The organism is Pseudomonas sp. SMSB3, assembly GCF_052041965.1.
In the GTDB taxonomy this organism is placed as follows: domain Bacteria; phylum Pseudomonadota; class Gammaproteobacteria; order Pseudomonadales; family Pseudomonadaceae; genus Aquipseudomonas.
Window position 1 is genome coordinate 1 of record NZ_JBKGGV010000001.1, and the last position, 56,225, is coordinate 56,225.

Sequence of the window (56,225 nt, forward strand, 5' to 3'; positions counted from 1 at the left end):
CTGGCATCATGGCAGTCGTTGGTCGTCTCCCACATTCGGGCGGGGACCACTAGAATAGACCGACGGACCTATCCAGAACTCTCAGATGCCAGAGCCCCTCGAAATCAAACCTTTAGAGCAGCTGCCCTTGGATGAGCTGGTCGCCTGTCACGAGTGCGACCTGCTGATGCGCAAGACGATCCTGCAGCACGGCGAGAAAGCCCTGTGCAGCCGTTGCGGCTATGAGCTGTACGCGCACCGGTACAACGTGGTCAATCGCAGCCTGGCCCTGGTGTTGACCGCCTTGCTGCTGTTCATTCCAGCGAACTTCATGCCGATCATGCGCCTGCACCTGCTTGGCCAGACCTCGGACGATACCGTCTGGAGTGGCGTGCTAGGCCTGTACAACTCCGAGATGCGCGGAGTCGCGATAGTGGTATTTCTCTGCAGCATGGCCATACCGCTGACCAAACTGCTCTGCCAACTGGCGGTGTTGCTGAGCATCCGCCTGAACGTGGGACGCAGCCAAGGGCTGTTGTTCTACCGTATTTATCATCACCTCAAAGACTGGGGCATGCTCGAGGTCTACTTCATGGGCGTGCTGGTCGCCATCGTCAAGCTGGTGGACCTCGCCGAGCTGACGGTAGGCCTGGGCTTGTTCTGCTTCATCAGTCTGTTACTGGTGCAGGTATGGCTGGAAGTGGTGATGTCACCGCACCAGATCTGGAGCGCTTTGTCAGGAGAAGATCTTCATGCGGGCGATTGATGCAGGCATCCTGGTCTGCAATGAGTGCCATGAGTTGAACCGCCAGGACGAGCAGGGCGCTACGCAGAACTGCTCGCGCTGCGGCGCCATCCTGCACGCACGGCGACCCAACAGTATCGTGCGCACCTGGGCGCTGCTGATCGCCGCGTCGATCCTGTACATCCCGGCCAACCTGTTGCCGATCATGACCGTAAGCACGTTCGGCCAGGGCAGCCCCGACACCATCATGTCCGGCGTCATCACCCTGCTCAAGCACGGCATGGTGCCAATTGCCGCCGTGGTGTTCACTGCCAGCATCCTGGTGCCCACCTTCAAGTTGATCGGTATCGGCCTGCTGCTGTATTCGGTGCAGCGCCGCCAGCCACTGTCGGCACGTCAACGCATATTGATGTACCGCTTCATCGAATTCATCGGGCGCTGGTCGATGCTGGATATTTTCGTTATTGCCATTCTGGTGGCAGTGGTGAATTTCGGCCGTATCGCCAGTGTCGAAGCCAATCTGGGCGCTGTAGCCTTCGCAACTGTGGTGATCCTCACGATGCTTGCCGCTTTAACCTTCGATCCCCGACTGATCTGGGACAACACGGAGTCGGATGACGACCATGAGTGACATGCCTACGGCCAAAACCCGTCCAGCTTCGAATTGGTCGGCCATCTGGATCTTGCCACTGATCGCGTTGATGATTGGCGGCTGGCTGGCCTGGCAGGCCTACAGCACTGCCGGCGTCGAAATCGAGGTGCGCTTCGCCAGCGGTGAAGGCATCGTCGCCAACAAGACCGAAGTGATCTACAAAGGCATGCCGGTGGGTAAGGTCAAAGACCTGGTGCTCGATGCCAAAGGCGAAAACCAAGGGGTCATCGCCACCATCGAAATGAACAAGGCTGCAGAGTTGCACCTGAACAAGGGCACGCGGTTCTGGCTGGTAAAGCCGAGCGTCAGCCTGGCCGGGATTTCAGGCCTGGAAACCCTGGTATCGGGTAACTACATCGCGGTCAGCCCAGGCGACGGCGAGCCAACCAAGCGCTTCACCGCCCTGAAAGAAGCCCCGCCGCTGTCAGACAGCGAACCAGGCCTGCACCTGACACTCAAGGCCGATCGGCTGGGCTCGCTCAACCGCGACAGCCCGGTGTTCTACAAGCAGATCAAAGTGGGCCGGGTAAAAAGCTATCGCCTCTCGGACGACCATGGCACCGTCGAGGTCAAGGTGTTCATCGAGCCGGCCTACGCCAACCTGGTGCGCAAACACACGCGTTTCTGGAACGCCAGCGGCATCAGCATCGACGCCTCCCTGTCCGGGGTTAAGGTGCGGAGCGAATCGCTTTCCAGCATCGTCGCCGGGGGTATCGCCTTCGCCACCCCTGAGCACCGCCAGGACAGCCCGCCTACCGATCCCAGCTTGCCGTTTCGCTTGTATGAGGACTTCGACGCGGCCCAGGCCGGTATTCGCGTCAAGGTGAAGCTCAGCGACTATGACGGGCTGCAGGCGGGCCGTACGCCGGTCATGTACAAAGGCATTCAGGTCGGCTCGTTGAAGACCCTGAAGATGGAAGAAAACCTGTCCAGCGCGACCGCCGAGTTGACCCTCGACCCGCTGACCGAAGACTACCTGGTGGAAGGTGCGCAATTCTGGGTGGTAAAGCCGTCCATCTCCCTGGCGGGCATCACCGGCCTCGAAGCGCTGGTCAAGGGTAACTACATCGCCATCCGCCCCGGCGAGAAGGGCGCCAAGCCGCAGCGCGAATTCGAGGCGCGGCCCAAGGCGCCACCGCTGGACTTGAAGGCCCCTGGGCTGCACATGGTGCTGTTCGCCGATACCCTCGGCTCGCTGGAGGTCGGCAGCCCAGTGATGTACCGCCAGGTCAAAGTCGGCAGTGTGCAGAGCTACCAGTTCGCGCCTAACAGCAGCCGCATTCTGATCGGCGTGCACATCGAGAAAGAATACGAAAACCTGGTCAATGGCTCCTCGCGCTTCTGGAACGTCAGCGGTATCACCCTGACCGGCGGCCTGTCGGGCATCAAGATCAAGAGCGAGTCGTTGCAGACCCTCATGGCTGGCGGTATCGCCTTCGACACGCCTCAGCCGAACGTGGCGCTCAAGCGACGCATCCCTCGCTTCCGCCTGTTTGAAAGCGAGGAGGCGGTCAACCGTACAGGCACGCTGATCACCCTGCGCGTCGAGCGTGCCGACGGACTCAAGCCCGGCACGCCGATTCGTTTCCGTGGCCTGGACGTGGGCAGCGTTGAAAGTGTCGACCTGACCAAGGACCTGCAAGCGGTGCTGCTGCGCGCGCGGATCACCGAGTCGGCCGAGCGCATCGCCCGCGCCGGTTCGCAGTTCTGGGTAGTCAAGCCGGCCCTGGGCCTGGTGCGTACCGAAAACCTCGATACCTTGATTGGCGGGCAGTACATCGAAGTGCAGCCGGCCATCAAGGACCGCGGCCCGCAGCGCGACTTCATTGCGCTGGCCGAGGCGCCCGAGGTCAAAGGCGCAGAGATCGGTCTGCCGTTGACCTTGAGTGCGCCGCGGCGTGGGTCGCTCAAGCCGGGTGTGCCGGTCACCTACCGTGAGGTGCAGGTGGGCAAGGTGACCGGCTTCGAACTGGGCCAGAGCGCGGATCGGGTACTGATCCACATCCTCATCGAGCCGCGCTATGCCGCATTGGTGCGCAGCGGCAGCCGATTCTGGAACAGCAGCGGCTTCGGCTTCGACTGGGGCCTGTTCAAGGGGGCCAAGGTGCGCACCGAGTCAGTGGAAACGCTGATCGACGGCGGCGTGGCCTTCGCCACCCCAGAAGGCGAGCAGATGGGTAACCCGGCACGGCCGCAGCAGACCTTCCCGCTGTTCGAGGAAGCAGACGAAGCCTGGTTGCAGTGGGCGCCGAAGATCCAGCTTGGCAAGTGATGCAAGCCCGGGCCGCCTGCGTGCGGCCCGGATACCGGCAGCAGCGCCCGGCCCTCAAGCGGGATTACAGGCATAAAAAAACCGACCCTGAGGTCGGTTTTTTCGACAAGAACGTCGCTTAGGCAGCTGCAGCTTCTTTCAGTGCCTTGATGTGGCCATTCAGACGGCCTTTGTGGCGAGCAGCCTTGTTCTTGTGGATGATGCCTTTGTCGGCCATACGGTCGATTACAGGCACAGCCAGAACGTAAGCGGCTTGCGCTTTTTCGGCGTCTTTTGCGTCAATGGCTTTAACTACATTCTTGATGTAGGTGCGGACCATGGAACGCAGGCTGGCGTTGTGGCTGCGACGCTTCTCAGCCTGTTTTGCACGTTTCTTGGCGGAAGGTGTGTTGGCCACCGTCGAGCTCCTCGAAAGACTTTAGGTAAATAGCAAACAAAATAGGCCGCGAATCATGCCGATGCGTAGACCGGATGTCAAGGCCACCTGCAGGGTTCCGCCGAGTGGTGCAGCAACAGGCGGGAAATATTCCTTTCTGCCGTGCGATCTGTAAACTCGGGAATTTTTGGCTCCCCTGCGAAGGCGCGGGAGTATCGCACATTCGAACGCTGTCTGGCAGCGTCCTCTGTCCTTGGCGTGAATCTTTTCGATGAATCTGCTCAAATCCCTCGCTGCAGTCAGCTCCATCACCATGATTTCACGGGTGTTGGGCTTCGTGCGCGACACCATCCTGGCCCGTATCTTCGGTGCCGGCGTTGCCACAGACGCCTTCTTCATTGCCTTCAAGCTGCCCAACCTGCTGCGCCGGATCTTCGCCGAGGGGGCGTTCTCCCAGGCTTTCGTACCGATCCTGGCCGAATACAAGACCCAGCAGGGCGAGGAGGCCACACGCACCTTCATCGCCTACGTCAGCGGCTTGCTGACCCTGGTGCTGGCCGTGGTCACGGCCCTGGGCATACTGGCCGCCCCCTGGGTGGTATGGGCCACTGCGCCGGGCTTCGTCGCCAGCGCCGAGAAATACGCCCTGACCACCGACCTGCTGCGCGTGACGTTTCCTTATATATTGCTGATCTCGCTGTCGTCGCTGGCCGGTGCGATCCTCAACACCTGGAACCGCTTTTCAGTGCCGGCATTCACTCCGACCTTGCTCAACGTGGCAATGATCCTCTTCGCCGTGCTGCTCACGCCTTATTTCAACCCGCCGATCATGGCGCTGGCCTGGGGCGTGCTGGCAGGTGGCCTGGCGCAGTTGCTCTATCAGCTGCCGGCCCTGAAGAAAATCGGCATGCTCGTGCTGCCACGCCTCAACCTGCGCGATGCCGGGGTCTGGCGCGTGCTCAAGCAGATGCTGCCGGCCATTCTCGGCGTCTCGGTGAGCCAGATCTCGCTGATCATCAACACCATCTTCGCCTCGTTCCTGGTCGCCGGCTCGGTGTCCTGGATGTACTACGCCGACCGCCTGATGGAGCTGCCGTCCGGCGTGCTCGGCGTGGCCCTGGGAACCATCTTGCTGCCGACCCTGGCCAAGACCTATGCCAACAAGGACCGTGATGAGTACTCCCGCATCATGGACTGGGGCCTGCGCCTGTGTTTCCTGTTGGTGCTTCCGTGTACCCTGGCCTTGGCGGTACTGGCCGAGCCATTGACCGTAGCGCTGTTCCAGTATGGCAAGTTCAGCGCCACCGACGCGGCGATGACCCAGCGCGCGCTGATCGCCTATTCGGTCGGCTTGCTGGCGATCATTCTGGTCAAGGTGCTGGCACCTGGGTTTTATGCGCAGCAGAATATTCGGACGCCGGTGAAGATCGCGATCTTCACCTTGGTGTGCACGCAGCTGTTCAACCTGGCGCTGATCGGCCCGTTGCAGCACGCCGGCCTGGCCCTGGCCATCAGCCTGGGCGCCTGCCTGAATGCGGGGCTGCTGTTCTGGAAGCTGCGCAGCCAGCAGTTATTCCAGCCGCAGCCAGGCTGGGCGATGTTCCTTGGCAAGCTGGTGCTGTCGGTGGCGCTGATGACCACCGTGCTGCTGTTGGGCATGCACTACCTGCCGGCCTGGGCCGAAGGCAACATGCTCGAGCGTCTGCTGCGCCTGGCGGCGTTGATCGCAGCAGGCGTGGTGACCTACTTCGGCGCGCTGTACCTGTGCGGCATCCGTCCTCGGCATTTCATGCGCAAGGCCCTGCATTGAGCTGCACTGCACGTCAGGCGTCGGTTTTTCACATTCCACGCCACCCCTCGGCGCTGCTGCCTGTCACCGACGCCCGGGTGTGGTTATAATCGGCCACTTTATGAGCAAGAAGCGCGTTATGCAGCTGGTTCGAGGTCTTCACAACCTGCGCCCCGAGCACCGGGGCTGTGTCGCCACCATTGGCAACTTCGACGGGGTTCACCGTGGCCACCAGGCGATCCTGGCGCGCCTGCGCGAGCGCGGCCAGGCCTTGGGCCTGCCGACCTGCGTGGTGATCTTCGAGCCGCAACCGCGCGAGTATTTCGCCCCTGACACCGCCCCGGCGCGCCTGGCGCGTCTGCGCGACAAGGTCGAGCTGCTGGCCGGCGAGGGGATCGACCGCGTCCTGTGCCTGGCATTCAACCAGCGCCTGAGCCAGCTCAGCGCCGATGAATTCGTCAAGGCGATCCTGGTCGACGGCCTGGACGTGCGCCACCTCGAAGTGGGCGACGACTTCCGCTTCGGCTGTGATCGGGCCGGCGACTTTGCCTTCCTGGTGGCTGCCGGCAAGCAGTACGGTTTCAGCGTCGAAGCCGCCAACACGGTGATCCAGGATGGCCTGCGGGTCAGCAGCACCGAGGTGCGCAAGGCCCTGGCCGAAGGCAACTTCGAGCTGGCCGAACACTTGCTCGGCCGCCCGTACCGCATCACCGGCCGAGTCCTGCACGGGCAGAAGCTGGCCCGCCAGCTCGGCACGCCGACGGCCAACATCCAGCTCAAGCGCCGCCGCGTGCCGTTGTCCGGGGTCTACCTGGCCAGCATCGAGATCGACGGCAAGGCCTGGCCGGGTGTCGGCAATATCGGGGTGCGCCCCACGGTGGCCGGCGACGGCCGCCCACACCTTGAGATTCATCTACTGGATTATGCCGGCGATCTGTATGGCCGGCGCCTGACGGTGGAATTCCACCACAAGCTGCGCGAAGAGCAGCGATTCGCCTCCCTGGAGGCGCTGAAGTCGGCGATCGATGCGGATATCGCCGCCGCACGTGCACATTGGCACGCTCAACCGCTAACCAAGAGCCTGAAATGACCGACTACAAAGCCACGCTAAACCTTCCGGACACCGCCTTCCCCATGAAGGCCGGCCTGCCTCAGCGCGAACCGCAGATTCTGCAGCGCTGGGACAGCATTGGCCTGTACCAGAAGCTGCGCGAGATTGGCAAGGATCGTCCGAAGTTCGTCCTGCACGACGGCCCGCCCTACGCCAACGGCAAGATTCACATCGGTCATGCGCTGAACAAGATCCTCAAGGACATGATCGTCCGTTCCAAGACCCTGTCCGGCTTCGACGCGCCGTACGTACCGGGCTGGGACTGCCATGGCCTGCCGATCGAGCACAAGGTCGAAGTCACCCACGGCAAGCACCTGACCGCCGACCGTACCCGCGAGCTGTGCCGCGAGTACGCTGCCGAGCAGATCGAAGGGCAGAAGACCGAGTTCATCCGCCTGGGTGTGCTGGGCGATTGGGACAACCCGTACAAGACCATGAACTTCGCCAACGAGGCCGGTGAAATCCGTGCCCTGGCCGAAATGGTCAAGCAGGGCTTCGTGTTCAAGGGCCTCAAGCCGGTGAACTGGTGCTTCGATTGCGGCTCGGCCCTGGCTGAAGCTGAAGTCGAATACGCCGACAAGAAGTCGCAGACCATCGACGTTGCCTTCCCGGTCGCCGACGAGGCCAAGCTGGCTGCGGCGTTCGGCTTGCCGGCACTGACCAAGCCCGCTGCCATCGTGATCTGGACCACCACCCCGTGGACCATCCCGGCCAACCAGGCGTTGAACATCCACCCGGAATTCACCTATGCCCTGGTCGACACCGGCGAGCGTCTGCTGGTGCTGGCGCAGGAGCTGGTCGAGTCGTGCCTCAAGCGCTACAACCTCGAAGGCTCGGTCGTGGCCACCACCCAAGGCGCGGCGCTGGAGTTGGTCAATTTCCGTCACCCGTTCTACGATCGCCTGTCGCCGGTGTACCTGGCCGACTACGTCGAATTGGGCGCCGGTACCGGCGTGGTTCACTCCGCACCTGCCTACGGTGAAGACGACTTCGTCACCTGCAAGCGCTACGGCATGGTCAACGACGACATCCTCACCCCGGTGCAGAGCAACGGCGTGTATGTCGAGTCGCTGCCGTTCTTCGGTGGCCAGTTCATCTGGAAGGCCAACCCGGCGATCGTCGAGAAGCTTGGCGAAGTCGGTGCGCTGATGCACAGCGAAACCATCAGCCACAGCTACATGCACTGCTGGCGCCACAAGACCCCGCTGATCTACCGCGCCACCGCGCAGTGGTTCGTCGGCATGGACAAGCAGCCAAGCACTGGCGAGCCGCTGCGCGAGCGCGCACTCAAAGCCATCGAAGACACCAAGTTCGTCCCGGCCTGGGGCCAGGCGCGCCTGCACTCGATGATCGCCAACCGCCCGGACTGGTGCATCTCGCGTCAGCGTAACTGGGGCGTGCCGATCCCGTTCTTCCTGCACAAGCAGACCGGCGAACTGCACCCGCGTACCGTCGAGCTGATGGAAGCGGTGGCCCAGCGTGTCGAGCAGGAGGGCATCGAGGCCTGGTTCAAGCTCGACGCTGCCGAACTGCTGGGCGATGAAGCCGGCCAGTATGACAAGATCGCCGACACCCTGGACGTGTGGTTCGATTCCGGCACCACGCACTGGCACGTACTGCGTGGCTCCCACGACATCGGTCACGCCACCGGCCCGCGCGCCGATCTTTACCTGGAAGGCTCCGACCAGCACCGCGGCTGGTTCCATTCGTCGCTGCTGACCGGCTGCGCCATCGATGGCCATGCGCCGTACCGCGAGCTGCTGACCCACGGCTTCACCGTGGACGAGAACGGCCGCAAGATGTCCAAGTCGCTGGGCAATACCATCGAGCCCGAGAAGGTCAACAACACCCTGGGCGCCGACATCCTGCGCCTGTGGGTCGCGGCCACCGACTATTCCGGCGAGATGGCGGTTTCCGAGCAGATCCTGCAGCGCAGCGCCGACGCCTACCGGCGTATCCGCAACACCGCACGCTTCCTGCTTTCCAACCTGTCCGGCTTCGACCCGGCGCGTGATCTGCTCCAGCCCGAAGAGATGATTGCCCTCGACCGTTGGGCGGTAGACCGCACCCTGTTGCTGCAGCGCGAGCTGGAAGAGCACTACGGCGAGTACCGCTTCTGGAACGTCTACTCCAAGGTGCACAACTTCTGCGTGCAGGAGCTGGGCGGCTTCTACCTCGACATCATCAAGGACCGCCAGTACACCACCGGCGCCAACAGTGTCGCCCGTCGTTCCTGCCAGACCGCGCTGTACCACATCAGCGAGGCCCTGGTGCGCTGGATCGCGCCGATCCTGGCCTTCACCGCCGACGAGATCTGGCAGTACCTGCCGGGCGAGCGCAACGAGTCGGTGATGCTCAACGGCTGGTATGCAGGCTTGGGCGAGCTGCCGGAAGGCACCGAGCTCGACCGCGCTTACTGGGATCGCGTGATGGCGGTCAAGGCTGCAGTCAACAAAGAGCTGGAAAACCAGCGGACCGCCAAAGTCATTGGCGGCAACCTGCAAGCTGAGGTTACCCTGTTCGCCGAAGAGGGCCTGAGCGCCGACCTGGCCAAGCTTGGCGACGAGCTGCGCTTCGTGCTGATCACTTCGGCTGCCAGCGTCGTGCCGCTGGCCCAGGCCCCGGCCGAGGCCGTGGCCACCGAAGTCGAAGGGCTGAAACTGCAGGTGGTCAAGTCCGGTCACGCCAAGTGCGGCCGTTGCTGGCACTTCCGTGCCGACGTCGGCAGCCACCCCGAGCACCCGGAAATCTGCAGCCGCTGCGTCGACAACCTGAGCGGTAATGGCGAGGTGCGCCACTATGCCTAACCCTGCAGCAGGGCGCTTCGGGCGCCTGCCATGGCTGTGGCTGAGCTTGCTGGTCCTGGTCCTCGACCAGGCCACCAAGCTGTATTTCAACAACGCCCTGAGCATGTACCAGCAAATCGTGGTGATTCCCGACTACTTCAGCTGGACCCTGGCCTACAACACCGGCGCCGCGTTCAGCTTCCTCGCCGACAGCTCCGGCTGGCAGCGCTGGCTGTTCGCCCTGATCGCCGTGGTGGTCAGTGCCGTGCTGGTGGTCTGGCTCAAGCGCCTGGGGCGTAACGAGACCTGGCTTGCGGTAGCGCTGGCGCTGGTCCTGGGCGGCGCCATCGGCAACCTGTACGACCGTATCGTGCTGGGCCACGTGGTCGACTTCATCCTGGTGCACTGGCAGAACCGTCACTACTTCCCGGCCTTCAACCTGGCCGACAGCGCTATCACCGTTGGCGCGGTGATGTTGGCGCTGGACATGTTCAAGAGCAAGAAGTCCGAGGAACCGGTCCATGACTGACACCCGTATCGGCCAGAACACCGAAGTCACCCTGCACTTCGCGCTGCACCTGGAAAATGGCGACACTGTCGACAGCACCTTCGACAAAGCCCCGGCGACCTTCAAGGTCGGCGACGGCAACCTGCTGCCGGGCTTCGAAAGCACCTTGTTCGGCTTCAAGGCCGGTGACAAGCGCACCGTGGTGGTGGCCCCAGAGAACGCCTTTGGTCAGCCCAACCCGCAGAACGTGCAAGTGATGCCACGCTCCCAGTTCGAAGGCATGGAGCTGTCCGACGGGCTGCTGATCATCTTCAACGATGCGGCCAACACCGAGCTGCCGGGTGTGGTCAAGGCATTCGATGAGCACCAGGTGACCATCGATTTCAATCACCCACTGGCTGGCAAGACCCTGACCTTCGAGGTGGATATCCTCGAGGTCAAGGCCCTGTAGGCCCGGAGCCGAGCATGCAAATCAAACTCGCCAACCCGCGCGGCTTCTGCGCGGGCGTGGACCGGGCGATCGAAATCGTCAACCGGGCGCTGGAAGTCTTCGGCCCGCCCATCTACGTGCGTCACGAAGTGGTGCACAACAAGTTCGTGGTCGAAGACCTGCGCAACCGCGGCGCCATCTTCGTCGAAGAACTGGATCAGGTGCCGGACGATGTCATCGTCATCTTCAGTGCCCATGGCGTTTCCCAGGCCGTGCGCCAGGAAGCGGCCGGGCGTGGCCTGAAGGTGTTCGATGCAACCTGTCCGCTGGTGACCAAGGTGCACATCGAAGTGGCCAAGTACAGCCGCGACGGCCGAGAGTGCATTCTCATCGGCCACGAAGGCCACCCGGAAGTCGAAGGCACCATGGGCCAGTACGACGCCAGCAACGGTGGCGCCATCTACCTCGTCGAAGACGAAGAAGATGTCGCCAAGCTCCAGGTCAACGACCCGGACCACCTGGCCTTCGTCACCCAGACCACCTTGTCGATGGATGACACCAGCCGGGTCATCGACGCCCTGCGCGCACGCTTCCCGAACATTGGCGGCCCGCGCAAGGACGATATCTGCTACGCCACGCAAAACCGCCAGGACGCGGTCAAGCAACTGGCCGATGAATGCGATGTGCTGCTGGTAGTGGGGAGCCCGAACAGCTCCAACTCCAACCGCCTGCGGGAGCTGGCCGAGCGCATGGGCACACCGGCCTACCTGATCGACGGGGCCGAAGACTTGCAGCGTGGCTGGTTCGAGCAGGCCGCTCAGGTGGGTATCACCGCTGGCGCCTCGGCCCCCGAGGTGTTGGTGCGCGGTGTGATCGACCAGCTCAAGGCGTGGGGCGCTACCAGCGCCGAAGAGCTCGACGGGCGTCCGGAGAACATCACCTTCTCCATGCCTAAAGAACTGCGGGTTCGCTCGCTGATCTGATCACAGGCCTGCGCAGGTGGACCCCTCCGGTTCACCGCTGCGCAGGCTGATCCGTCCGGTGGGCGCCAGCACCACCTGATAGGGGCTGTTGCACACGGTCAGTGTGCCGCCGCCGAAACTGCTGCCGCGCCCCAGCGGTACGCCCAATGCACTGAACCTCATCTGCGTACCCGCCGAGTTGGCGATTTTCAACGGCCGGGTCAGGCTGTGCTCGCGCAGCACCTGCTGGTTGCGCTCCAGCACCACCTGCCAGCCCTTGCCCCAATCATTATGCAGTGGCTGCACACGCACCGGCTGGCTTTGCAGCATGGCGTGACTGCGCGCACTGCGCAGGGCCTGCGCCAGGTCACGGGCGGCGGCCGCTCGGTGTAGGTCATCACTTAACTTGGCGTAGGCCGGCATGCCGAGCTGTGTCAGCAATGCCGCTACCGCCAAAGCCGACATGGTTTGAATCAGTGTTACGCCTTTTTGCTTCACCGTGCATTCCTCCGTGGAAGTGCTTGGCTCTAGCTTCGTGGACGTTGGACAGGCGTGCCAGTCGCCCAAGTTCAAGGTAATCGCAGGAAAACTCCCAGGAGGTGCAGGGATGCGCAACATACAACGTGGCATGACGCTGCTGGAGGTGCTGCTGGCGGTCGCCGTGGTGGCCTCGGGAACAGTCGCTGCGGCGGCGTTGCAGGCCAAGGCGCTACAGGCGAGCGAAGCGGCGCGCCGCGATGGCCAGGCGCTGATGGTGCAATACAGCGAACACGAGCGGGGCCGCCCATGAGGCGTCAACAGCGCGGTTTCGGCTTGCTCGACATGTGGCTGGCGCTGAGCCTTGGGTTGTTGCTGCTGACCGGCGCTGGCCAGTTGCTGGTTGCGGCTCATCAGAGCTGGCGCCTGCACGGCGCGGCCCTGCAGCTGCAAAGCGACGCCCGCCTGGTGCTGCTGCGCATGGCCCAGGATATCCGCATGGCCGGCATGTTCGGCTGCTTGCGCCTGCAGCCGCAGGACTTCCAGGACCCCTCGGCGCGCCGCCTGTTCGAGCGACCGCTAGACATAGGTCCGTCCAGCTTGAGCCTGGTGACTGCGGAACTGCCAGGCCATTACGGAGCACCGGACTGGACCCTGCTGACCGATTGCAAGGACTTCGCGCAGGTAGCGAAGGGCAGGCCGGCTGATCCTGGCAGGCATTGGGCGATTGCCATCAGCCGGCACCGCTATGCCTTGCAGGGCAGCGCCTTGATGTTCAGCCGGCGTACCAGCGATACCGCGCAAGTGCTGATCGACAATGTCCGTGAACTGCGCATCGAGCGTGTACAGCAGCCTGAGGGCGATCGCCTGGACTTGTCCCTGACACTGTACGACCCGGCCCTTGCGCTCGAACAGCGGCACGCTCTGAGCGTCGCCCTGCGCAACCCAGTGGCCGCGCTGTGAAGCGTCAGGGCGGCATGGTGCTGCTGCTGGCGCTGATCTTCACCCTGCTTCTCGGTTTACTGGCCGCCTCGGCTTTGCGCGAAGCACAGCTGAGCACCCGGCTGACAACCGTCTTGAAAGAAGGCCTGCAAGCCTTCGAGCAAGCCGAGGCCACGTTGTTGGACGGCTTGGCAAGCTTGCAGCGTGCCGCTCCTGGGCCATGCAACGGCTGCCCACCCCCGGCCGATCCACATGCGCTGCAGGGCCCGTGGCAGCGCGCAGAGCAGGGTTATTTCCTGTTGCAGAACCTCGGCACGACCACCCGCGCTGCGCACATGGCCTGGGGCGAGCCGGTCGTCTTGTACCGGATCACTGCGGTCAGCCAACAAACCACCGCGCGCCAGGTGGTGGAGGCGGTGTACGCCGTGCCGAGCGCTCAAGCGCCGGCGCCCCAGCGTATCGCCTGGCGCCAGAGACTGAAGGAAGACTGACATGCAGCAAGGGATGACGCTGATCGAGTTGTTGATTGTCGTGGCGGTGACCGGCATTCTGGCAGCCATTGCCTACCCCAGTTACAGTGACCAGCTCAGGCGAGCCGCACGCAGCGAAGTGGTCGGCGTGCTGCATGACGCTGCCCTGCGTCTGGAGCTGCACCGCGCGCGCACCGGCCAATACGCCGAGGGCGACCCGCCGTTGCCGAGCGCAAGCCGCTACTACCGCCTGCATGTCGAGCGCCAGGCAGACGCCTTCACGCTGATCGCGCGGCGGCTGCCCACTGGCCTGATGGCCGATGACCGCTGCGGCGACTTTCAGCTCGACCAGGCCGGCGCACAGCGCAACCCGGGCGCCACAGGCAGCGCCGAGCGATGTTGGGGAAGCTGAAGATTGAATGATGCCTTGGGCATCGCCGATTTTACTTCAGGTGTTGGATCGATAGATGAGCAAGCAAGTAGTGGTGGTCGGCGGCGGCGTGATCGGCCTGCTGACCGCGTTCAACCTGGCGGCGAGGGTCGGCCAGGTGGTGGTGTGCGATCAGGGCGAGGTGGGCCGCGAATCGTCCTGGGCCGGCGGCGGTATCGTCTCGCCACTGTACCCCTGGCGCTACAGCCCGGCCGTTACCGCGCTGGCGCACTGGTCGCAGGATTTCTACCCACAGCTGGGCGAGCGCCTGTTCGCCAGCACCGGCATCGACCCCGAGGTGCATACCACCGGGCTGTACTGGCTGGATCTCGACGACGAGGCCGAAGCGCTGGCGTGGGCTGCGCGTGAGGGGCGGCCGTTGAGCTCCGTGGACACCTCGGCCGCCTACGATGCCGTGCCGGTCCTCGGGCCGGGCTTCAAGCGTGCGATTTTCATGGCGGGTGTGGCCAACGTGCGCAACCCACGCCTGGTCAAGGCGCTCAAGGCGGCGTTGCAGGCCCTGCCCAATGTAACCCTGCGCGAGCACTGCCCGATCAGCGGCTTCGTCCAGCAAGCCGGGCGCGTGACGGGCGTGCAGACCGCAGAGGGCGTCTTGGCCGCTGACGAGGTAGTGCTCAGCGCTGGCGCCTGGAGCGGCGATCTGTTGCGCACCTTGGGCCTGGCGCTGCCGGTCGAGCCGGTCAAGGGCCAGATGATTCTATTCAAATGTGCCGAGGACTTTCTGCCGAGCATGGTGCTGGCCAAGGGGCGCTACGCGATCCCGCGCCGCGACGGGCACATCCTGGTGGGCAGTACCCTGGAACACGCTGGCTACGACAAGACACCGACCGAGGACGCGCTGGCCAGCCTGAAGGCTTCGGCCATCGAGCTACTGCCGCAGCTCAAGGATGCCGCCGTGGTCGCGCACTGGGCAGGCTTGCGCCCAGGCTCGCCGGAAGGGGTGCCGTACATCGGCCCGGTGCCTGGGCATGAAGGGCTGTGGTTGAACTGTGGGCATTACCGCAACGGGTTGGTGCTGGCGCCAGCATCGTGCCAGCTGTTCAGCGATCTGTTGACCGGTGCTCGGCCAGTCATCGATCCGGCCCCCTACGCCCCGGCAGGCCGTCTGGGCTGAGGGGCGTTCGCGGCGCGTTGATGCCGCGACAGGACGGGGCAGGGCAGCCGCTTGCCTCAGCCCTGTCGGCCAGGCCCCTGTTGCAGGTGTGCCTGGCTGCAATACCACTCGTTGCCTTGCTGCAGCGCCCGTTCGTCGGGCAGGTGCACGCCGCAATGGGCGCAGCGCACCATCTTCAACGGGGCATCGAGCTTGGGCTCGGCAGGCGACTGTTGCGCGGCTTTGAACTTGCGCCACAGCCAGAACGCGGCGGCGATCAGGGCGATCCAGAAAAGTAGGCGAACCATGGTGTCCAGCTTGTTGGGGATGAAAGCCGACAGTCTAGGGCGCAGCCAATAAAAAAGGGAGGCCTGGGCCTCCCTTTCGCATGGCGCTGCGGTCAGTCGAACAGACCGAAGGTCATGTAGCTGAACCACGAGCGATCTTTTTCGGCTTCTTTCGGGCCTTCAGGCACGATCGGGTCGCCGTTCTCGTCCTTGGGCAGCAGCTCTTGCGGCATCTCGTCACGCGCATCCTGGAACTGCTTGACCACGTCCTGATTGGCGCGGGTTTCGCCCGGTGGCAGCGGGGTGCTGGTTTCGATCAGGCCCAAGGTAGCCTTGGACAGCCAGCCGCGGCCATCGGATTCGGTCTGTTTGTTCTGGAACTCACCATCGACCAGGCTCGGGTGGTCTGGGTAGTTGAGTTTCAGCGCTTCCAGGCTGGTGGCGGCAAGATCGTCCAGGTGCATCTTCTGGTACGACTCGACCATCACTGCCAGGCCATCGCCGACCGATGGGGTTTCCTGGAAGTTCTCGACCACGTAGCGGCCACGGTTGGCAGCGGCAACATAGGCCTGGCGGCTGAGGTAGTAGTCGGCCACGTGGATTTCGTAGGCTGCCAGCAGGTTGCGCAGGTAGATCATGCGCTGCTTGGCGTCCGGGGCGTAGCGGCTGTTCGGGAAGCGGCTGGTCAGCTGGGCGAACTCGTTGTAGGAGTCGCGCGCGGCACCTGGGTCACGCTTGGTCATGTCCAGCGGCAGGAAGCGCGCCAGCAGGCCGCGGTCCTGGTCGAACGAGGTCAGGCCCTTGAGGTAGTAGGCGTAGTCGACGTTCGGGTGCTGCGGGTGCAGGCGAATGAAGCGCTCGGCGGCCGACTTGGCGGCCTCGGGCTCGGCATTCTTGTAGTTGGCGTAGATCAGCTCGAGCTGCGCCTGGTCGGCGTAGCGGCCGAACGGGTAGCGCGACTCCAGGGCCTTGAGCTTGTTCACGGCGCTGGTGTAGCTGGAGTTGTCCAGGTCAGCCTGGGCCTGTTGATACAGCTCGGCCTCACTGAGGTTTTCGTCAATGACTTCCTTGTTAGAGGAACAGGCCGCGGTGAGCCCGAGGATGGCGATCAGCAGCAGGTGTTTCACTTGCATGGCGGCTTGCGTCCCTTTGACGGCCGCTGTCTTGGGCGGTGCCGTCCTGTTATGATGAGCGCCCCGGCCAACCCCGGGACAAAAGAAGCCGTATTTAACCACAAGCTCGCAGCCGAAACCAAAGGCTGTGCGCCCGCCGAATCGAGCATGTCCGAGATCATTCAACTTAGCGCAGAGGTCCCGTCCGAACTGGGCGGTCAACGCCTCGACCAGGTCGCCGCCCAATTGTTCGCCGAGTATTCGCGTTCGCGGCTTACTTCGTGGATCAAAGAAGGCCGCCTGACGGTCGATGGCGCGGTCCTGCGCCCCCGTGACACCGTCCATGGCGGCTCCGTCCTGGCGCTCGACGCCGAGCAGGAAGCCCAGGGTGAGTGGGAGGCCGAGGACATCGAGCTGGACATCGTCTATGAAGACGACCAGATCCTGGTGATCAACAAACCGGCTGGCCTGGTGGTGCACCCGGCTGCCGGCCACGCCAGCGGTACCCTGCTCAATGCCTTGCTGCACCACGTGCCCGACATCATCAACGTGCCGCGTGCCGGGATCGTCCACCGCCTGGACAAAGACACCACCGGTCTGATGGTCGTCGCCAAGACCCTGCAGGCGCAGACCAAGCTGGTCGAGCAACTGCAAAGCCGCAGCGTCAGCCGAATCTACGAGTGCATCGTGGTCGGCGTGGTGACTGCCGGTGGCAAGATCGACGCCCCGATCGGCCGTCACGGCGGCATGCGCCAGCGCATGGCGGTCACCGATGGTGGCAAGCCTGCGGTCAGCCATTACCGGGTGCTCAAGCGCTTCCGCTCGCACACCCACGTGCGGGTCAAACTGGAAACCGGCCGCACCCACCAGATCCGCGTGCACATGGCCCATGTCGGCTTCCCGCTGGTCGGCGACCAGACCTACGGCGGCCGTTTCCGCATCCCGCCGGCAGCCAGCCCGACCATGGTCGATGCGGTGAAGAACTTCCCGCGCCAGGCCCTGCACGCACGCTTCCTGGCGCTGGTACACCCGGCCACCGGTGAACGCATGGAATGGGAATCGCCACTGCCGGATGATTTCGTCTGGTTGCTGTCGCTGCTCAGCCAGGACCGCGAGAGCTTTATCGGATGAGCGGTCTGACCCAGGCGCTGCTGTTCCCCGACTGGCCAGCCCCGGCCTCGGTGCGCGCCTGTGTCACCACGCGCCAGGGTGGCGTCAGCCTACCGCCCTACGACACCTTCAATCTCGGTGACCACGTCGGCGACGACCCAGCGGCAGTCGCCGAGAATCGCCGTCGCCTGAGCGCCGAATTCGCCATCCAGCCCGCCTGGCTCAAGCAGGTCCACGGCGTGGTCGTGGCCGATGCCAACCCAGCCGTGGTGGCCGAGGCCGATGCCAGCTGGACCGACCAGCCTGGCATTGCCTGCACGGCGATGACTGCCGATTGCCTGCCCATATTGTTCTGCGACCGCGCCGGTACCCGCGTGGCAGCGGCCCATGCTGGTTGGCGCGGGCTGGCCGCTGGCGTGCTGGAAGCCACGCTCGAGCGCCTGGCCCTGGCGCCTGAAGAGGTGCTGGTGTGGCTGGGGCCGGCGATCGGCCCGCAGGCGTTCGAGGTCGGGCTGGAAGTGCGCGATGCCTTCACCGCCCTGCACCCCGACGCCGCCCAGGCCTTCGTCCCTGGTGCGCAGCCGGGCAAGCTGATGGCCGATATCTACGCGCTGGCGCGCATTCGCCTGGCGGCGCGTGGCGTTACCGCCGTGTACGGCGGCGGCTTGTGCACGGTCAGCGACCCGCGCTTCTTCTCCTACCGCCGCACCCCGCAGGGTGGGCGCTTCGCTTCACTGGTCTGGCTGGACCCGCATTAATCCATCCAGCTGACTTCGGTCAACCCCGCTACGCTTGAATCTTCCAGAATCACCCTTATCTATAAGGACATCTCAGGCAGGTTTCTTCACGAACAGGCGCTGTCCATCGCTCCGACCTGCCCTTTAAAGGAAGGTACATCATGCGAATAGACCGTTTGACCAGCAAGCTCCAGCTTGCCATTTCCGATGCCCAATCCCTGGCCGTTGGCATGGATCATCCTGCCATCGAGCCGGTGCACCTGTTGCAGGCGCTGCTCGAACAGCAGGGCGGGTCCATCAAGCCACTGCTGATGCAGGTAGGCTTCGACATCAACAGCCTGCGCCAGGCCTTGGTCAAGGAACTCGACCAGCTGCCGAAAATCCAGAACCCCACGGGCGATGTGAACATGTCCCAGGACCTGGCACGTCTGCTCAACCAGGCCGACCGTCTGGCCCAGCAAAAGGGCGACCAGTTCATTTCCAGTGAATTGGTCCTGCTCGCCGCCATGGACGAGAACAGCAAGCTCGGCAAGCTGCTGCTCAGCCAGGGCGTGAGCAAGAAAGCGCTGGAAAACGCCATCAACAACCTGCGCGGCGGCGCAGCGGTCAATGACCCGAATGCCGAGGAGTCGCGTCAGGCCCTGGACAAATACACCGTCGACCTGACCAAGCGCGCCGAAGAAGGCAAGCTAGACCCGGTGATTGGCCGTGACGATGAAATCCGCCGCACCGTGCAGGTGCTGCAGCGCCGCACCAAGAACAACCCGGTGCTGATCGGTGAGCCTGGTGTGGGCAAGACTGCCATCGCCGAAGGCCTGGCCCAGCGCATCATCAACGGTGAAGTGCCCGACGGCCTCAAAGGCAAACGCCTGCTGGCGCTGGACATGGGCGCATTGATCGCCGGTGCCAAGTACCGCGGCGAGTTCGAAGAGCGCCTCAAAGGCCTGCTCAATGAGCTGTCCAAGCAGGAAGGGCAGATCATTCTGTTCATCGACGAACTGCACACCATGGTCGGCGCCGGTAAGGGCGAAGGCGCAATGGATGCCGGTAACATGCTCAAGCCGGCCCTGGCCCGTGGTGAGCTGCACTGCGTTGGCGCCACCACGCTCAACGAGTACCGCCAGTTCATCGAGAAGGACGCCGCGCTCGAGCGCCGCTTCCAGAAAGTGCTGGTGGAGGAGCCGAGCGAGGAAGACACCATCGCCATTCTGCGTGGCCTCAAGGAGCGCTATGAAGTGCACCACAAGGTGGCCATCACCGACGGTGCGATCATAGCTGCGGCCAAGCTTAGCCACCGCTACATCACCGATCGGCAACTGCCTGACAAGGCCATCGACCTGATCGACGAAGCGGCCAGCCGTATTCGCATGGAGATCGACTCCAAGCCAGAAGTGCTCGACCGCCTCGACCGCCGCCTGATCCAGCTGAAAGTGGAATCCCAGGCGCTGAAGAAAGAAGAAGACGAAGCCGCGAAAAAACGCCTGGAAAAACTGACCGAAGAAATCGAGCGCCTCGAGCGTGAGTATTCGGACCTCGAAGAAATCTGGGCCTCCGAGAAAGCCGAGGTACAGGGTTCGGCGCAGATCCAGCAAAAGATCGAGCAGGCCCGCCAGGAACTGGAAGCCGCACGCCGCAAGGGCGACCTCAGCCGCATGGCCGAGCTGCAGTACGGGGTGATCCCAGACCTTGAGCGCAGCCTGCAGATGGTCGACCAGCACGGCAAGACCGACAACCAGCTGCTGCGCAACAAGGTCACCGAGGAAGAAATTGCCGAGGTGGTTTCCAAATGGACGGGCATCCCCGTGTCCAAGATGCTCGAGGGCGAGCGCGAAAAGCTGCTGAAGATGGAAGCGTTGCTGCACCAGCGCGTGATTGGCCAGGGCGAGGCGGTGACCGCCGTGGCCAACGCCGTGCGCCGCTCGCGTGCCGGGTTGTCCGACCCTAATCGGCCAAGTGGTTCGTTCCTGTTCCTCGGCCCGACCGGCGTGGGCAAGACCGAGCTGTGCAAGGCACTGGCGGAATTTCTCTTCGACACCGAAGAGGCGATGGTCCGTATCGACATGTCCGAGTTCATGGAGAAGCACTCCGTGGCTCGCCTGATCGGTGCGCCGCCAGGCTACGTCGGTTACGAGGAGGGCGGTTATCTGACCGAAGCCGTGCGGCGCAAACCGTACTCGGTGGTGTTGCTCGACGAGGTGGAAAAAGCCCATCCGGATGTGTTCAACGTGCTGCTGCAAGTGCTTGAAGACGGACGCCTGACCGACAGCCATGGCCGTACTGTGGACTTCCGCAACACGGTGATCGTGATGACGTCCAACCTGGGCTCGGCGCAGATCCAGGAACTGGTCGGCGATCGCGAGGCGCAGCGGGCAGCGGTGATGGACGCGGTGGGCGCGCATTTCCGTCCGGAGTTCATCAACCGGATCGACGAAGTGGTGGTGTTCGAGCCGCTGGGCCGCGAGCAGATCGCCGGCATCACCGAAATCCAGCTCGGCCGCCTGCGCAGCCGCCTGCTGGAACGCGAGCTGTCGTTGAGCCTGAGCCCAGAGGCCTTGGACAAGCTGATCGCGGTAGGTTACGACCCGGTGTATGGCGCGCGGCCGCTGAAGCGGGCGATCCAGCGCTGGATCGAAAACCCACTGGCGCAGTTGATCCTGGCGGGCAAGTTCGTGCCCGGCACGGCGATTACCGCCACGGTGGACGGCGACGAGATTGTCTTCGCCTGATCATCGCCACTGAGAAACCCCGCTTCGGCGGGGTTTTTCATGCCTGGAACAGGGCGCGCGCCCAGCAAATTCGGGGCTTGGCGGTTTTTTTTCATAACGTGCTGAAAAATGTGAAATTTTTGCTTGCATCGGAAAACCGGTGCCCCTAATATACGCCGCGTTGTCAGCCACTAAGCGAATCGCCAGCTACATCGGTGACCGCAAAACAACTTACAAATCAGTAAGTTGAATGAAAAAAAGGGGTTGACAAGCAAAACGAAGAATGTAGAATAGCCGACCTCAGCAGCGACAACGTGAAAACGAAGTGGCTAGCGAGATCGAAGCTAACACAGACTTCGAAGCTGTAAAGTTGTACCGAAGTTCAGTTCCGCGATAGCTCAGTCGGTAGAGCAAATGACTGTTAATCATTGGGTCCCTGGTTCGAGTCCAGGTCGCGGAGCCAATCTCGGGGTGTAGCGCAGTCCGGTAGCGCGCCTGCTTTGGGAGCAGGATGTCAGGAGTTCGAATCCCCTCACCCCGACCATTTTCCGGGTCGTTAGCTCAGTTGGTAGAGCAGTTGGCTTTTAACCAATTGGTCGTAGGTTCGAATCCTACACGACCCACCATGTAAAGAGGGCATCTCCGCGAGATGCCCTTTTTCTTTAAGCAGTACTCGGGGTGTAGCGCAGTCCGGTAGCGCGCCTGCTTTGGGAGCAGGATGTCAGGAGTTCGAATCCCCTCACCCCGACCATTTTTGGGTCGTTAGCTCAGTTGGTAGAGCAGTTGGCTTTTAACCAATTGGTCGTAGGTTCGAATCCTACACGACCCACCATGTAAAAAAGGGCATCTCGCAAGAGATGCCCTTTTTCTTTGCTCGGGTTTTAGTCCCGACCGGTTTTGATAGGGGGCGCAGAACGCCCCCGCCAGCCGCTAGTGCAGCTTCAGGCGCGGCTCGGTGCCCCGGCCAATCTTGCTGCCGAGCATCATCAGTGCTGTGCGGAAGAAGCCAAACAGGGCCATCTGGTGCATGCGGTACAGCGACACGTAGAACATCCGCGCCAGCCAGCCTTCGAGCTTCACGCTGCCCATCAGGTTACCCATCAGGTTGCCCACCGCCGAGAAGCGCGACAGCGACACCAGCGAACCATAGTCCTTGTAGGTGTAGGTCGGCAGCGGCTTGTCCTCCAGGCGTGCCTTGATGCTCTGCGCCAGCATCGACGCCTGCTGGTGCGCAGCCTGGGCGCGCGGCGGCACATTGCGGTCGCTGTCCGGCTGCGGGCAAGCGGCGCAGTCACCAAAGGCGAAGATGTCGTCATCACGGGTGGTCTGCAGGGTAGGGCGTACCACCAGCTGATTGATGCGGTTGGTTTCCAGCCCGTCGATGTCCTTGAGGAAGCCCGGCGCGCGAATCCCCGCCGCCCACACCTTGAGGCTGGCCTGGATCACTTCGCCGTCCTTGGTCTTCAGGCCATCTTCGGTCACTTCACTGACCGCTGCGTTGGTCATCACCTTGACGCCGAGTTTCTCCAGGGTCTGGTGCACCGGCACGCTGATGCGCTCAGGCAATGCCGGCAGCACACGCGGGCCGGCCTCGATCAGGGTGATGTGCATGTCCTTGGGCTGGATACGGTCCAGGCCATAGGCCGCCAGCTCGTGGGCGGCGTGGTGCAGTTCGGCCGCAAGCTCGACACCCGTGGCACCGGCACCGACGATCGCCACGCTGATTTTCTCGCTGGCCACGTCACCGGCGTGGGCGCGCAGGTAGTGGTTGAGCAATTGCTGGTGGAAGCGCTCCGCTTGCTTGCGGGTGTCGAGGAACAGGCAGTGCTGCGCGGCGCCCAAGGTCCCGAAGTCGTTGGTGTTCGAGCCCACCGCGATGACCAATGTGTCGTAACCCAGGGTACGCGCAGGCAGCAGCTCGCGGCCGTTCTCGTCGAGGGTGGCGGCCAGTTGAATCTGCTTGCCTTCACGGTCCAGGCCGCTCATGCGCCCGAGCTGGAAGTTGAAGTGGTTCCACTTGGCCTGGGCCACGTAGTTCAGTTCGTCTTCCGAGGAGTTCAGCGAGCCGGCGGCCACCTCGTGCAGCAGGGGCTTCCAGATGTGCGTGAGGTTGGCGTCGACCAGGGTGATCTCGGCCTGCTTGCGCTTGCCCAGGCTTTTACCCAGGCGGGTCGCCAGTTCCAGGCCGCCGGCGCCGCCGCCGACAATCACGATGCGATGAGTCATGGGAATATCTCATAAGGTTTACGGAATTCGTGGCCCCAGGGGCCGGCCGCGCACTGCGCGAGGGGAGGGCGAGCGCAAGGCTGCTCATAGCACCAGTCCACTCAGCAGGCGGCTGACAAGGCCCAACCCGATGGTCACGGCCACGACCAGCACCAGGAGCAACCACGGCCTGAATGGCCGGCGCTCGACTTGATGCTGGGGAGCACGTAGATACTCATCGACACGACGCTGATCTTCAGGATTCAGGCGACTGGTCATGGTGGGCCTCGTCAGGTAGACGTTTGAGACTGCACGAACGCCACAGTGTTCATGCAAGGGCTTGCGACAGATGATAATGCTTTCTATCCCTGGCGCCGAGTGTACGCCACTGCAAAGACTCCCGGCACTGGATCAAAGACTGATGCCGACGTCGAACACGATGCTGCGCCCCAGGTTGCCGCGCAGAAAATCCGGGGCGTCCGGGTGGGCGAACAACACCCGGGCGAACGTTGGCCCGACCAGCGACAACGAGCGCCAGCCTTGGCGCAGGTACTCGGTCGGCGGCGGAAAGTGCGTGTTGAGGTCCAGCACTTCGCGCTTGAGGCTGGCGAAGGCAATGATGTCCAGCTCGCCCAGGTCCAGCCCGCGCTCGCGGTAGTTGTGCGCCTTCTTGCGCAGGGTTGGCGCCAGGCGCTGCAGCAGCTCGGTGGCGGCAATGCGCCTCGGGCGGGCCTCGCGGCGCACTAATTGCGCCAGGGAAAAGGCGCTGCGCCGACGCTGCAGCTCTTCGCGCCACTCGTCATTCAGGCGCCGACCTTCATCGAGCACGAAAAACACTTCGAATGCCGCATCGCGAAACAGCACATCTGGCGGCTCCTGGCCGGCCGGGGTGAAGTCTTCGCTGCGGTGAGGAATGTTCAGCCCCTGCAACAGGCGCTGACACACCCACCGCTCTCGCTCCCACTTGCGGGCGTTGGAGAGAAAGGCATTGGCTTGTTCGGCCTGGATCGTGAGCAGGCGCAGGTAGTCTGAGTCATCCATGCAGACAAGCTTAGTCGGCAATTGTGAACCTAAGGCCGCGTTCACGTAGCAGGGTATAGACTCGGTTAACCACTACCGGGAGTAAGTCGTTCGTGATCAGTGCACCCGTCCTGTCGGCCACCAGCCTGAGCATCGGGTGGCTGGCTTATCTGCCACTGCTGGCCTGGGCCGCATCGCGCACGCGGTGGATCGAATTGTGCGCTGACCGGCGCCGCCAGCACCTGCTGTTCGGCACGGTGTTTTGCCTGTTCGCCCTGTGGCTGGTCCGGCGTGATTTCGACACCGGTGTGTCGTATCACTTCCTGGGCATGACCGCCGTGACCTTGCTGCTCGACTGGCCCCTGGCCGTGCTCGGCGGCTTCATGGCCCAGCTCGGGTTGCTGGCGCTGGGGCGTCAGGACCTGGCGGCATTGGGTGTGAACGGCTTGTTGCTGGTGGGCTTGCCGGTGCTGATCACCGAAGCCTGCGCGAACGTGGTCGAACGCACGCAGCCGCGCAACCTGTTCGTGTACATTTTCTGCTCAGGCTTTTTTCCCGCCGCCTTGACCGTGCTGATCTGCGTGCCTGCCGCGCTGGGCCTGTTGTGGCTGGACGGGCGCTTCGCCATGCCCGAGTGGCTGAGCGATTTCATCGGCTACCTGTGGTTGATGATGTTCCCGGAAGCCTTCATCAACGGCATGCTCATCAGCGCTTTGGTGGTGTTCTGCCCAGACTGGCTGGAAACCTTCAACCGCACCCGTTATTTGCAGGCGCCCTGGAAGGATGGAGGGGGATGATTCGGCATGCATGCGTTTCTCTGAGCCTCAAGCGCCAATCTCGCTGGGCTGCACTGGGTCAGCTGGATTGCAACAAGCACTTCTCATATGAATGGGATCTTATTGTGGGAGCGGCCTTGCGTCGCGAAAGGGCCGAAAAGCGGGCCCGGTAATTCAGGCCGCGAAGCTGAAACCCCGAGGGCGCTGCGCACCCTTTTCGCAACGCAACGCCGCCCCCACAAAGTGCGCTGCCCGCGTTCGAGGCCAACCCCTCAGTGCCGCGGCTCCAACTCTCCAGAAAACAGCTCATCCTCCGCATCCGGCGCCACCGGAATCTTATGTTCCTCAGCCGCCCAGGCCCCCAGATCAATCAGTTTGCAACGGTCAGAACAAAACGGCCGGTAGGCGTTTTTCTCATGCCATTCCACAGGTGCGCCACAGGTCGGGCAATCGACGGTCAATGGCTGGCTCATGGCTGGCCTCCTCGTAAAGTCAGGTAAAAATCGTGCAGGCGGTCGATCTGCCCGTGCAATGCCGCAAGATCGCCGTCATTGACCAGCACATCGTCAGCATGGGCCAGGCGCTCGTCACGCCTGAGCTGAGCCTTGAGAATCGCCTGCACCTGCTCGGCGCTGGTGTTGTCCCGCGCCAAGGTACGCGCCACCTGCACTGCCTCTGGCACATCGATCACCAGCACCCGCTGCACCTTGCGGTACTGCCCCGACTCGATCAGCAGCGGTGAGACATACACCGCATACGGCGACTCGGCCTTGGCCAGGTAGCTGAAGATCTCCTGCCCAATCAGCGGGTGCAGCAGTTGCTCCAGCCACTGGCGCTGCACCGGGTCGGCAAAGATCAGCTGGCGCAACGCCGCGCGATCCAACTGCCCATCGCCCAGCAATACGCCAGGCCCAAAGCGCTCGACGATGCTGGCCAGCGCCGGGCGACCGGGCTCGACCACCCACCGCGCCGCCTGATCGGCATCGACCAGGTGCACGCCCAGTTCGACGAAACGCTCGGCAGCCGCGCTCTTGCCGCTGCCAATGCCGCCGGTGAGGCCGAGAATCCACGGGGTGAAGGCCTTGGTGGTCATCACATTCCAAACAGTTGCAGGTAGAAGGCGTGTATTTCATCACCCCAGAGCACAGCAATCCACCCCGCAATCGCCAGATACGGCCCAAAGGCTATCGCCGTGCCCACCGACTGACGCCGCAGGCGCAACACACACAGCCCTGCCACCACCCCGATCACCGACGACAACAGCAAGCTCAGCGGCACCACCTGCCAGCCACCCCAGGCACCGATCAACGCCAGCAGCTTGAAATCGCCGTAGCCCATGCCCTCCTTGCCGGTGAGCAACTTGAACACCCAGTACACCGTCCACAGGCTCAGATACCCAGCCACCGCGCCCCACAGCGCATCGAACAACGGCACCACCACGCCAAAGGCATTGACCGTCAACCCCAGCCATAACGTCGGCAGCACCAGCACATCGGGCAACAGCTGCTGATCCAGGTCGATCAAGCTCAGCGCCAGCAGGCTCCAGGTCAGCGCCAGCAACACCAAAGCCTCAAGCCCGGGCCCGGAATGCCATACCACTGCCACCGATAACAGCGCACACACCACCTCCACCACGGGGTAGCGAGCACCGATCGGTTGCTTGCATGCCGCGCAGCGACCACCCAGCACCAGGTAACTCAGCAGCGGGATGTTCTCCCAGGCGCGGATGGCGTGCTTGCACCGGGGGCAGTGCGACGCCGGCCAACACAGGTTGAACTGTGCAGGCTCCTCGGTGGGTAGGCCCAGCATCTGTTGCGCTTCCTGGCGCCACTGGCGCTCGAGCATGATCGGCAAACGATGCGCCACCACGTTGAGAAAGCTGCCCACCAGCAGGCCAAGCACCGCCATCAGGCCGATGAAATACGCCGGTTGCTGAACGAGAAAGGTCCAAACCATCATGATCAGAGCAAACTTCCCAACTGAAAGATCGGCAGATACATCGCCACCACCAAGCCCCCGACCAGCACCCCGAGGATCAGCACGATCGCGGGCTCCAGCAGGCTGGTCAATTGATCGAGCGTCTGGCTGACCTGTTCTTCGTAGTGGCTGGCCGACTTGGCCAGCATCGTGTCCAACGTGCCGCTCGATTCACCAATGGCCGTCAGCTGCACCAACAACGGCGCGAACACGCCATCCTCCGCCATCGCCTGGTGCAGCGCCTGCCCCAATGCCATGCGCTGGCGCAGGCGCTGCACCGCCTGTTCATGCACAGCGTCACCGCAGGCCTTGGCCACCGTGCCCAATGCATCCAGCAACGGCACCCCGGCTGCATAGGATGTGGCCAGCGTCCGCGCGAAGCGCGCCAGGGCGGCTTGGCTGAGCAGCCTGCCAAACACCGGCAGACGTAACGCCTGCCGGGTTATCCACAAGCGCGATGCCGCATGCGTTTTGAACAGTCTCGCCAACCCCATCCCACCCCCGACGATCAAAACCAACAAAAGCGGTGCCACGCGTCCGAGCCCTGTGGATAAATCGATCACCCATTGAGTAAAGCCGGGCAGTTGCGAATCGAACCCGGCGAACAGGCTTTCAAAGCGCGGAATCACCTCCAGCAGCAATACGGCCGAAACGCCCACCCCGGTCAGCAACAGCAATAATGGATACAACATCGCCTTGCGCACCCGCTTGAGCAGCAGCTGGCGCTGTTCCAGCAACCCCGCCAACTCCTCCAACTGCCGGTCGAGCGTGCCAGACTGCTCGCCCACGCGAATCAAGTTGCAATACAACCCATCAAACCACGCCGGATGCCGCTGCAACGCATCCGCCAGCCCCATGCCCGCGCTCACATCCCGTTTCAACTTCTCCAGCACCTGCGCCTGCCCCGCCGAACACCCACTGCGCCCCATCACCGCAAAGGCCTGCAACAAAGGCACTCCCGCCTTGAGCAACGTCGCCAGTTGCCGACTGAAACTGGCCGGTTCTGCCTTGTGCCGCGCCTTCGGCAAGCGCCATGCAACCCCGCCAGCCGGTCGCAAGCTCAGCACCTCGATGCCCTGCCGCTGCAGGCCCGCCCGCGCATACGCCGGGCTGCGCCCACTGACTTGTCCGCCAACTTTCGCCCCATGGGCATCGATGCCCCGCCAGCTGTAGAGATGCGTGGAGTGCTGCATGCAAAATGTCCTTTTCTGCCAGTGCGACAAGCCTGGAAACAGCTTGCCCCGCCCAAGACCGAGCGCGTGTCCCTGTTGCTCACTAGAGTAGTTCGGCGAAGGCGAAGTCCAGCGGCGCAGGGGTGACAAAAGGTGTCTGTTCAGGCCTACTGCGCCGCTGCCAGCTGGAGCCGAGCCTGACCTCCACGCGTACACGTATCAATTAAGGAAATCGTTCATGAAAGGGCAACGCGGTATTACCCTGATCGAATTGATGATCGTCGTTGCGATCATCGGCATCCTGGCGACCATCGCCATCCCGATGTACACCAACCATCAGTCACGCACCCAGGCCGCCGCCGGCCTGCTGGAAATCAGCGCACTGAAAACCGCCATGGACCTGCGCCTGAACGAAGGCAAGAACGTCACCAACGTCACCGAACTCGGCGGCCAGCCGACCACCAGCAACTGCGCCATCACCGCCAGCGGCACCGCCGCCGACGGCACTGGCAGCCTGGTCTGCGCCCTGGTCGAAGCCCCGGCCAACATGGCCGGCAAAAGCCTGACTCTTACCCGCTCGACCACCGGCTGGCGCTGCACCACCGACATCGATGAAGACCTCGCGCCGAAGGGCTGCACGGCGTCGTGAGGGCAGGGGGATAAAGGCCGGAGAAACAGGGGTTTACGCGGCAGGCGTGGCAGTGGTACGTTGCGCTACACGCCGGTGTAGCTCAGTCGGTAGAGCAGCGCACTCGTAACGCGAAGGTCGCAGGTTCGATTCCTGTCTCCGGCACCACATCCAGCTCCACTGCATTCCGCTGAATGCTTTGGAAGCCCTCTAAACCGGCCTTCTGGCCGGTTTTTCGTTTCCACGACCCTCCGTCGGGAACCAACAAAATCCCCAATAACCGGGGGTATTTTTGGGGTACAGCGTCTTTCCTGAATGGAGAACGTACCCCTATGCCACGCCTAGCCATTCCGCTCAGCGACCTCAAATGCCGCACGGCAAAACCGCGTGATCGGGCCTACAAATTGTTCGACGGCGGGGGTATGTACCTTTACGTCACGCCCTGTGGCTCGAAGACTTGGCGGCTGCGGTATTTCAAACCCAACGGCAAGGAAGGCACGCTGATCATCGGCAAATACCCCATCGTTTCATTGGCCGTTGCGAGGACCAAGCGTGATGAGGCCAAGGCCTTGTTGCTCGATAACCTTGATCCGATGGAAGAAAAGCAGAAGGCCAAGATCGCTGCCCAGCGTGCGAGCCTTCTTTTTGAAACCGTTGCCCTGGAGTGGCACGTCGAAATGTCCCGGCGCTGGACTGAGAGCCATGCCAAGACGGTGCTTAGCAGGTTGCGCACGCATGTATTTCCACTGATCGGCCAGCGGCCTATCGCTGAACTCGACACCCATGATCTCCTTGAGGTCACCCAGCGGATCAAGAATCGCGGCACCATGGATGTAGCGCTGCGTGTGCAGAACTATCTATCCACGATCATGCGGGGAGCGAAGCGGGCGCGGCAGATCACTCAAAATCCAGCGCTTGATCTGGCCGGCTCGATTCAAGCGCCGCGTACCGTGCACCGTCCTGCGCTCTCGCTGAACCGCCTTCCTGAACTGTTGGATCGAATCGACAACTACACCGGTCGCGAGCTGACCCGGCTCGCAGTGCTACTGACGCTGCATGTGTTCGTGCGCTCCAGCGAACTGCGCTTTGCACGATGGGATGAATTCGATCTGCAGCGGGCAATGTGGGAGATCCCCGATACCCGCAAGCCGATTGAAGGCGTCCGCTATTCCACACGCGGGACCAAGATGAGTGGGGACATTCAGATAGTGCCGCTGTCGCCTCAAGTCATCGAGATCCTTGAACGGCTGCGCAGCTTGAATCGGTTCTCTGAACTGGTGTTGCCCGGTGACCACAGGTACTGGAAACCCTTGTCGGAGAATACGGTTAACCAGGTGCTGCGCAATATGGGCTACGACACCACCAAGGACGTGTGCGGGCATGGTTTCAGGACCATGGCCTGTAGCGCCTTGCTCGAATCGGGGCTGTGGACGGACGCGGCGATTGAGCGGCAGATGAGCCATCAGGAGCGTAACCGCGTGCGCGCTGCGTACATCCACAAGGCCCAATTTCTGGAGCAGCGTCGGTTGATCATGGCGTGGTGGAGTAACTACATCGATGCCAACAGATCGGGCCATATCACTCCGCATGAGTTTGCCCATCCGGTAGGCGATAACGTCACCGCCTTGCCAAATGGCCATGGCGCATTCAATCGCGGGTGAGCCTGCAAGATCGGCGCTGGCTGCTCTTTCACGCGGGTCCATTCAAACAGGGCTGCAAAGCCGCCCTGTTTGAATGGACCTCACTTTGAAAAGCTAAAAGCCACGAAGTTGTCCGGGGTTTACCACGGAATTCCACCGGTGGATAACCGCCTTTCACGTCCCAACTAGCGCTGAATTTCGACCCTTGACCGGGTTTATCCACAGGCGTAGAACTGGCCGTGCAAGCGCTGTCGATGACAGCACCCCAGGTGGCCCGAATCTTAAAGGTCACGCCGCTCCCGCGGTGGTTCTCCCCAAGGGCGATTCGCATCCGGCAGCTCGCCCGGTCACCCCCCCAGTGATGGATGCTCTTACACATATGGCCCTAGTGCGCCAGCTACACGGTACTGTGCTGCCCTGCAGCAACCTATACGCTTGGCCGACTATTGCGCCAACCTGCGCCCGTCTCTTTCTGTGGAAAGAGACGGGCGCTTCTAATATTGCTGCAGCCCTCGTCGCATATGGCTTTGCGGCACTCCCCCTCGTGACAATCGGCGTGACAAACGCCGATGTCACCAGCAACAGCGCTGTAGATGATGGTGCCGCAGACCAAGGAATGGACTGCACCTGACTGACAGTCAGGCATGCCCCGGTCATCGCATTGTTGCTTGCACCCGGCTCAGGATCTTCAGGCACTGGTCTCGTCAGCCATTGCTGCCTCCACCCGCCCACCGGTAACGGTGTTCAGGAGGCCAGATCATGAGATGCCCTTGCTCCCGGACGTAAGGAGCCGCCAGTCCCGCGTAGAGGACATTCCCCACAGGTCGCAGGGGCCTTGATCCCTGATAACACTCAACATTCTTGGCGGGATGACGTGGGGCGAGGACCGTAGAACGGCAGATGAGGTGAACGACATGGCATTGGTAGGCAGACGCGATGGTCGCAATTTCGGTTATGGCAGGCAGTTGAGCTACGCAGGGCTGCAAGTGAGTAATCGCCATTACTATCATGCTGAGCATGGCGTCAAAGCGTGGCTATAACAGCTTATCGCATTGCGGCTTAGACTTGGTGCAGCATCTCGCGGCACTCGCCCAGCGGTAACGGTGCTCAGTACGCCAAATAATGAGCTCCTCAAGTTCCCGGTCATAAGGAATCGCATTCTTGCAGAGGAAACCCCCGCAGATAATAGGGGCCTTGAACCCTGATAACCCTCAGCATTCATGGTGGCATGGCGTGGCAACAGTTGTGCGTTTTGGTAATGAGAGTGCAGATAATACCCAACTGAAAATCCCCGTTTTCAGGAGTGTGAGAAAATGAACTGTGTAGCTGTCAGTAGCGAAGAAAGTGATTATATTTTTTGGAGTCTGAATCTCATTTTAGGACGGCCTATAAAAAACCAGACAATCACAGTGATAATCTGGTTTTAATTTTGGACTTTTAAATGGCCGGTAAGCAGTTGATGCTTTCAGCTAAATTCTGTTAATCGGTGCTGCTGTACTTAGATACCCAGTCATTGCAATATTTTTTTATTTGCCAGATTTCTAAGCTTGTTATTGATTCATGGTCAATGCTTTTTGCAATAGTGCGAACATGGTGCGATATTTTATTTGCTTCGCCAGGCATATCACTTCGCCAAAGATTATACGCATAGCTGAAGAAATAAATCGATTCTCTATTTCTTCCTTCAGCCTGTAAAAACTCACCAATCCATTTTGCGGCGTAACCAAGATTGTGTTTGTCGGCGTAGTTGTCGGATTCTTTCTCAAGTACCCTGTATGACTTGCATAGCAATTTGATTCCTTTGTCCTTGTCCCCTAAATATGTTAGGCATCGTGCAACGTTTCCATATTTTGTGGCTGAATTGTTATCTTCAGTTTCTGATATTAGCTGATCGACGGTTTTGCCATCGCAGAAAAAGTGAAGTGATTCATATATTTTATCTGGGCTTCCAGAGTCGCGAAGAGCTAAATTATATGTGTGTTTCCCAGCCCATATATCTTTGTCTTCCAATATGTCAATCAGGTCTGAGGCGCTCTTTCCTTCGCGTATTGCCGACTCGTAGTCTCCAATTATCCAGAATTTGTGGCATAGCACAGATTTTGCCAAAATCATATAGATATCTGCGGTCTTGAAAACTGACATGTATCGACCCATTTGTTTGTCAAATAGATCTAAGCGTCCTGCCTCGCTTGATTTTAAAAAGAACGTTACGGCAAAGTCTTTGAATCCTTTAAGTTCACTAAGCTTTCGACTACTCCAAGACAAGCTGTCCAGTAGCATATCGGAAAGTCTAATGTAATCTTCCATATAACCTGAAATCAGAAGCGATCCTGAAACTGTGCGGAGGTCATCGATGGCTTCTTGGGTTTTTCTGGCATTAATTAAGATTTCTATTTTTTTTAAGATGTGATCAATGTCGTCCGGCTCTAGCACTGATCCAAATTTTTTTCTTAGTAAGAAAATGAAACCGTCTAGATAACTAACATATAGTCCCACGTAGCTTTCTTGGTCTTCTTTTCCGTAGTTGTGAATTATGAACTCTCGGACCAGGGGGTGGAGTTCAAGATAGCCTTCGTCTTTTTTTGTGACAACTAAGTTTAGGGCCTTTAAGGATTTTATAGCTCGTGTGAGTTGGTTGTGGTTAAGTTTTTTATCAAGGATTTTTTTGATTGCGTCCTCTGACTCGGCCAGCCCAGATATCGAAAGTGTCCTTAATATTACTTTCTCTCTATCCTTTAGCCCACTCCACAGGTTTTCAAGTATTTTTTCTGAGATAAGGGTGGAAACATTATTGTCGGATTCGGTAACCCCTTGTCGTTCTAGTTTCTCAAGTATAGTGTCTATATCTTTTGGATTGGTTCGGGATTGAGCCAGTACAAGAGCCATCCACAGTGGGTGCCCCTTAGTACACATATGAAGTCTTGCAGCCATTCTGTCCCCCTCAGCATCATTGATCCGAGGGTGGTATTTCAGTATGAGCTCTTTAGTGTCATATACGGTTAACCCTTCGAGTCTGATCTGATGTGATCCGACGCCTGCATAGTGGATGAAAGGCCGACACGTAAAAATAAATCTAGACGAATGTGGATATGCCATTACCTTGTCGAAAAATAATGCCATGTCACCGGCAGGGGTAAAACGCTCTAGGTCAATGTACTTGTCAATGTTGTCGAAGACAAATATCCCTACTTGGTTGTCTAGGTATTTGAAGAATGCCTCAATTAGGACGGGTGTGTCTAGGCCGTTTAATGAGCTTATGTTTATGGTGCCTTCGGAAACTAATTCTATTAGCCCGTAAAGTTTTGATTGGAAATTTAACTCCTCTTCTTTAAAGTCTCTCCAGTCGCAGTATTTGTAAAGGCCTCGGTCAGTGTCTGATAGGAACTTGGCTGCTAGTGCTGACTTGCCTTGGCCGCCGATACCTGTAATAAAGCAAGCACGGTGGTCCATACCCAAAGCTTTAAGTTCATCAATTCTACCTGTCCAATTTTCTACCTTGGGGGGGGCATCTTGGCGAATTACGAATTTTATTTCATTGCTTTCTGCGGGAGGGGGAATTAAATCGGTTGTAGCTACCTCCTGTGATTGCAGTGAGATATTGGGTTTTGCTATTTCCTTCAGCGACACTAGTTGCGAGATAAATGCTGGGAGATCGTCGTGCGATTTCAATATTACGGTTTCAACAAAAGCATGCTCTAGATTTTTTGTTGAAAGCGCAAAGTGTGTGGTACTCATCTCTTGATATAGGTCGTCTAAACGGTTGAATAATTCAACTACGTAAGGGTCTGTTAAGCTAAATCCAATAAATAAGCAAGTGTGAGTAGTTATAATTTTTTGAAGTTGGAATTTCGCAAGTCCAGAATTTTCTCCATAAAGTTCCTCGTAATCAGAGGTGAATATTACACTTTGGTCAATTATGTCGCTCGTTCCATGAATTTTTAGAATAAATTCTTCCGCACTATCCAGTTTCTGAAGATGGAACTTGCTGGAGGCGTCTATGTACTTTGCCTTGGTGTTGTGCTCGATTAGTTTGTCGTAGTTGGTAGTTATGAATTTCCCTGATAGTTTCCCGAGTGATTTGTGGAGATCAGAGTCTATGGGGTTTATAGTGTGTTCTTCAAAGGTCTCATAAATTTCTTTTTGATGTAATGGTTTCAGTGCGTCAAGAATAAATAGAGGCTCTACAACCTCAGCTTCAAGAGCTTGCAGATAGGCTTGCGATTTAGTTATGCCAGGTCTAGATAAAACTTTTTTAACTATTTCGATCCACGAAGGTAACCCTGCGGAGCGAGATGCACCAGCCCCAATAAATAGGACTAATTTGTTATTCCTTACTGCTTCTTGCAATTTCCATGGAATTTGATAGTTCATGTCATCACTGATTTTTGTTGTTTCGGATTTGTATTGTATGCTGGGGTTAAGCTTGTTTGTTTTTTCTGTTTGTTCGTGCATCGGATTTTTTACTTAGGTATGCTAGCTGCTTTGTCGCGACATGGCAATTGGCCAGTCATAATAAGTTGTCTTTCCTTGCTGGACGGTGTGCGCTAGTTTTCTACTGGGGATCTTATGGTGGATTCCCCTTCTCTTGTTTGGACTTCGGCACCACGTTGGATTGCGGTGGACGACCATGTTCGAGGTGCATTTGGGTCTGCACGGCGAGTGTCGCCTGCGGGTAGCGACTCCCGATCCGATGGCTCAGAGGTTAACCACTTACGCTTGCTCTGACCTGCTGTCAGGCGCAGGTAGTACCAGTCAGGCCGGGAGGCCCGAATCGGAGCTCTAGGAGTGCCTGCTTGTGGTAAGAGGTTTGGACCTCAAAGTGGAAATCCATCACTCAGGTATTAACAACTCATTGTACTTGGCAGGTACAAGTGCAATCTCGCCCCAAGCCAGATCGGTCGCAGCTAAGCCTATGCCGCTTTCTACGATCGTCCCGAAAAACATCACGATGCGACCTTTAGATTCGTCAGTAATCCCTTTGTCTCTGCAGAAGCCGTTGGGGAGTTTCACGTAAAAGTCTTTCACAGCGGGGTTACAAGCAAGCTTTGTCATGCGGGTGGAATGGTCGTACTTGCCAGCGTTATAGCTACTGATTATCTTCCCGTAGTACAATCGTGGGGCGCGAGGCCCTTCCAAAACATCGTATTGAATATCAGTCACATCTGTAAGGAGCTCTGCCAGCTTCACTGCGTGCGTGGCCATCGGTAGGAAAAAGTACTTGTCCTTGTTTTTTTCAAAGTTCCGGCACATTCCTGCAATCGTGGTAATGGTGCTCGGTAGTTCGAAGGATTCCCCTTGGTGCCTTCCAATGGGGGGGTGCGAAAGAGGTCCTTCAATGTCCTCGACGGGCGTTTCGTCATATTCATGACCCGGGATCAATATGGCCTCTGGTTTCTCCTGCAGAAACTCCTTCACTATCGCCAAGTGTTCATGCTCAATTGCCCGCTTAGCCTCTTCCCATGTGTCATACCGCTTGCCTACTGGTTTTTTCGCCCGAAGCATGCACGCGATGTGTTGCCAGCGCTTAAGGTGGCGGTAGAAAGGTTCGCGCTGGTTAGCGAAGATGTCCTTTTCCTTAGGCGTTCGTTCGACGTTTGTATAGCAGCCTGGGCAGAATAGGCTTCCCTTCATCTCTTCCTGGTACTCATCTGGCGCGACTCGGCGGCTCGCTTTCAATGCTTCGCGGTTGCCGCCATCGAAACTCCAGCTAGGCAGGTGATGGGCGTAGGGGATTTTTCTCTTAGCGGGCATGGTATTTCATCCTTGATTGAGGTTGATGTCAAATAGCCATATCTTCGGGCGAAATTCAACCCATCCTAGCCGTCTGGTTTTCCACTCCAGCAGCCAAACTCTCTAATGCAGACAAACCAGGCTTGCTGGGCTGTCGTCTCGACTTGGTGCGAAATCAACGGAGGCAGTTGAGTCGACCACTATTGGTAGTTTCGCAGAGGTTGGCTAGCCTTAGGCAATGTCCTCAAGCTGAAAGCATCTCGTAGGCCCGCAGATGTGCCCAATCCTGAGCGCATCTTGTGGCGGCAGGAATAGTGATCATCACCACTCCTCGCTCCTACGGAGAAGCGAGGACCTTTGTTCACATCTCGCCGGCCCCCTCCCACAGACATCCGTTCAGCTTTAGCCACATCGTCCTGTCCATTCATAAATGGATACAACCTCACTTTAGGAAATACCCCAGGGCACTCCTGCGACCGGTATCGAAAGGGCTGGGTGAGGGTGCATCACTTTGGTCGCCCCCTGGTAAGGCCCCGAGCGTAAAAGGTGAGGGAGTACCTCGCCGCCTAGGCCAAAAACGCCTACTGGTGTGCTAGTAGGAAGCGCTGCACGTCGTCGATCATGCCTCTCACCTGATCCTCCGTGAACTCCTCAGGTTTGCCGTGAGCTGCACTATTTCGGATTGCCGAGAGTGAGGTGATCTGCTTTTTCTGGTTTGCGTTGTATGCGCCGGCCTTGGCTAGGTCATCGTTCATTCTGTTCAGAGTACCGTGTTCAATGCCGTGCGTTGTGCATAGGTCACGCAGTGCTGTCTCGAGGACCACCCCTGCGATTACCGCCGCTGCAGTTCGATAGCCACTCTTGAGTAACTCCTCGGCTTGCTCAAGCTCGTTAGAGAACACTTCCGCCTGGACAATATTGCGTAGCGAGCTTAGGTATCCACCTTCAAAGTCCTCCTTTGCCGCTAGGAAAACTGCTTTGAGACGATTTAGACGATCTACGTTTGATTCATACATCCCTTCCGTATCGGCTTCCGCATACATTTTCAAGTGCGCCGAGTCAACGCCGCAAACACGAGCCATCAAGGATTTGGCTTTGACGTTCCAGTTGAGAATTAGCTCGGGAGACACATGCATTTCAGCTCTCTCCGTAAACGCGTTGGATCTGCGGACGGCGCTATTTTGTAATGCCTCTAACTGCTGTTCGAGCTCAGCAAAGCGTTTTCTGATCAAAGCGGTCATTGGGTGTTTCTTCCATGCGAAAGCCCCGATCTTGGCTCGGGTGTATTGGTAGAGCAAGGGTCCGGTCACGCGCTTCGACAAGTTCGCGAGATGCCGCCATGGTCTCCTTGACTTGTTCCATGCGGTGGTTGCGACATCTCTTTTCGTAAAAGAGCCTAGCCACCGGCAGCCATGGGGCGTTTTCTGTCGTATCTCACCTAACACTTGAGGTAGGTGGACGTAACTCTCGTAGGAGCCTCCGCAATTTCCGATTCGATTCCACAGAAAGCCATAACTAGCTGATTTGCTTGTAGATACCCTATGAGGTACATCAAAAAATCCACCCAATTCCAGCCCCGCGAAAACCGGGCCCTCACGGCCAACAACCGTCCGTCTGTCTCCGCACCACATCCAGCTCCACTGCATTCCGCTGAATGCTTTGGAAGCCCTCTAAACCGGCCTTATGGCCGGTTTTTCGTTTCCACGACCCTCCGTCGGGAACCAACAAAATCCCCAATAACCGAGGGTATTTTTGGGGTACAGCTTCTTTCCTGAACGGAGAACGTACCCCTATGCCACGTCTTGCCATTCCGCTCAGCGACCTCAAATGCCGCACGGCAAAACCGCGTGATCGGGCCAACAAATTGTTCGACGGCGGGGGTATGTACCTTTACGTCACGCCCTGTGGCTCGAAGACTTGGCGGCTGCGGTATTTCAAACCCAGCGGCAATGAAGGCACGCTGATCATCGGCAAGTACCCCATCGTTTCATTAGCCGTCGCGAGGACCAAGCGCGATGAGGCCAAGGCTCTGTTGCTCGACAACCTTGATCCGATGGAAGAAAAGCAGAAGGCCAAGATTGCAGCTCAGCGGGCGAGTCTTTTGTTTGAAACCGTCGCTCTGGAGTGGCATGTCGAAATGTCCCGTCGCTGGACTGAGGGCCACGCCAAGACGGTGCTGAGCAGGTTGCGTACCCATGTGTTTCCACTGATTGGCCAGCGGCCGATTGCCGAGCTCGACACCCACGATCTGTTTGAGGTCACTCAGCGGATCAAGGGTCGCGGCACCATGGATGTAGCCCTGCGTGTGCAGAACTATCTATCCACGATCATGCGGGGCGCGAAGCGGGCGCGGCAGATAAATCAAAACCCGGCGCTCGATCTGGCCGGCTCGATTCAAGCGCCGCGTACCGTGCACCGTCCTGCACTCTCGCTAAACCGCCTTCCTGAACTGTTGGATCGAATCGACAACTACACCGGTCGCGAGCTGACCCGGCTTGCAGTGCTGCTGACGCTGCATGTGTTCGTGCGCTCCAGCGAACTGCGCTTCGCCCGGTGGGATGAATTCGACCTGCAGCGTGCGATGTGGGAGATCCCCGATACCCGTAAGCCGATTGAAGGGGTCCGCTATTCCACACGAGGGACCAAGATGAGTGGAGACATTCAGATAGTGCCGCTGTCGCCTCAAGTCATCGAGATCCTTGAGCGACTGCGCAGCTTGAATCGCTTCTCTGAACTCGTATTGCCCGGTGATCACAGGTACTGGAAGCCCTTGTCGGAGAATACGGTTAACCAGGTGCTGCGCAATATGGGCTACGACACCACCAAGGACGTGTGTGGGCATGGTTTCAGGACCATGGCTTGTAGTGCCTTGCTCGAATCAGAGCTATGGACGGACGCGGCGATTGAGCGGCAGATGAGCCATCAGGAGCGTAACCGCGTGCGCGCCGCGTATATCCACAAGGCCCAATTTCTGGAGCAGCGTCGGTTGATCATGGCTTGGTGGAGTAACTACATCGATGCCAACAGATCGGGCCATGTCACTCCGCATGAGTTTGCCCATCCGGTAGGCGACAACGTCACAGCCTTGCCAAATGGCCATGGCGCATTCAATCGCGGGTGAGCCTGCAAGATTGGCGCTGGCTGCTCTTTCACGCGGGTCCATCCAAACAAGGCTGCAAAGCCGCCCTGTTTGGATGGACCTCACTTTGAAAAGCTAAAAGCCACGACGTTGTCCGGGGTTTACCACGGAATTCCACCGATGGATAACCGCTTTTCACGTCCCAAGTAGCGGTGAATTTCGACCCTTGACCTGGTTTATCCACAGGCGTAGAACTGGCCGTGCAAGCGCTGTCGATGACAGAACCCCAGGTGACCCGAACCTTCGAGGTCACGCCGCTCCTGCGGTGGTTCTCCCCCCAAATGGCGATTCGCGTCCGGCAGCTCGCCCGCTCACCTTTCCGGTGATGGATGCCTACTTCACATCTTGGCCCTCGTCCGCCAGACAACACCTCCTACTTCGCTGCCCTGCAGCAACCTATCCGCTTGGCCGAATCTTGCGCCAACCTGCGCCCGTCTCTTTCCTGGAAAGAGACGGGCGCTTCTAGCACTGCTGCAGCCCTCATCGCACTTGGCTTTGCGGCGACTCCACTCGTGACAATTGGCGTGACAGACGCCGATGTCACCAGCAACAGCCATGCAGATGATGGTGCCGCAGACCAGGAATGGACTGCACCTGACTAACAGTCAGATATGCCCCGGTCATCGCATTGCTGCTTGCACCTGGCTCAGGATCTCGCGGCACTGGTCTCGTCAGCCAATGCAGCCTCCACCCGCCCACCGGTAACGGTGCTCAGGAGGCCAGATCATGAGATGCCCTTGCTCTTGGTCGTAAGGAGTCGCCAGTCCCGCGTTAGAGGACATCCCCACAGGTCGCAGGGGCCTTGATCCCTGATAACACTCAACATTCTTGGCGGGATGACGTGGGGCGAGGATCGGAGAACAGGCGATGAGGTGATCGACATGGCATTGGTAGGTAGGCGGGATGGCCGCAATTTCGGCTATGGCAGGCAACTGAGTTATGCAGGCCCGCAGGCGTTGAAAGACATGTTCGGCGGCGGCCATTACGGCACGGTGAAGGCACACTGTGATCGGTGGCAGGCATTCGTGAAGTGGTGCCGCTCAGAACACGGGCCGGCTATCAATGATGCGCGGCAGATTGATCGGAAGGTGTTGGTGGACTATGCGGCGTATCTACGCGACATGGCTAGGCGCGGTGACCTTGCTGTCAGCACCGCACAAAACCGCCTATCCAGCGTTAACAGGACCATGGCGGCGCTTCGCGGTGATCAGTACGTGAGGTTGCCAAGTCCGAGCAAGGCGTTGGGTATGCAGCGCAGCGGGGTTCGTCACTCGGTGCCGCAGGGACAAGATCGCGAACAGGTTAAACAGATCGTCGATGCGCTTTGCCGGCATCATCAGCTGCGAGCCGCTGCGATTGTTCTGTTAGCGCGAGCCACCGGCATGCGCTTGCGTGAGGCCATCTTGGCTGACCTGCCACGGCTTAGCCGTGAGGCTAATGAGCTAGGCAGGATTAACATTCAGTATGGTACCAAGGGCGGCCGCGCCGGGGCCTCGGCACCCCGCTGGATTGCGGTGGGCGACCATGTTCGAGGTGCGCTTGGATTCGCACGGCAGGTTTCGCCTGTAGGTAGTCGCAATCTAATTGCGCCACACGAAAGCTATCTGAATGTTCTGCAAGAAATCATTCGCCCTGCGCGGGCCATCCTGCATGAACACCACCTCAGGGGCTTCCATGAGCTCCGCGCGGCGTACGCATGTGAGCGCTATGAGCAGATCACCCAGCACTCTGCGCCTATCAACGGCGGCCAATGTTACCGGCTAGATTGGCACCTTGATCGTGAGGCCCGAAGCCAAATCAGCTATGAACTGGGGCATGGTCGGATCGACGTGATCGCGGCCTACATTGGTGGGCGGGCATGAGTAAGCCATTCGACATAGAGTTGTTTTTGTCTGCCGTTCTGACCGGCTCGCACGCAACCCGGCAACGCCATGTACGTCAGGCGAAAATCATCCAAGCTGAAATCGCAGATCGCTGGCAGCGACAGACGCCTTGGGCTTGGCATAAAAAGCATATGGATTGGTTTCTTGAGCATCGCCTACGACGACGCAGCGAGGCGACGCAGTATTACTATTTGCTGACCGTACGGCTGCTCGCCTGTCGTCTACAAAAAACATGGGTGTTTAACCTCTAAGCGAGTATCTGATTTTGATAGGCACGACTGACAGCAATCGACCCAATATAGCGGACTCTGACCACGCGGGAGGCGCTCAACCTAGTAGTCTCTGGTCGTTCTATATTTCTCAGTGCTTCAGGGCATGGTTTTTAGCATTCACACTAAGCGCCTGTACGTAGGCACCGAAATTTTACCTGTATGCATAGCCATGCTGGCTTGATGCCTCCAAAGTGGATAGGGTTAGCTGGCTAATGGCTCGCACGCCTCGAAAGCCCATCTTAAGTCGCTAAGCAAGACCTGCCTACTGGAAGGACCCCACTGATATGACCGAACAGGCCATCACCTTAAAGACTGTCAACGAATTGCGGCTGGATGGAGAAGGGAAACCTCAGCGCTATTTTATTGCTGCCTACCAACGCGGCTACCGCTGGACGCCGTTGCAGGTGACGCAACTGCTGGAGGATATCCGGGAATTCACCAAGCGCCGTAATCCTCAGCCTGAAGACTTTTACTGCTTGCAGCCGCTGGTGATGCGTGTCTGCGAAGAGGGTGGTTATGAGGTGGTAGATGGTCAGCAACGCCTTACTACCCTGATGCTAATCCTGCGCCATTTCAATGAGCGGCTTACCCAAAGATTCCGGCAACCGGTGTTTAGTCTCGAATACGAAACAAGGCCAGAGCTACTGAAATTTCTTGACGAGCCTACTGTAGAGCTGGCCGATAAGAATGTGGATTTCTTTCATTTGAAAATGGCCATGGATGCCATCGAGGACTGGTTTGCTGATAAGGATGACGAGTTTGAGGAAATCAAAGCTTCGTTTCAGGGAAAGGCTAAGGTCATTTGGTACGAGATTGCAGAGACCGAGCACCCGGTAGATGTGTTTACCCGGCTTAACGTCGGGAAGATTCCGCTGACCAATGACGAGCTGATTCGTGCCTTATTCTTAAAACGCTCCAGTGGCGAACAGTCCGAGTACCTCAATCTGCAAACTCAGATTGCCTACGAGTGGGACCACATGGAGAAAGCACTCCAGGCAGATGCGTTCTGGTACTTCGTCAGTAACGACCGTGATCGTGCGCAGAACCGCATCGGCTTATTGTTCGAACTGGTGGCCAGCGCTGAAGGTATTCCTGAAGCCTTCAAGCATGATCCTTATGGTGTATTTTTTGCCTTTGGCACGCGATTGAAGCAGCCAGATGTCAGTCTTGAAACTGAATGGCGCAAAATAAAACAGGCTTTTCTATTGCTTGAGGAGTGGTATGAGGATCGCGTGCTTTTCCACATGATTGGTTATCTGGTCAGTGAGAATGTCGCAATAAATACTATTCGTGAGTTGTCATGCAACTGCTCTAAAAGCGGATTTCAAGAACGGCTTCGACAAGAGATTTTTGCCAAATCAATTAGTGCGAGTGTGGCCTGGCCATTGGGCAATCAGGAAGTTCGTGAGCAGATAGCCGATAGGCTGGACACCCTCAAGTACCCATCTCTCAGAATTAAGTCACTTCTACTGTTATTCAATGTGGCAACACTTCTGCAAAATACTCAGTCGAACCTTCGTTTTCAGTTCGATAGTTTTAAAGGTGCGAGCTGGAACATTGAACATGTCCGCTCCATTACGGGCGATAAGCCTGAGCGTCATCATGAGCGAGTCAAATGGTTGGGCAATTGCCTGAGCTACCTTGAGTCGAGCAGCGCTGAGCCGGAGCTTCAAGATGGCATCAAAACGTTTCTGGCGCTGCCTCAGATCGATGCTAGCAACGATATTTTTGACCCACTGTATGACAAGGTTCTCGCCAATTTCAATGAGAGCCTTGACGAGGCAGCCGATCACAGCATCGCCAATCTAGCCCTGCTCGATGAATACACCAACAAGAGCTATAAAAATGCGGTTTTTGCCGTGAAACGGCAGAGAATTTTGCAGTTGGATCAGGCGGGTATTTTTGTGCCTTTGTGTACCCGTAACGTGTTTCTCAAGTGTTACAGCCCAGAAGTCAACAACATGATGTTCTGGAGCGAAGAGGACAGTAATGGTTACCTTGAAGTGATGAACAATACGTTAGCTGATTTCTTCGGTGGAAACACGGAGCGTGGACAATGAGTGCATTGGATAGCCGGATTAATTTCAAGCAGCTGCTGGATCGCCATGGCAGGGTTTGTATTCCCATAATTCAGCGTGACTATGCGCAAGGCCGCCCAGAGGAAGAAGAGGTGCGCCAAGAGTTTCTTCACGCGATCAAGGGTGCTCTGGATAAGCCAGCGGATGATCCCTCGCTACCATTCAATCTCGACTTCATCTACGGCAGTATTGAGGGGAGTGAGACCACACGGTTTTTGCCGCTTGACGGTCAGCAACGATTAACGACGCTCTTTCTTTTGCATTGGTATTTGGCTTGGGTTGATGGGGAATGGGAACGCTTCTCCGATATGCTCATAGTCGGGAGTAAGTCACGCTTTTTCTATAGCGTGCGTCCCAGCAGTAACGAGTTTTTTGATGCTCTCGTCAGTTTTCTGCCGGGTGAGGACGCAGCGGATGTTGCTTCGCTCAGCGCCTTGATTACTGATCAGCCTTGGTATTTCCGTAGCTGGCGTTTAGATCCCACTATTCAATCTGCGCTGTTCATGCTGGATGCCATCCATGTTCGTTTCTCCTCTACCGCTGATCTGTTTGAACGGTTAGTCAGCGAGCGTCAACCGGCTATTACTTTTCAGTTACTTGACTTAGAGAATTTCGGCCTCTCCGACGACTTGTATATCAAGATGAACTCGCGCGGAAAACCGCTTACGCCATTTGAAACCTTCAAGGCCCGCTATGAGCGCGAGTTGAAATCGCAGTTTGCGAGCCGTTCATACGAATTCGCAGGGGTAACACACTCTGTTGCAGAGTACGTTGCCTGGCGCATGGATAATGCGTGGGCAGACCTTTTTTGGGCCGTTCGTGACAAGTCAAACAATCAGTTCGACAGCGCCATTATGAGCGTATTTCGAGCCGTTGCCCTAGTCACCAGGAGTCCGGAAAGCGACCAGTATTTGGAGGACATAGAGCGCTTGCGGCAGAGTGAGCGCGTACCAAGCTACAGTGATTTCCATGCGAGAAACTGGCTGGATGAGGATTTCACGCGGTCTGTTATTGCGTTACTCGACGCTTGGAGTGGCGGCAATGAAGGGTTTAAAGCACATTTGCCTGAGAATCATCCTTTCGATGAGCGTGCATTCTTTCAGAAGATAGCCATTTCCAAAAAGTCACTTTCTTACACTGAGATAATTCAGCTTTCCGCTTATGTATTATTCTTGCGACTCAATGAAAATGCATATGAGGTCGCGCATCTCCAAGACTGGATGCGAGTCGCATTCAATCTCGCAGAGAACACTGAGTACAACCGTACAGAAGATCTCCAGAGAAGCATGAGCGGCCTGCACGAACTGCTGCTTGGCTCGAAAGACATACTTGGGTATTTTGCTGATGCGGACTCGACGGTTTCCGGTTTTTTAAAACAACAAATCGAAGAGGAAAGGCTGAAAGCTCAACTGATCCGGGCGGATGCTGGTTGGTCAGAGTGTATCTATCGTGCGGAGGCACATGGCTACTTTCGTGGCCAGATAGAGTTCCTGCTCAGCTTTTGCGGTATTGAGACTGGTGCTCAGCTTCAAGACTGGAGCGACCGACAGCATCGAGAGGCGCAAGAAAGGTTTCAAAAGTACCTTGCCAAAGCGTCCACCATGTTTGACGAGAGAGGCTTGAGGGCGTTGCCTGATTTCATTTGGGAGCGTGCCTTGCTCTGCGTTGGCGATTACTTGCTACCAAACGGCAGAAACTATTCACTATTAGTAAATTCATCTACCGACACAGCCAGCTGGAAGCGTTTGTTAAGGGGAGCGGGTGAGTATGCATTTACTCGCAGAGGGCTTCTAAGGCAGCTTCTTGACTACATTGATCCTGCTGTTAATCTCGTGGCGCAACTAAGTACTTTAATTGAGGGCGCAACGAAGCTGGATCCATGGGTTGAAGCACTTATCCAAACGCCACAGGCTTTGGCTTATTGCCGATCTCGCTGCGTCCGATTTGACCAAGCAACTGACCAGATTTACCTGCTGAGTAAGACTCAGATGAACGGCATGCATGCTGAGCTTTTCAGTTATGCGCTCTACCACAAGCTGAAAGCTGATATAGGCAAGCTTGAGACTTTTGAGTTGCTGTATTATTCAGAGGTCAGTGGCTCTGAGTCGGAGCCGTGTTTCTACGTTTCACTCACAAAAGATGAAGTGCCCTTGCAACTATCAGTTCGATTCGACCAGGGCCAATTTGTCGTTGCCTATGAAAGTTTTGGGGTAGATATTCAAGAGAGTGAGAAAGAAGTGCTTAGTGACTTAGGGTTTATGGCGGGAGATAACATGCAAGTGTGGCACGTTGATCGTGAGGATGTTGAGTCATGGCTTCTAGAGTTGGCTGCGTCCACAGTGAGCGATCAGGGTTGAGATGTAGCCGATTGCTGAATTGGCCATTGCGAGTGCAGTGATGAGCAGCCACATAGGTCATCAAAGCTATGTGGCTGCTTTTGGCCGATTGCGGCCTTCCGGGAATGGCCGCTTTCGACTCAGAACTGCCCTACGTGGAGTACAGCGAATGTCCTCAGATCATCCCCTATATTTGAGGTAAATTCACTCAACAAAGTTTTCATGCGCACGTTTTTCACACAAAGCGTGCCATGTCTTCTGGGGGATTAATTTACTTGTCCAGCCATAGTAACCCCAAGTTTTGGCAATATCCTTCTGCCAGCACTCATCACACATTAACGAATGAAAATGTACGTCGTCATTTATGATGTCCTGATAAATGCCGTACAGGCTCTGCGGGTTATTACAGTAGCAATTGAATTTTTTATCTCTCTTGCGCTCATAAAGCGGCCCAACGAGTCGCTCGTAAATTTTTGGATGGCACTTTTTAAGGCGTTGATTTACCGCGTCAAGAACATCAATTCTGGACTTATTAAGGGCATTGTCGCGTAGATTCAGTAGGCTTCGCTCAGAGTCATATCTTCCTTGGTTGATTCGAGAAACAATGCCACTCATACATGGCCTCCATGCGATAAGATCTTTAAGGTAGGGCTATGTCACAACAGTGCGATTTATGTGGATGGCTAGGCTATTTCGACATGTGAAATTTCTCTGGCGTTAATAACAACCTCACACTCGCCTGACTGATTGGAAAAGTACGCATGCTCTTTTGAGATCTTAGTTTTCAAGATCACTCTTTGGCTCGCTTTAAACCAAGGTTGATCCACGTAATGCTTAAACGCAAAAAGATAGGCAATTTCTTTGTCCGTACTCCACGACTGCCCATAGCTCGATGAATTGTGCTCGGCAATATCTGTGCCTCTATATAGCGTAATCAGGTGTGGAAGGGTCTTGATGTCGTTCGGTCTTAATTCTTCGTTTAGGATTACTTTAGGATGCCACCCCTCATTTTCTTGGCATGTAAATAACTCATGAAGACCGTTGCGGGCAAATGAGGAAAATGCATGCCTCAATGACTCAAGAATAGACGCTGCCTCAGTGTTCGGAAGATCTTCAGATAACTTGACGCTATAATTATTAATTTCTACTTCAGCTGGACTTGGCTGAAATGTGCTTCTGTTGTAAAAATATCCTGATTTATTTTGAGTGCGAATTGCACTTATGAAAAAAGAAATCGCAGATTCAAGTTGATCTATATGCAGCAATAGTGCGTGCTCACTGAATTTTGAGTTAATGCTTGCTAGCGAAATTTTCATTTCATTTGTTATAAATTCCTGATCTTCTATTGATAGCATGGTAGATTACTCTTGGTTTTTAGAGCTACTGACTGGCTTTTGGGGTGACCGTGACCAGTTAGCTTTGATCAAGAACGGTTATCTTTTATCCGCGAATGCAGACTTGGAGCTAACCCCCCCTAATTCTAAAGTTAGCCAATCATCAAACGGGTTGGATAAATACATTTTTATAGCATGTTTTGCCAGTGCGGCAGCTTTTTCTAGAACCAGTCGCACTTCGTCGGGTTTCTTACTACTGATTTTACCTCGATGAACAGCCGCAGATCCATGCTCGTAAGCCTTCTTAATCATGCGATATGTTGCTAGCCTTTCCTCAATCGCCCCCCCAGATAACAAAGCAGCCCTGATGGACAGCCTGTGTGAAAGTTCTCCGCTGTCATTATCAAGAAATAGCGACTCTAACGAGGTTCGTAGTAACACCGCTGCCTCAGAAATATTATTACAACTATAAAAACCGTGAAGCTTACCGAGTGGAAGCCTAATATGATTTTTCTGTCGTTCATCCAGGTGGTAGAGATTAGTCAGTAAAGCAACAGCGTTTTTTACATCTTCTTCGGAGAGTGTCGATATTTCAGATACAACGTGAAACGAATGATACTCCCATACTGCCGGTCCAAAGCAGGGAACCTCATCGGCCGCTACGATGGCAGTGGCAATTCTTTGCACGGCAATTGATCCCTCGCTGCACAGCGCCAGGCAGTGTACGACATCCTCTAAAACCTGGAGCAGGTCGCTAGCGACTTTAGGCTGCTCACCAAGCCTAGCTTGCCCTACAAGCAAAGGATGTGTAAACGGTACAACTAGAGCGGCTGAATACTGAGGCGCCAATGCGTTCTCATCTAGCGATTCACTGAGTGAGAGCTGAAGTGCTTTGTTGGGCAGTCGATAAATGCTCGTCAATGATCCAAATTTTCCGAGATTGATAGTTTGCTCTACCTCAATACCGGCAAGCAGAACGATTCCATAGGCCTGGAATGAATCATTTTTTAGGTAGTTTGCAAGGTCGGCCGCAAAGTCTCGTCCGTAGTTTTTCTGAACGCAGGACGACATCCAGGCAGCGATAATCTCAGGGCTTACAAAATTTCTTGAGGCTCCAATGACTTGATACCCAGCCATCAACTCCTTAAAATCACGCTCTTCATTAATGAGATTTAGTATCTCCGACCTCAACCGGTCTCCAGCCTTTTCCGCATTGGCATAGGCAATCTCTGGATGACCGTCTTTGGGCCGGGAAAAAGCAAGGTGATAGATGCTATGAGTTAACCGATCGTCCATGTTTCTCATTCACGCGGTATTTCTCGCAGCGTAAAGTATTTTCGTGGCCATGTGTAGGCACCGACGCTTTTAAACGACGCAGTCCTACGGCATTTTGATATTTTTACGCTCTGGCCGATTGCAGCTGTGCTTAAAGGGTAGCGATGGATCGGTTCTACCGATCCCGAATGACCGCTATGGGTCGTTTTCTGTCGTTCCTCACCTATCTTTCAAAGCGGGTGGGCGTAGCTCTCACTGGATCCTCTCCAAGTCCCGATTCGATTCCACTGAAAGCCATAACCAGCTGATTTTTTTATAGATACCCTCTGAGGTACATCAAAAAATCCACCAAATTCCAGCCCCGCGAAAACTGGGCCCTCACGACCAACAACCGTCCGTCTGTCTCCGACATCGAAAGAACAATTCACACCTGTACGGACCATAGCTCCAGCGGGATCAGGAGTCTAAATCAGCATCGCCAGCCAACTCATCATCCATGCGGCACACTAGCAAGGCGGCGCTCGGTGCAGCACCAGCGATAGCCCCAACCTTTGGTTTTTGGGCTCTGACCCCTATCAGCAGAATGGCTGGCCGCCTATCATCAAGTTCGCTCAACTGGTCTGACACAGCGATGGTGTCACCAAAGGAAAGCTACCGGTCTGCCCGCATCATCCTTCTGCTCGGTCCTCCACGCTGTCGACAGCCCCTGCGCCATCTGGGCGCGCTCGCGCTGCAGTATGAATCGACCAAACCACCCAGATGACCCACGGCCGGACAAACGCCCACGGCCCAGATCCTGTAAGCCATCCACCACCTTGCGTAACCCTGCCAACAAAGCTAAATTCCCCAAGTCGCCGAAGCATCGGCGATGCGACCTTGGCCGGTCGGAATCGAAAGGCGCAGCAGCGCCCAATCTTCATCGCAGGCGCTTTTTTTGTGCCCGCGATGTCGTGTTATGGCGGTGGTGCGCGGGACACCTTCGGGTGTGCCGGGCTCCTTTCGTCCCGGTCGGCCAACCCGCGTACTGCTGCCACCTCAACTTGCTTGGCCGCGAGCGGTGGCAGTTCCACAACGAAAGGAACTCATGCATGCCCACCCATACCCCATCCAGGATCCCCGCATCCGCTCCCCACCGCCGGCTAACCCCACGCCCCAAACCCCATCGCTTCTCTCTATCAACCAACCTGCTTAACCCGACCACCACCCCCCAACAGGTGCCCCATGACTGACCTCGAGCGCCTCTCCACCGTGCAAAGCTACGCCTGGACCCTCGAGCTACTGGGCGAAGCCTTGGTCCAGCACGATGAAGTGCTCGAATGCGAGCACAACCCCCATTTAAGCTTCCGCAACACCGCAGGCATCCACCAGGCCATTCGCATCATCAGCCGCCTGACCAGCGAGCTCTGCGGCAAGATGCTCGACCCGGATGAATCCGAATAACGCCCAAGCCGGCTGCGGCAATTAGCCTCGGCGACCGCTGATAACGTTAGGGCTGCTTTGCAGCCCTCCTGCGGCTGAGCGCACTTGCGCTAAATCACCGCCCATTACATAGCGCACCGTACTCTCCAAAGCCCGCCCCATATCCGGATGCGCAATCCGATACCTGCGCTCCAACCGCGTGCTTTCAGCCATATCGAACCGCTGCGTCTGAATGAAATTCAGCGACTCTGCGCTGATCCCCAACCGCTTGCCCAATCCAGGAATGCGCAACACAGCCCGCAGCAGCGTAATCGGCACATGCCAGCGCGGCGCCTTCACGCCCAACGCCGCGGCCAACAGCTGAAGTAACCCCTGCAAATTCGGTGTGTGCTCATACAGCGCCAATACCTCACGCTGATTCATCGCCGGATCAAACGCCACCCCAACAATCATCGCCACCAGATAATCCACAGTCACCAATGGCAACCAATGCTCGGCAGTCCCCGGCACCGCCATGAACCGCCCCGCAGCAAGGTCCCGAATCAACCCAGCCAGCGGTTGCCCTCCAACAATGTGCCCAGTCTCGCTATGCCCACACACGGTGGCAGGGTGAACGATGGCGTAATCCCCGCCAACCTCGTGCATATACCGCACAACCGCAAAGTGCGCCTCCAACTTGCTCCCTTCATAACCGCCGACCCGCCGATAAACAGCAGGCCAATCCGTGCGTTCAGGCTGCGCGATATCCACCCCGATACCCAAAAGATGCGGCTCGTTGCGCAGCATGTAACCACCCACCATCAACAACCTGGCGCCTTGGCTGACTGCTAGCCCGGCAACATTCAAAGCCCCTTGAACATTCACCGCATGGGCCTGCTCCAGTGTCAGCCCCCAAGTGAACTGCGCGGCCAAATGAAAAACCACCCTGGCCGCACTCACACATCGCTTATCCCTCTCGCTAAGCCCAAGCCCGGCCTTGCTAACATCGCCCTCAACCGCATGAACCAACCCTGCAACACCTCCCAGCTGCCCAACCTCCTGCCTTAGCCGCTCAATGTTCCCAGGCTTGCGCATCAGCACCCGCACCGTATGCCCCGCTGCACTAAGACGCGCCACCAGATGCTGCCCAATGAACCCACTGCCGCCTGTGACAAAGCATTCCACGCCCATGACCGATTCCTTGTTTGGATGATGGCCGCAGGCTAAGGTGTAGAGCACGCTCTACAGTCAAGGACTTTCACGGTGAACATTGGAGAGTTGGAGCGCCGCAGTGGCGTTGGCCGCCATACCCTGCGGTATTACGAGCACCTCGGGCTGATCGCGGCCAACCGGCAAGCCAACAATTACCGCAATTACACCGAACAGACGGTGGCCGAACTGGCGTTAATTCAAACTGCGCAGAGCGGCGGGTTTTCGCTAGCGGAAATTGGCCAGATACTGGCGGCCAAACGCGGAAACACCATTGATTGCGCTCAAGGCGCAGCGTTGGTCGCCGGCAAGATGGCCGACATTCAGACGAAGATCGATACGCTGCAGGCGGCCTATGCGTTTCTCGACGCCGAGCGTGTCAAACTCGAAGCCAGTGCCATCGCTAATGGGTTGATGACTGCTTATGAACAACGATAAACCCGACGTCCGCCCCATCCTTCAAGCCGCCTGCCATTGCGGTACGGTGCGCTTTTCCGTGCGCTTGACCGAAGGTGTACGAAGCGCTCGCCGATGCAATTGCTCGTTGTGCCGCATGCGCGGTGCCGTGGCTGTCACAGCGCGCCTGGGAGATATCACGGTCACCCAGGGCGAAGAGGCGCTCACGCTCTATCAATTTCATACGAACGAAGCGAAGCACTACTTCTGCGCCAAGTGCGGCATCTACACCTTTCACCAACGCCGCTCCGATCCGGACCAGTACGGGGTCAATGTCGCCTGTATCGAAGGCATGAGCCCCTTCGACTTCGCCGAAGTGCCTGTGAGCGAGGGGCGGGTCCATCCGAAAGACACGGAGGATGGCAAGTCCTTAACAGCCGGGTGGCTGCGTTACGAAAATAACGACGGTTGAATCACGGCTTCGTACAAAGGGAATTTCGCTGTGCTGCATGACGCTGTTCTTTACACCTTGCTGCTCACCGGCACGTTTCTCGCTGCCGGTTTGGTCAAAGGCATCACCGGCATGGGCTTGCCCACCGTCGCCATGGGCTTGCTCGGCACGGTGATGTCGCCCGCGGCGGCTGCGGCGTTACTGATCATTCCTTCGTTCATCACCAATGTGTGGCAGCTGTTTGCCGGGCCGTCGATAGGGCGGTTGCTGCGCAGGCTGTGGCCAATGATGCTGTGCATTATCGTCGGCACGCTCGGTGGCGCTTCGCTGTTGGTGGCGGTGAACCCGGTCTGGTCGGGCTTCGGGTTGGGCTCGGCGCTGATCGTCTATGCCGCCTATGCGCTGCTCGCGCCGAAGTTGACGGTGCCGGTCAAGGCAGAGACATGGCTGTCGCCGCTGGTGGGGCTGATCACCGGACTGGTCGCGGGGGCTACAGGCGTGTTTGTCATGCCAGCGGTCCCGTACCTGGGCTCTTTGGACATGGACAAGGAAGAGCTGGTGCAGGCACTGGGCCTGTCCTTCACCGTATCGACCGTGGCGCTGGCGCTTGGGCTTTTCTTCCACGATGCGTTTGAGGTTTCGCAGGTGGGTATTTCCACGCTGGCTGTTCTGCCTGCCTTGATAGGCATGTGGCTGGGCCAGCGGATCAGGCTGCGCATCAGCCCGGCGCGGTTCCGCCAGGGCTTTTTGATCTTCCTGGTGCTGCTGGGGCTTGAGTTGGTTTCGCGTCCGTTCATCTAGCGCTCATACACCCGCCCAGCGCCTTACCGCTGGTCAGATGACACCCGGCAAGCGGCAGGCGCAGAAACCCTCCAGGCTGTGCCATGCGGCCGTCTTTCCCAATGAAATCAAGCTCCCTGACCGCACGATTAGCGCGTTATGTCGTCTTATCGCGTATGGTGGCCAATTGGGGCCGCAAGCGAAGCCGCCGCTTGAACCATGCCCCGGCTATTCTCAATGCCAGATTGGACGGGTTGTCACTGCTCAGCAACGTCGAACGACACCGGGATATGTATGACCCTGCAGAAGCGTAACAACGTGCACGTCGTCGGCGACGGCAATGCGACCCTGATCCTGTCCCATGGCTTCGGCTGCGACCAGTCGATGTGGAAGTTTCTGCTGCCGCATTTCACCTCCCGTTTTCGCGTGATCACCTATGACCTGGTCGGTGCCGGCGCTTCTGACCTGGCCGCCTACGACCGCGAGAAGTACGCATCGCTCTGGGGCTATGCGGCGGATCTCAACGAGATCATCGACGCCTACGCCCAGGGGCCGGTCATCGTCGTTGCGCATTCGGTCAGTAGCCTCATCGCCATGTTGGCCGAACGCATGCGCCCAGGGCGCTTGGCTGGGCTGGCGATGATCGGCGGCTCGCCTTGCTATGTGAATCAGGACGGCTACCAGGGCGGCTTCTCCGAAGAGGAGGTGCACGCGCTGCTGTTCACGCTGGATGAAAACTACCTGGGCTGGTCCAGCACCATGGCCCCGGTGCTGATGGGCACGCCAGGGCAACCGGCGCTTGAGGAAGAACTGTCGAGCAGCTTCATGCGCACCAATGCCGAAGTGGCGCGGCACTTCGCCCGGGTGATTTTCCTCTCCGATCATCGCCAGGAAGTCGAAGGGCTGAATGTGCCGACGCTGATCATCCAATGCACCGGTGACCCGGTCGTGCCAGTGGCGGTGGGCCAGTACCTGGAGCGGGTGCTGCCAGACAGTGAGCTGAGCTTGATCGAGAACATGGGCCACTACCCACAGCTCAGTGCGCCGAGCGCCTGCACGGCGGCGGTGGACAGGTTCCTCGCCCGCCATGGCTTCGACCATGACTGACACCGCGCTTCTGTTCAACGAATCGTTCTTCGACCATGCGCCCTGTGGGCTGGTGGTGATGGAGGCCGACGGCATGATGGTGCGCTGCAACCAGACGCTCAGGGAGTGGCTGGGTTACCCGGGCCAGACCCTGCAGGCTGGCAGTTTCGAACAGTTGCTGACCGCTGACGGACGCATGTTCATGCTCACTCATTGGGGGCCGCTGCTGAACATGCAGGGCTCGGTATCACAGGTGAAGCTGGCCCTGCGTCACCACGATGGGCATGCGCTGCCGCTGCTGCTCGATGGCGTGCGGCGCCAGGGCGACGATGGCATCCGCTTTCACCTGGCGTTGTTCAGTTTGTCTGAGCGTGAGCGTAACGAGCGTGCGGTGCTGATCGCCATGCAGCGTGCCGAAGAGGCGCTGGCGCAGAAGATCCAGGCCGAACGCGCGCTGCAGCAAGCGCAGGCCGAGTTGGCGGCGGCGTATGCCGAGGCCCAGCGGCGGGCGCAGTTCGCTGAGCAGATGGTGGCGATCGCCAGCCATGACCTGAAGAACCCGATGACGGCCATCAAGATGGCCACCGATCTGCTGGGCCGCGACGCACCTACGGATCGAGCGCGGTTTCTGCTCGGCAGCATCAGTACCTCGGCCGAGCGCGCGCAGCGGATGATCGTCGACCTGCTGGATTTCGCCTCGGTCAGGCTGGGCAAGGGCATCGGCATCTGCCGTCAGCAGGTGGACTTGCTCAAGGCCGTGGATCAGTGGGTGAGCGAACTCAGGATCGCCTTCCCCAAGGCCTGCATCCGCCATCTGTCGCGCGGCCAGGGCACGCTCAGCGTGGACCGCGACCGCTTGCAGCAGATGATCGGCAACCTGGTGGCCAACAGCGCGGCCTATGGTGACCTGAGCCACCCCATTACCCTGACCACCGACCTGTCGGGGGAGGGCGCGCTGTTGTCGGTGCACAACCACGGCGCACCAATTGCCGACAGCGTGCTACCGACGCTGTTCGAGCCGATGACCCGCGGCAGCCATCAGCAGGATTCGCTGCGCTCGGTCGGGCTGGGCCTGTTCATCGTCAAACAGATCGCCGAGGCCCATGGCGGCATGATCAGCCTGAACTCCGACGCCACCTACGGCACCCGTTTCAACGTCCAGCTCCCCCGCAGCTGCTAGCGCCGCTCACGGATCAGCGCCGGCACGACCCGCACATACACCAGCTCACTGGTCAGCTCCACCAACGTCTGGGTGATCACCGCGGCCGCCGCCAGCCCGCGCAGGTCTTCTGGCAAGGCCAAAGCCAAGGGCAGTACCACCAGCGAGTTACGGGTAGCGGCGCTGAACGTCACCGCGCGCGCCTGCGCCACCGGCAGGCGCCACAGCCGTGCCGCGCACGCGCCCAACAGCGGCGCCAGCAGCATGAAGCCAAGGTACACCGGCAGCACCGGCAGCAGTTGCTCGATCTGCCCGCGCACCAAGGCGATCTGCGAGGCGATCACCACCACCAGCACCCACGCCATGGCCGGCACCGGCAGCCAGGCCCAGCCGGCATTCCACGCCGCTAGCGCCGGTGAGCGGCGAGCGCCGGCGCTGGTCAGCACGGCCAATAGCATCGGCAGCACGATCAGCAGCACGAAGGCCTCCATGAAGGGGGCGATGCTCAAGGTCAGGCCGTTGTCGTCGCCGAGCATGCTGGCCAGGTAAACCGGCAGCAGCGCCAACTGCATCAGCAGCAACACCGGGGTGGCGGCGAGGGTCAATCGTGCGTCGCCTTTGCCGATGTGGGTGAACACCACCACGTAGTCGATGCATGGGGTCAGCAGAACCAGCAGGGCGCCGATGAGAATGGCCGGGTGCTCGACCAGGCCACGGGTCAGCGCCCAGACCAGCAGCGGCAGCAGCACGAAATTGGCCAGCAACAACGCCCCCATGAAGCGGCGATTGCCCAGCGACTGGCGCAGGTCGAGAAAGGGAATCTGCAGAAACATCGCATACATCAGCACCGCGATTGCCGGGGTGACGAGCCGCTCCAGGTGGCGCGCGGTATCGCTGGCCAACAGGCCGAAGGCGAGGGCGGCGAGCACGGCGATGAAATAGATCGGGATCTGCCGGGTTTCCAGTTGCTCTCGGGTCAAGGTGGGCCTGTGCGTCGGTGATTGCAGGGCGCACAGGGTAGCACTGGGCAGCGGGCTACCGCGCGCCGACAAAAACGCCCGGCATGAAAAAGCCCGGCACTGGGCCGGGCTCTGGATGATCAGACGTTAGCCGATCAGTTGCCGTATACCGGCAGCTTCTTGCAGATGGCCTTGACCTTCTCGCGAACGGCGTCGATCACCGCTTCGTTGTTCAGGTCAGCCAGGATGTCGCAGATCCAGCCAGCCAGCTCGCGGCATTCGGTTTCCTTGAAGCCACGGGTGGTGACAGCCGGGGTGCCGAAGCGCA

At 58.5% G+C, this 56,225-nt stretch carries 51 protein-coding genes, 6 tRNA genes and 1 pseudogene (1 of these 58 running past the window's edge); 38 read left to right on the forward strand and 20 right to left on the reverse strand.

The window, feature by feature from the left end:
• The first annotated feature begins 85 nt into the window (after positions 1-85).
• The 3 genes from ACLEJW_RS00005 to ACLEJW_RS00015 are packed head-to-tail and all read left to right on the forward strand — an operon-like array spanning position 86 to position 3,648.
• Complete coding sequence (locus ACLEJW_RS00005) at positions 86-745, forward strand: paraquat-inducible protein A (RefSeq protein WP_313646648.1); 660 nt, start codon at positions 86-88, stop codon at positions 743-745.
• The gene (locus ACLEJW_RS00010) at positions 732-1,355 is read left to right on the forward strand and encodes a paraquat-inducible protein A (protein ID WP_145191457.1); all 624 of its coding nucleotides are present in this window, start codon (positions 732-734) and stop codon (positions 1,353-1,355) included. The genes ACLEJW_RS00005 and ACLEJW_RS00010 overlap by 14 nt, the downstream gene beginning before the upstream one ends.
• Positions 1,348-3,648, forward strand: coding sequence for a PqiB family protein (locus ACLEJW_RS00015; RefSeq protein ID WP_313302376.1), 2,301 nt, complete (start codon positions 1,348-1,350; stop codon positions 3,646-3,648). Before ACLEJW_RS00010 ends, ACLEJW_RS00015 begins: the two co-directional genes overlap by 8 nt.
• Before the next feature lie 118 nt (positions 3,649-3,766).
• On the opposite strand, the gene rpsT is transcribed toward ACLEJW_RS00015, so the two are convergent.
• The gene (rpsT, locus tag ACLEJW_RS00020) at positions 3,767-4,045 is read right to left on the reverse strand and encodes a 30S ribosomal protein S20 (RefSeq protein WP_003247625.1); all 279 of its coding nucleotides are present in this window, start codon (positions 4,043-4,045) and stop codon (positions 3,767-3,769) included.
• A gap of 250 nt (positions 4,046-4,295) precedes the next feature.
• On the opposite strand from rpsT, the gene murJ reads away from it, so the two are divergent.
• The 6 genes from murJ to ispH all read left to right on the forward strand — a co-directional run bounded on the left by murJ (position 4,296) and on the right by ispH (position 11,631).
• Positions 4,296-5,834 (forward strand): murein biosynthesis integral membrane protein MurJ, encoded by a 1,539-nt coding sequence (gene murJ, locus ACLEJW_RS00025; RefSeq protein WP_440776800.1) that lies wholly within the window; start codon positions 4,296-4,298, stop codon positions 5,832-5,834.
• Between the two features lie 118 nt (positions 5,835-5,952).
• A complete protein-coding gene (gene ribF, locus ACLEJW_RS00030; RefSeq protein ID WP_145191466.1) occupies positions 5,953-6,903 on the forward strand; it encodes a bifunctional riboflavin kinase/FAD synthetase in 951 nt (316 codons plus the stop codon).
• On the forward strand, positions 6,900-9,731 hold the full coding sequence (gene ileS / locus ACLEJW_RS00035) for an isoleucine--tRNA ligase (protein ID WP_440776801.1): 2,832 nt from the start codon (positions 6,900-6,902) through the stop codon (positions 9,729-9,731). Before ribF ends, ileS begins: the two co-directional genes overlap by 4 nt.
• Positions 9,724-10,239: a signal peptidase II gene (gene lspA, locus ACLEJW_RS00040; protein ID WP_145191472.1), complete on the forward strand. Its 516-nt coding sequence runs from the start codon at positions 9,724-9,726 to the stop codon at positions 10,237-10,239. The genes ileS and lspA overlap by 8 nt, the downstream gene beginning before the upstream one ends.
• Positions 10,232-10,669, forward strand: a complete 438-nt coding sequence (gene fkpB / locus ACLEJW_RS00045; RefSeq protein ID WP_313458230.1) for an FKBP-type peptidyl-prolyl cis-trans isomerase — start codon at positions 10,232-10,234, stop codon at positions 10,667-10,669. The genes lspA and fkpB overlap by 8 nt, the downstream gene beginning before the upstream one ends.
• 14 nt (positions 10,670-10,683) lie before the next feature.
• Entirely contained in the window at positions 10,684-11,631 is a 948-nt protein-coding gene (ispH, locus tag ACLEJW_RS00050; protein ID WP_145191478.1) for a 4-hydroxy-3-methylbut-2-enyl diphosphate reductase, read from the forward strand.
• On the opposite strand, the gene ACLEJW_RS00055 is transcribed toward ispH, so the two are convergent.
• Entirely contained in the window at positions 11,632-12,108 is a 477-nt protein-coding gene (locus tag ACLEJW_RS00055) for a GspH/FimT family pseudopilin (RefSeq protein ID WP_145191481.1), read from the reverse strand.
• A gap of 109 nt (positions 12,109-12,217) precedes the next feature.
• On the opposite strand from ACLEJW_RS00055, the gene ACLEJW_RS00060 reads away from it, so the two are divergent.
• From ACLEJW_RS00060 to thiO, 5 genes are read left to right on the forward strand one after another with little or no spacing between them, the layout of a single operon-like run.
• On the forward strand, positions 12,218-12,400 hold the full coding sequence (locus ACLEJW_RS00060; protein ID WP_145191484.1) for a prepilin-type N-terminal cleavage/methylation domain-containing protein: 183 nt from the start codon (positions 12,218-12,220) through the stop codon (positions 12,398-12,400).
• Positions 12,397-13,050, forward strand: coding sequence for a PilW family protein (locus tag ACLEJW_RS00065; RefSeq protein ID WP_440776802.1), 654 nt, complete (start codon positions 12,397-12,399; stop codon positions 13,048-13,050). Before ACLEJW_RS00060 ends, ACLEJW_RS00065 begins: the two co-directional genes overlap by 4 nt.
• Positions 13,047-13,520, forward strand: coding sequence for a hypothetical protein (locus tag ACLEJW_RS00070; protein ID WP_145191490.1), 474 nt, complete (start codon positions 13,047-13,049; stop codon positions 13,518-13,520). The genes ACLEJW_RS00065 and ACLEJW_RS00070 overlap by 4 nt, the downstream gene beginning before the upstream one ends.
• Position 13,521: 1 nt before the next feature.
• Positions 13,522-13,911: a type IV pilin protein gene (locus ACLEJW_RS00075; protein WP_313458237.1), complete on the forward strand. Its 390-nt coding sequence runs from the start codon at positions 13,522-13,524 to the stop codon at positions 13,909-13,911.
• A 55-nt stretch (positions 13,912-13,966) separates the two neighbouring features.
• Positions 13,967-15,064 carry a glycine oxidase ThiO gene (gene thiO / locus ACLEJW_RS00080; protein ID WP_440776803.1) on the forward strand — a complete coding sequence of 366 codons (1,098 nt, stop codon included), beginning with the start codon at positions 13,967-13,969 and terminating at the stop codon, positions 15,062-15,064.
• Positions 15,065-15,120: 56 nt separating this feature from the next.
• On the opposite strand, the gene ACLEJW_RS00085 is transcribed toward thiO, so the two are convergent.
• Together ACLEJW_RS00085 and ACLEJW_RS00090 are read right to left on the reverse strand one after the other, a co-directional pair.
• The gene (locus ACLEJW_RS00085; protein ID WP_145191498.1) at positions 15,121-15,351 is read right to left on the reverse strand and encodes a PP0621 family protein; all 231 of its coding nucleotides are present in this window, start codon (positions 15,349-15,351) and stop codon (positions 15,121-15,123) included.
• A 92-nt stretch (positions 15,352-15,443) separates the two neighbouring features.
• Positions 15,444-16,463: an outer membrane protein assembly factor BamD gene (locus tag ACLEJW_RS00090; protein ID WP_313302345.1), complete on the reverse strand. Its 1,020-nt coding sequence runs from the start codon at positions 16,461-16,463 to the stop codon at positions 15,444-15,446.
• Positions 16,464-16,610: 147 nt separating this feature from the next.
• Here ACLEJW_RS00090 and rluD point away from each other — a divergent pair, with 147 nt between their 5' ends.
• The 8 genes from rluD (at position 16,611) to ACLEJW_RS00130 (ending at position 21,826) form a co-directional block, all read left to right on the forward strand.
• A complete protein-coding gene (gene rluD / locus ACLEJW_RS00095; RefSeq protein WP_145191504.1) occupies positions 16,611-17,573 on the forward strand; it encodes a 23S rRNA pseudouridine(1911/1915/1917) synthase RluD in 963 nt (320 codons plus the stop codon).
• The gene (gene pgeF / locus ACLEJW_RS00100) at positions 17,570-18,310 is read left to right on the forward strand and encodes a peptidoglycan editing factor PgeF (RefSeq protein ID WP_440776804.1); all 741 of its coding nucleotides are present in this window, start codon (positions 17,570-17,572) and stop codon (positions 18,308-18,310) included. The genes rluD and pgeF overlap by 4 nt, the downstream gene beginning before the upstream one ends.
• Positions 18,311-18,450: 140 nt before the next feature.
• Entirely contained in the window at positions 18,451-21,015 is a 2,565-nt protein-coding gene (gene clpB, locus ACLEJW_RS00105) for an ATP-dependent chaperone ClpB (protein ID WP_145191510.1), read from the forward strand.
• A gap of 366 nt (positions 21,016-21,381) precedes the next feature.
• Positions 21,382-21,457: transfer RNA gene (locus tag ACLEJW_RS00110), tRNA-Asn, on the forward strand.
• A gap of 4 nt (positions 21,458-21,461) precedes the next feature.
• Positions 21,462-21,538: transfer RNA gene (locus ACLEJW_RS00115), tRNA-Pro, on the forward strand.
• Positions 21,539-21,544: 6 nt separating this feature from the next.
• Positions 21,545-21,620: transfer RNA gene (locus tag ACLEJW_RS00120), tRNA-Lys, on the forward strand.
• 48 nt (positions 21,621-21,668) lie between these two features.
• Positions 21,669-21,745, forward strand: a tRNA-Pro gene (locus ACLEJW_RS00125).
• A gap of 5 nt (positions 21,746-21,750) precedes the next feature.
• Positions 21,751-21,826, forward strand: a tRNA-Lys gene (locus ACLEJW_RS00130).
• A gap of 98 nt (positions 21,827-21,924) precedes the next feature.
• Here the strand turns inward: ACLEJW_RS00130 and ACLEJW_RS00135 are convergent.
• From ACLEJW_RS00135 to ACLEJW_RS00145, 3 genes are all read right to left on the reverse strand, one after another.
• On the reverse strand, positions 21,925-23,220 hold the full coding sequence (locus ACLEJW_RS00135; RefSeq protein WP_313458249.1) for an NAD(P)/FAD-dependent oxidoreductase: 1,296 nt from the start codon (positions 23,218-23,220) through the stop codon (positions 21,925-21,927).
• 84 nt (positions 23,221-23,304) lie between these two features.
• A complete protein-coding gene (locus ACLEJW_RS00140) occupies positions 23,305-23,478 on the reverse strand; it encodes a DUF3094 family protein (protein WP_033744188.1) in 174 nt (57 codons plus the stop codon).
• Between the two features lie 132 nt (positions 23,479-23,610).
• Positions 23,611-24,240, reverse strand: coding sequence for a DUF1780 domain-containing protein (locus tag ACLEJW_RS00145; RefSeq protein ID WP_145191516.1), 630 nt, complete (start codon positions 24,238-24,240; stop codon positions 23,611-23,613).
• Positions 24,241-24,332: 92 nt separating this feature from the next.
• Between ACLEJW_RS00145 and ACLEJW_RS00150 the strand changes: the two genes are divergently transcribed.
• The gene (locus tag ACLEJW_RS00150) at positions 24,333-25,016 is read left to right on the forward strand and encodes an energy-coupling factor ABC transporter permease (RefSeq protein ID WP_440776805.1); all 684 of its coding nucleotides are present in this window, start codon (positions 24,333-24,335) and stop codon (positions 25,014-25,016) included.
• 251 nt (positions 25,017-25,267) lie between these two features.
• Here the strand turns inward: ACLEJW_RS00150 and yacG are convergent, their stop codons facing one another.
• The 4 genes from yacG to ACLEJW_RS00170 are packed head-to-tail and all read right to left on the reverse strand — an operon-like array spanning position 25,268 to position 28,165.
• Positions 25,268-25,468: a DNA gyrase inhibitor YacG gene (gene yacG / locus ACLEJW_RS00155; protein ID WP_145191523.1), complete on the reverse strand. Its 201-nt coding sequence runs from the start codon at positions 25,466-25,468 to the stop codon at positions 25,268-25,270.
• Entirely contained in the window at positions 25,465-26,088 is a 624-nt protein-coding gene (coaE, locus tag ACLEJW_RS00160) for a dephospho-CoA kinase (RefSeq protein WP_145191526.1), read from the reverse strand. Before coaE ends, yacG begins: the two co-directional genes overlap by 4 nt.
• Complete coding sequence (locus ACLEJW_RS00165) at positions 26,088-26,954, reverse strand: prepilin peptidase (protein WP_440776806.1); 867 nt, start codon at positions 26,952-26,954, stop codon at positions 26,088-26,090. Before ACLEJW_RS00165 ends, coaE begins: the two co-directional genes overlap by 1 nt.
• Before the next feature lie 2 nt (positions 26,955-26,956).
• Positions 26,957-28,165, reverse strand: coding sequence for a type II secretion system F family protein (locus tag ACLEJW_RS00170; protein WP_440776970.1), 1,209 nt, complete (start codon positions 28,163-28,165; stop codon positions 26,957-26,959).
• A gap of 217 nt (positions 28,166-28,382) precedes the next feature.
• Here ACLEJW_RS00170 and ACLEJW_RS00175 point away from each other — a divergent pair, with 217 nt between their 5' ends.
• From ACLEJW_RS00175 to ACLEJW_RS00190, 4 genes and pseudogenes are all read left to right on the forward strand, one after another.
• Positions 28,383-28,793, forward strand: coding sequence for a pilin (locus ACLEJW_RS00175; RefSeq protein ID WP_145191532.1), 411 nt, complete (start codon positions 28,383-28,385; stop codon positions 28,791-28,793).
• A gap of 71 nt (positions 28,794-28,864) precedes the next feature.
• Positions 28,865-28,940: transfer RNA gene (locus tag ACLEJW_RS00180), tRNA-Thr, on the forward strand.
• A gap of 164 nt (positions 28,941-29,104) precedes the next feature.
• The gene (locus tag ACLEJW_RS00185; RefSeq protein WP_254466570.1) at positions 29,105-30,433 is read left to right on the forward strand and encodes a tyrosine-type recombinase/integrase; all 1,329 of its coding nucleotides are present in this window, start codon (positions 29,105-29,107) and stop codon (positions 30,431-30,433) included.
• Positions 30,434-31,326: 893 nt separating this feature from the next.
• Positions 31,327-31,398 (forward strand): annotated as a pseudogene (locus ACLEJW_RS00190) (integrase); the annotation flags it as partial.
• A 493-nt stretch (positions 31,399-31,891) separates the two neighbouring features.
• Here ACLEJW_RS00190 and ACLEJW_RS00195 read toward each other — a convergent pair.
• The 3 genes from ACLEJW_RS00195 to ACLEJW_RS00205 all read right to left on the reverse strand — a co-directional run bounded on the left by ACLEJW_RS00195 (position 31,892) and on the right by ACLEJW_RS00205 (position 37,383).
• Positions 31,892-34,864 (reverse strand): SIR2 family protein, encoded by a 2,973-nt coding sequence (locus ACLEJW_RS00195; RefSeq protein ID WP_440776807.1) that lies wholly within the window; start codon positions 34,862-34,864, stop codon positions 31,892-31,894.
• Positions 34,865-35,242: 378 nt separating this feature from the next.
• Positions 35,243-36,163 carry a hypothetical protein gene (locus tag ACLEJW_RS00200; protein ID WP_440776808.1) on the reverse strand — a complete coding sequence of 307 codons (921 nt, stop codon included), beginning with the start codon at positions 36,161-36,163 and terminating at the stop codon, positions 35,243-35,245.
• 560 nt (positions 36,164-36,723) lie between these two features.
• Positions 36,724-37,383, reverse strand: coding sequence for a DUF4145 domain-containing protein (locus ACLEJW_RS00205; protein ID WP_440776809.1), 660 nt, complete (start codon positions 37,381-37,383; stop codon positions 36,724-36,726).
• A gap of 551 nt (positions 37,384-37,934) precedes the next feature.
• Here ACLEJW_RS00205 and ACLEJW_RS00210 point away from each other — a divergent pair.
• The 5 genes from ACLEJW_RS00210 to ACLEJW_RS00230 all read left to right on the forward strand — a co-directional run bounded on the left by ACLEJW_RS00210 (position 37,935) and on the right by ACLEJW_RS00230 (position 45,871).
• Positions 37,935-39,263: a tyrosine-type recombinase/integrase gene (locus ACLEJW_RS00210; protein WP_440776810.1), complete on the forward strand. Its 1,329-nt coding sequence runs from the start codon at positions 37,935-37,937 to the stop codon at positions 39,261-39,263.
• A gap of 899 nt (positions 39,264-40,162) precedes the next feature.
• Positions 40,163-41,143 (forward strand): integrase domain-containing protein, encoded by a 981-nt coding sequence (locus ACLEJW_RS00215; protein WP_440776811.1) that lies wholly within the window; start codon positions 40,163-40,165, stop codon positions 41,141-41,143.
• Positions 41,140-41,415, forward strand: a complete 276-nt coding sequence (locus ACLEJW_RS00220) for a hypothetical protein (RefSeq protein WP_440776812.1) — start codon at positions 41,140-41,142, stop codon at positions 41,413-41,415. The genes ACLEJW_RS00215 and ACLEJW_RS00220 overlap by 4 nt, the downstream gene beginning before the upstream one ends.
• A 305-nt stretch (positions 41,416-41,720) precedes the next feature.
• Complete coding sequence (locus tag ACLEJW_RS00225; RefSeq protein WP_440776813.1) at positions 41,721-43,496, forward strand: DUF262 domain-containing protein; 1,776 nt, start codon at positions 41,721-41,723, stop codon at positions 43,494-43,496.
• Entirely contained in the window at positions 43,493-45,871 is a 2,379-nt protein-coding gene (locus tag ACLEJW_RS00230; RefSeq protein WP_440776814.1) for a DUF262 domain-containing protein, read from the forward strand. The genes ACLEJW_RS00225 and ACLEJW_RS00230 overlap by 4 nt, the downstream gene beginning before the upstream one ends.
• 183 nt (positions 45,872-46,054) lie before the next feature.
• Here ACLEJW_RS00230 and ACLEJW_RS00235 read toward each other — a convergent pair whose 3' ends face one another.
• The 3 genes from ACLEJW_RS00235 to ACLEJW_RS00245 form a co-directional block, all read right to left on the reverse strand.
• Entirely contained in the window at positions 46,055-46,465 is a 411-nt protein-coding gene (locus tag ACLEJW_RS00235) for a hypothetical protein (RefSeq protein ID WP_440776815.1), read from the reverse strand.
• Positions 46,466-46,533: 68 nt separating this feature from the next.
• On the reverse strand, positions 46,534-47,205 hold the full coding sequence (locus ACLEJW_RS00240; protein ID WP_440776816.1) for a hypothetical protein: 672 nt from the start codon (positions 47,203-47,205) through the stop codon (positions 46,534-46,536).
• 78 nt (positions 47,206-47,283) lie between these two features.
• On the reverse strand, positions 47,284-48,480 hold the full coding sequence (locus tag ACLEJW_RS00245; RefSeq protein ID WP_440776817.1) for a hypothetical protein: 1,197 nt from the start codon (positions 48,478-48,480) through the stop codon (positions 47,284-47,286).
• 1,200 nt (positions 48,481-49,680) lie between these two features.
• On the opposite strand from ACLEJW_RS00245, the gene ACLEJW_RS00250 reads away from it, so the two are divergent.
• Positions 49,681-49,899 (forward strand): hypothetical protein, encoded by a 219-nt coding sequence (locus ACLEJW_RS00250; RefSeq protein ID WP_313458292.1) that lies wholly within the window; start codon positions 49,681-49,683, stop codon positions 49,897-49,899.
• 21 nt (positions 49,900-49,920) lie between these two features.
• On the opposite strand, the gene ACLEJW_RS00255 is transcribed toward ACLEJW_RS00250, so the two are convergent.
• The gene (locus ACLEJW_RS00255) at positions 49,921-51,048 is read right to left on the reverse strand and encodes an SDR family oxidoreductase (RefSeq protein ID WP_440776818.1); all 1,128 of its coding nucleotides are present in this window, start codon (positions 51,046-51,048) and stop codon (positions 49,921-49,923) included.
• A 72-nt stretch (positions 51,049-51,120) separates the two neighbouring features.
• Between ACLEJW_RS00255 and ACLEJW_RS00260 the strand changes: the two genes are divergently transcribed.
• The 5 genes from ACLEJW_RS00260 (at position 51,121) to ACLEJW_RS00280 (ending at position 54,959) form a co-directional block, all read left to right on the forward strand.
• Positions 51,121-51,504 (forward strand): MerR family transcriptional regulator, encoded by a 384-nt coding sequence (locus tag ACLEJW_RS00260; protein ID WP_440776819.1) that lies wholly within the window; start codon positions 51,121-51,123, stop codon positions 51,502-51,504.
• Positions 51,491-51,934 carry a GFA family protein gene (locus ACLEJW_RS00265; protein ID WP_440776820.1) on the forward strand — a complete coding sequence of 148 codons (444 nt, stop codon included), beginning with the start codon at positions 51,491-51,493 and terminating at the stop codon, positions 51,932-51,934. Before ACLEJW_RS00260 ends, ACLEJW_RS00265 begins: the two co-directional genes overlap by 14 nt.
• A gap of 57 nt (positions 51,935-51,991) precedes the next feature.
• Complete coding sequence (locus ACLEJW_RS00270) at positions 51,992-52,714, forward strand: sulfite exporter TauE/SafE family protein (protein WP_440776821.1); 723 nt, start codon at positions 51,992-51,994, stop codon at positions 52,712-52,714.
• A 273-nt stretch (positions 52,715-52,987) separates the two neighbouring features.
• A complete protein-coding gene (locus tag ACLEJW_RS00275) occupies positions 52,988-53,800 on the forward strand; it encodes an alpha/beta fold hydrolase (protein WP_440776822.1) in 813 nt (270 codons plus the stop codon).
• Positions 53,793-54,959: an ATP-binding protein gene (locus tag ACLEJW_RS00280; protein ID WP_440776823.1), complete on the forward strand. Its 1,167-nt coding sequence runs from the start codon at positions 53,793-53,795 to the stop codon at positions 54,957-54,959. The genes ACLEJW_RS00275 and ACLEJW_RS00280 overlap by 8 nt, the downstream gene beginning before the upstream one ends.
• On the opposite strand, the gene ACLEJW_RS00285 is transcribed toward ACLEJW_RS00280, so the two are convergent.
• A complete protein-coding gene (locus ACLEJW_RS00285) occupies positions 54,956-55,918 on the reverse strand; it encodes an arsenic resistance protein (protein ID WP_440776824.1) in 963 nt (320 codons plus the stop codon). The two genes, ACLEJW_RS00280 and ACLEJW_RS00285, sit on opposite strands and share 4 nt — an antisense overlap.
• A gap of 134 nt (positions 55,919-56,052) precedes the next feature.
• Positions 56,053-56,225 carry the end of a serine hydroxymethyltransferase gene (gene glyA, locus ACLEJW_RS00290; protein ID WP_145191621.1) on the reverse strand. Its footprint extends 1,081 nt past the window's final position, so only the last 173 of its 1,254 coding nucleotides appear in the window; its start codon lies off the right edge, out of view; it ends in the stop codon at positions 56,053-56,055.

What these genes read in the sequence shown, in the direction of transcription:
- ACLEJW_RS00015 (WP_313302376.1), top strand. Translation starts at nt 1,348, where the DNA reads ATGAGTGACATGCCTACGGCCAAAACCCGTCCAGCTTCGAATTGGTCG.
- ACLEJW_RS00145 (WP_145191516.1), bottom strand. Translation starts at nt 24,240, where the DNA reads ATGGATGACTCAGACTACCTGCGCCTGCTCACGATCCAGGCCGAACAA.
- ribF (WP_145191466.1), top strand. Translation starts at nt 5,953, where the DNA reads ATGCAGCTGGTTCGAGGTCTTCACAACCTGCGCCCCGAGCACCGGGGC.
- ACLEJW_RS00170 (WP_440776970.1), bottom strand. Translation starts at nt 28,165, where the DNA reads ATGCAGCACTCCACGCATCTCTACAGCTGGCGGGGCATCGATGCCCAT.
- ACLEJW_RS00205 (WP_440776809.1), bottom strand. Translation starts at nt 37,383, where the DNA reads ATGACCGCTTTGATCAGAAAACGCTTTGCTGAGCTCGAACAGCAGTTA.
- ACLEJW_RS00250 (WP_313458292.1), top strand. Translation starts at nt 49,681, where the DNA reads ATGACTGACCTCGAGCGCCTCTCCACCGTGCAAAGCTACGCCTGGACC.
- yacG (WP_145191523.1), bottom strand. Translation starts at nt 25,468, where the DNA reads ATGAGCCAGCCATTGACCGTCGATTGCCCGACCTGTGGCGCACCTGTG.
- ACLEJW_RS00060 (WP_145191484.1), top strand. Translation starts at nt 12,218, where the DNA reads ATGCGCAACATACAACGTGGCATGACGCTGCTGGAGGTGCTGCTGGCG.
- ACLEJW_RS00200 (WP_440776808.1), bottom strand. Translation starts at nt 36,163, where the DNA reads ATGCCCGCTAAGAGAAAAATCCCCTACGCCCATCACCTGCCTAGCTGG.
- pgeF (WP_440776804.1), top strand. Translation starts at nt 17,570, where the DNA reads ATGAGCGGTCTGACCCAGGCGCTGCTGTTCCCCGACTGGCCAGCCCCG.
- ACLEJW_RS00255 (WP_440776818.1), bottom strand. Translation starts at nt 51,048, where the DNA reads ATGGGCGTGGAATGCTTTGTCACAGGCGGCAGTGGGTTCATTGGGCAG.
- coaE (WP_145191526.1), bottom strand. Translation starts at nt 26,088, where the DNA reads ATGACCACCAAGGCCTTCACCCCGTGGATTCTCGGCCTCACCGGCGGC.
- ACLEJW_RS00165 (WP_440776806.1), bottom strand. Translation starts at nt 26,954, where the DNA reads ATGATGGTTTGGACCTTTCTCGTTCAGCAACCGGCGTATTTCATCGGC.
- ACLEJW_RS00090 (WP_313302345.1), bottom strand. Translation starts at nt 16,463, where the DNA reads ATGCAAGTGAAACACCTGCTGCTGATCGCCATCCTCGGGCTCACCGCG.
- ACLEJW_RS00175 (WP_145191532.1), top strand. Translation starts at nt 28,383, where the DNA reads ATGAAAGGGCAACGCGGTATTACCCTGATCGAATTGATGATCGTCGTT.
- ACLEJW_RS00005 (WP_313646648.1), top strand. Translation starts at nt 86, where the DNA reads ATGCCAGAGCCCCTCGAAATCAAACCTTTAGAGCAGCTGCCCTTGGAT.
- ACLEJW_RS00185 (WP_254466570.1), top strand. Translation starts at nt 29,105, where the DNA reads ATGCCACGCCTAGCCATTCCGCTCAGCGACCTCAAATGCCGCACGGCA.
- ACLEJW_RS00220 (WP_440776812.1), top strand. Translation starts at nt 41,140, where the DNA reads ATGAGTAAGCCATTCGACATAGAGTTGTTTTTGTCTGCCGTTCTGACC.
- ACLEJW_RS00235 (WP_440776815.1), bottom strand. Translation starts at nt 46,465, where the DNA reads ATGAGTGGCATTGTTTCTCGAATCAACCAAGGAAGATATGACTCTGAG.
- ACLEJW_RS00195 (WP_440776807.1), bottom strand. Translation starts at nt 34,864, where the DNA reads ATGCACGAACAAACAGAAAAAACAAACAAGCTTAACCCCAGCATACAA.
- ACLEJW_RS00135 (WP_313458249.1), bottom strand. Translation starts at nt 23,220, where the DNA reads ATGACTCATCGCATCGTGATTGTCGGCGGCGGCGCCGGCGGCCTGGAA.
- ispH (WP_145191478.1), top strand. Translation starts at nt 10,684, where the DNA reads ATGCAAATCAAACTCGCCAACCCGCGCGGCTTCTGCGCGGGCGTGGAC.
- thiO (WP_440776803.1), top strand. Translation starts at nt 13,967, where the DNA reads ATGAGCAAGCAAGTAGTGGTGGTCGGCGGCGGCGTGATCGGCCTGCTG.
- ACLEJW_RS00225 (WP_440776813.1), top strand. Translation starts at nt 41,721, where the DNA reads ATGACCGAACAGGCCATCACCTTAAAGACTGTCAACGAATTGCGGCTG.
- fkpB (WP_313458230.1), top strand. Translation starts at nt 10,232, where the DNA reads ATGACTGACACCCGTATCGGCCAGAACACCGAAGTCACCCTGCACTTC.
- ACLEJW_RS00210 (WP_440776810.1), top strand. Translation starts at nt 37,935, where the DNA reads ATGCCACGTCTTGCCATTCCGCTCAGCGACCTCAAATGCCGCACGGCA.
- ACLEJW_RS00265 (WP_440776820.1), top strand. Translation starts at nt 51,491, where the DNA reads ATGAACAACGATAAACCCGACGTCCGCCCCATCCTTCAAGCCGCCTGC.
- clpB (WP_145191510.1), top strand. Translation starts at nt 18,451, where the DNA reads ATGCGAATAGACCGTTTGACCAGCAAGCTCCAGCTTGCCATTTCCGAT.
- murJ (WP_440776800.1), top strand. Translation starts at nt 4,296, where the DNA reads ATGAATCTGCTCAAATCCCTCGCTGCAGTCAGCTCCATCACCATGATT.
- ACLEJW_RS00230 (WP_440776814.1), top strand. Translation starts at nt 43,493, where the DNA reads ATGAGTGCATTGGATAGCCGGATTAATTTCAAGCAGCTGCTGGATCGC.
- ACLEJW_RS00215 (WP_440776811.1), top strand. Translation starts at nt 40,163, where the DNA reads ATGGCATTGGTAGGTAGGCGGGATGGCCGCAATTTCGGCTATGGCAGG.
- rluD (WP_145191504.1), top strand. Translation starts at nt 16,611, where the DNA reads ATGTCCGAGATCATTCAACTTAGCGCAGAGGTCCCGTCCGAACTGGGC.
- ACLEJW_RS00240 (WP_440776816.1), bottom strand. Translation starts at nt 47,205, where the DNA reads ATGCTATCAATAGAAGATCAGGAATTTATAACAAATGAAATGAAAATT.
- ACLEJW_RS00275 (WP_440776822.1), top strand. Translation starts at nt 52,988, where the DNA reads ATGACCCTGCAGAAGCGTAACAACGTGCACGTCGTCGGCGACGGCAAT.
- ACLEJW_RS00075 (WP_313458237.1), top strand. Translation starts at nt 13,522, where the DNA reads ATGCAGCAAGGGATGACGCTGATCGAGTTGTTGATTGTCGTGGCGGTG.
- ACLEJW_RS00245 (WP_440776817.1), bottom strand. Translation starts at nt 48,480, where the DNA reads ATGGACGATCGGTTAACTCATAGCATCTATCACCTTGCTTTTTCCCGG.
- ACLEJW_RS00010 (WP_145191457.1), top strand. Translation starts at nt 732, where the DNA reads ATGCGGGCGATTGATGCAGGCATCCTGGTCTGCAATGAGTGCCATGAG.
- ACLEJW_RS00065 (WP_440776802.1), top strand. Translation starts at nt 12,397, where the DNA reads ATGAGGCGTCAACAGCGCGGTTTCGGCTTGCTCGACATGTGGCTGGCG.
- ileS (WP_440776801.1), top strand. Translation starts at nt 6,900, where the DNA reads ATGACCGACTACAAAGCCACGCTAAACCTTCCGGACACCGCCTTCCCC.
- ACLEJW_RS00280 (WP_440776823.1), top strand. Translation starts at nt 53,793, where the DNA reads ATGACTGACACCGCGCTTCTGTTCAACGAATCGTTCTTCGACCATGCG.
- ACLEJW_RS00140 (WP_033744188.1), bottom strand. Translation starts at nt 23,478, where the DNA reads ATGACCAGTCGCCTGAATCCTGAAGATCAGCGTCGTGTCGATGAGTAT.
- ACLEJW_RS00085 (WP_145191498.1), bottom strand. Translation starts at nt 15,351, where the DNA reads ATGGTTCGCCTACTTTTCTGGATCGCCCTGATCGCCGCCGCGTTCTGG.
- lspA (WP_145191472.1), top strand. Translation starts at nt 9,724, where the DNA reads ATGCCTAACCCTGCAGCAGGGCGCTTCGGGCGCCTGCCATGGCTGTGG.